At 71.1% G+C, this 57671-nt stretch carries 51 protein-coding genes and 1 pseudogene (1 of these 52 cut by a window edge); 31 read left to right on the top strand and 21 right to left on the bottom strand.

Annotation, left to right across the window (positions count from 1 at the left end):
• Nucleotides 1-1639, top strand: the 3' portion of a protein-coding gene (locus tag B4N89_RS41805; RefSeq protein WP_078981859.1) for an ABC transporter ATP-binding protein. It extends 95 nt beyond the left edge of the window; only the last 1639 of its 1734 coding nucleotides appear in the window; its start codon lies off the left edge, out of view; its stop codon occupies nucleotides 1637-1639.
• Complete coding sequence (locus tag B4N89_RS41800; RefSeq protein WP_078981858.1) at nucleotides 1636-3096, top strand: phytoene desaturase family protein; 1461 nt, start codon at nucleotides 1636-1638, stop codon at nucleotides 3094-3096. Before B4N89_RS41805 ends, B4N89_RS41800 begins: the two co-directional genes overlap by 4 nt.
• A gap of 79 nt (nucleotides 3097-3175) precedes the next feature.
• Here B4N89_RS41800 and B4N89_RS41795 read toward each other — a convergent pair whose 3' ends face one another.
• Nucleotides 3176-3604, bottom strand: a complete 429-nt coding sequence (locus B4N89_RS41795; RefSeq protein ID WP_078981857.1) for a hypothetical protein — start codon at nucleotides 3602-3604, stop codon at nucleotides 3176-3178.
• A 439-nt stretch (nucleotides 3605-4043) separates the two neighbouring features.
• Entirely contained in the window at nucleotides 4044-5030 is a 987-nt protein-coding gene (locus B4N89_RS41790; protein WP_078981856.1) for a helix-turn-helix domain-containing protein, read from the bottom strand.
• A gap of 242 nt (nucleotides 5031-5272) precedes the next feature.
• Between B4N89_RS41790 and B4N89_RS41785 the strand changes: the two genes are divergently transcribed.
• From B4N89_RS41785 to B4N89_RS41755, 7 genes are all read left to right on the top strand, one after another.
• A complete protein-coding gene (locus tag B4N89_RS41785) occupies nucleotides 5273-6511 on the top strand; it encodes a S8 family peptidase (protein ID WP_078981855.1) in 1239 nt (412 codons plus the stop codon).
• A gap of 166 nt (nucleotides 6512-6677) precedes the next feature.
• On the top strand, nucleotides 6678-8411 hold the full coding sequence (locus B4N89_RS41780; RefSeq protein WP_101897532.1) for an alkaline phosphatase family protein: 1734 nt from the start codon (nucleotides 6678-6680) through the stop codon (nucleotides 8409-8411).
• Between the two features lie 104 nt (nucleotides 8412-8515).
• Nucleotides 8516-9814 (top strand): MFS transporter, encoded by a 1299-nt coding sequence (locus tag B4N89_RS41775; RefSeq protein ID WP_078981853.1) that lies wholly within the window; start codon nucleotides 8516-8518, stop codon nucleotides 9812-9814.
• The gene (locus tag B4N89_RS41770; protein WP_078981852.1) at nucleotides 9811-10836 is read left to right on the top strand and encodes a PD40 domain-containing protein; all 1026 of its coding nucleotides are present in this window, start codon (nucleotides 9811-9813) and stop codon (nucleotides 10834-10836) included. Before B4N89_RS41775 ends, B4N89_RS41770 begins: the two co-directional genes overlap by 4 nt.
• Nucleotides 10837-11091: 255 nt before the next feature.
• Nucleotides 11092-11922, top strand: a complete 831-nt coding sequence (locus B4N89_RS41765; protein WP_078981851.1) for a hypothetical protein — start codon at nucleotides 11092-11094, stop codon at nucleotides 11920-11922.
• 183 nt (nucleotides 11923-12105) lie between these two features.
• The gene (locus B4N89_RS41760; RefSeq protein WP_078981850.1) at nucleotides 12106-12966 is read left to right on the top strand and encodes an alpha/beta fold hydrolase; all 861 of its coding nucleotides are present in this window, start codon (nucleotides 12106-12108) and stop codon (nucleotides 12964-12966) included.
• Nucleotides 12967-13049: 83 nt separating this feature from the next.
• Nucleotides 13050-13619 carry a phosphatase PAP2 family protein gene (locus B4N89_RS41755; RefSeq protein WP_078981849.1) on the top strand — a complete coding sequence of 190 codons (570 nt, stop codon included), beginning with the start codon at nucleotides 13050-13052 and terminating at the stop codon, nucleotides 13617-13619.
• Between the two features lie 299 nt (nucleotides 13620-13918).
• On the opposite strand, the gene B4N89_RS41750 is transcribed toward B4N89_RS41755, so the two are convergent.
• From B4N89_RS41750 to B4N89_RS41730, 6 genes are all read right to left on the bottom strand, one after another.
• Entirely contained in the window at nucleotides 13919-14185 is a 267-nt protein-coding gene (locus B4N89_RS41750) for a DUF4235 domain-containing protein (RefSeq protein WP_078981848.1), read from the bottom strand.
• Nucleotides 14182-14646 carry a DUF3618 domain-containing protein gene (locus tag B4N89_RS41745; protein ID WP_078981847.1) on the bottom strand — a complete coding sequence of 155 codons (465 nt, stop codon included), beginning with the start codon at nucleotides 14644-14646 and terminating at the stop codon, nucleotides 14182-14184. Before B4N89_RS41745 ends, B4N89_RS41750 begins: the two co-directional genes overlap by 4 nt.
• On the bottom strand, nucleotides 14643-15056 hold the full coding sequence (locus B4N89_RS41740) for a phage holin family protein (protein WP_078981846.1): 414 nt from the start codon (nucleotides 15054-15056) through the stop codon (nucleotides 14643-14645). The genes B4N89_RS41745 and B4N89_RS41740 overlap by 4 nt, the downstream gene beginning before the upstream one ends.
• A gap of 645 nt (nucleotides 15057-15701) precedes the next feature.
• Complete coding sequence (locus B4N89_RS41735; protein WP_078981845.1) at nucleotides 15702-16430, bottom strand: polysaccharide deacetylase family protein; 729 nt, start codon at nucleotides 16428-16430, stop codon at nucleotides 15702-15704.
• 145 nt (nucleotides 16431-16575) lie between these two features.
• Nucleotides 16576-16728 carry a peptidase gene (locus B4N89_RS48420; protein ID WP_143658278.1) on the bottom strand — a complete coding sequence of 51 codons (153 nt, stop codon included), beginning with the start codon at nucleotides 16726-16728 and terminating at the stop codon, nucleotides 16576-16578.
• 2 nt (nucleotides 16729-16730) lie between these two features.
• On the bottom strand, nucleotides 16731-18023 hold the full coding sequence (locus B4N89_RS41730; protein ID WP_078981844.1) for a glycosyltransferase family 2 protein: 1293 nt from the start codon (nucleotides 18021-18023) through the stop codon (nucleotides 16731-16733).
• An 839-nt stretch (nucleotides 18024-18862) separates the two neighbouring features.
• On the opposite strand from B4N89_RS41730, the gene B4N89_RS41725 reads away from it, so the two are divergent.
• A complete protein-coding gene (locus tag B4N89_RS41725) occupies nucleotides 18863-19786 on the top strand; it encodes an NAD-dependent epimerase/dehydratase family protein (protein WP_078981843.1) in 924 nt (307 codons plus the stop codon).
• Between the two features lie 85 nt (nucleotides 19787-19871).
• Here the strand turns inward: B4N89_RS41725 and B4N89_RS41720 are convergent, their stop codons facing one another.
• From B4N89_RS41720 to B4N89_RS41705, 4 genes are all read right to left on the bottom strand, one after another.
• Entirely contained in the window at nucleotides 19872-21863 is a 1992-nt protein-coding gene (locus B4N89_RS41720; RefSeq protein WP_235619294.1) for an alpha/beta hydrolase family protein, read from the bottom strand.
• Between the two features lie 646 nt (nucleotides 21864-22509).
• Nucleotides 22510-23109 (bottom strand): lytic polysaccharide monooxygenase auxiliary activity family 9 protein, encoded by a 600-nt coding sequence (locus B4N89_RS41715; protein WP_078981841.1) that lies wholly within the window; start codon nucleotides 23107-23109, stop codon nucleotides 22510-22512.
• Nucleotides 23110-23511: 402 nt separating this feature from the next.
• Nucleotides 23512-24438 carry a hypothetical protein gene (locus B4N89_RS41710; RefSeq protein WP_078981840.1) on the bottom strand — a complete coding sequence of 309 codons (927 nt, stop codon included), beginning with the start codon at nucleotides 24436-24438 and terminating at the stop codon, nucleotides 23512-23514.
• 23 nt (nucleotides 24439-24461) lie between these two features.
• Nucleotides 24462-24821, bottom strand: a complete 360-nt coding sequence (locus tag B4N89_RS41705) for a peptidase inhibitor family I36 protein (protein WP_078982365.1) — start codon at nucleotides 24819-24821, stop codon at nucleotides 24462-24464.
• A gap of 946 nt (nucleotides 24822-25767) precedes the next feature.
• Between B4N89_RS41705 and B4N89_RS41700 the strand changes: the two genes are divergently transcribed.
• A complete protein-coding gene (locus B4N89_RS41700) occupies nucleotides 25768-27039 on the top strand; it encodes a sensor histidine kinase (protein ID WP_235619293.1) in 1272 nt (423 codons plus the stop codon).
• A complete protein-coding gene (locus B4N89_RS41695) occupies nucleotides 27036-27710 on the top strand; it encodes a response regulator (protein ID WP_078981838.1) in 675 nt (224 codons plus the stop codon). Before B4N89_RS41700 ends, B4N89_RS41695 begins: the two co-directional genes overlap by 4 nt.
• A gap of 327 nt (nucleotides 27711-28037) precedes the next feature.
• Here B4N89_RS41695 and B4N89_RS41690 read toward each other — a convergent pair whose 3' ends face one another.
• Nucleotides 28038-28805, bottom strand: a complete 768-nt coding sequence (locus B4N89_RS41690) for a TetR/AcrR family transcriptional regulator (RefSeq protein ID WP_101897530.1) — start codon at nucleotides 28803-28805, stop codon at nucleotides 28038-28040.
• 104 nt (nucleotides 28806-28909) lie between these two features.
• On the opposite strand from B4N89_RS41690, the gene speB reads away from it, so the two are divergent.
• The 3 genes from speB (at nucleotide 28910) to B4N89_RS41675 (ending at nucleotide 32687) form a co-directional block, all read left to right on the top strand.
• A complete protein-coding gene (gene speB / locus B4N89_RS41685; protein WP_078981837.1) occupies nucleotides 28910-29926 on the top strand; it encodes an agmatinase in 1017 nt (338 codons plus the stop codon).
• 142 nt (nucleotides 29927-30068) lie between these two features.
• Nucleotides 30069-31592 carry a purine-cytosine permease family protein gene (locus B4N89_RS41680; protein WP_078981836.1) on the top strand — a complete coding sequence of 508 codons (1524 nt, stop codon included), beginning with the start codon at nucleotides 30069-30071 and terminating at the stop codon, nucleotides 31590-31592.
• Between the two features lie 189 nt (nucleotides 31593-31781).
• Complete coding sequence (locus tag B4N89_RS41675) at nucleotides 31782-32687, top strand: S41 family peptidase (protein ID WP_078981835.1); 906 nt, start codon at nucleotides 31782-31784, stop codon at nucleotides 32685-32687.
• A 256-nt stretch (nucleotides 32688-32943) separates the two neighbouring features.
• On the opposite strand, the gene B4N89_RS41670 is transcribed toward B4N89_RS41675, so the two are convergent.
• Entirely contained in the window at nucleotides 32944-33504 is a 561-nt protein-coding gene (locus B4N89_RS41670) for a TetR/AcrR family transcriptional regulator (protein ID WP_078981834.1), read from the bottom strand.
• A gap of 116 nt (nucleotides 33505-33620) precedes the next feature.
• Here B4N89_RS41670 and B4N89_RS41665 point away from each other — a divergent pair, with 116 nt between their 5' ends.
• On the top strand, nucleotides 33621-34160 hold the full coding sequence (locus tag B4N89_RS41665; RefSeq protein WP_078981833.1) for a cupin domain-containing protein: 540 nt from the start codon (nucleotides 33621-33623) through the stop codon (nucleotides 34158-34160).
• 1025 nt (nucleotides 34161-35185) lie between these two features.
• Nucleotides 35186-35992 carry a DUF6461 domain-containing protein gene (locus tag B4N89_RS41660; protein WP_321170756.1) on the top strand — a complete coding sequence of 269 codons (807 nt, stop codon included), beginning with the start codon at nucleotides 35186-35188 and terminating at the stop codon, nucleotides 35990-35992.
• Nucleotides 35993-36152: 160 nt separating this feature from the next.
• On the opposite strand, the gene B4N89_RS41655 is transcribed toward B4N89_RS41660, so the two are convergent.
• Both B4N89_RS41655 and B4N89_RS41650 read right to left on the bottom strand, forming a co-directional pair.
• A complete protein-coding gene (locus B4N89_RS41655; protein WP_078981831.1) occupies nucleotides 36153-36626 on the bottom strand; it encodes a Dps family protein in 474 nt (157 codons plus the stop codon).
• Nucleotides 36627-36923: 297 nt separating this feature from the next.
• Nucleotides 36924-37307 carry a winged helix-turn-helix transcriptional regulator gene (locus B4N89_RS41650; protein WP_078981830.1) on the bottom strand — a complete coding sequence of 128 codons (384 nt, stop codon included), beginning with the start codon at nucleotides 37305-37307 and terminating at the stop codon, nucleotides 36924-36926.
• 121 nt (nucleotides 37308-37428) lie between these two features.
• Between B4N89_RS41650 and B4N89_RS41645 the strand changes: the two genes are divergently transcribed.
• The gene (locus B4N89_RS41645) at nucleotides 37429-38262 is read left to right on the top strand and encodes an enoyl-CoA hydratase/isomerase family protein (protein ID WP_078981829.1); all 834 of its coding nucleotides are present in this window, start codon (nucleotides 37429-37431) and stop codon (nucleotides 38260-38262) included.
• Here B4N89_RS41645 and B4N89_RS41640 read toward each other — a convergent pair.
• A complete protein-coding gene (locus B4N89_RS41640) occupies nucleotides 38177-39091 on the bottom strand; it encodes a DUF2867 domain-containing protein (RefSeq protein ID WP_101897529.1) in 915 nt (304 codons plus the stop codon). The genes B4N89_RS41645 and B4N89_RS41640 overlap by 86 nt on opposite strands.
• 368 nt (nucleotides 39092-39459) lie before the next feature.
• On the opposite strand from B4N89_RS41640, the gene B4N89_RS41635 reads away from it, so the two are divergent.
• The 5 genes and pseudogenes from B4N89_RS41635 (at nucleotide 39460) to B4N89_RS53605 (ending at nucleotide 43996) form a co-directional block, all read left to right on the top strand.
• Nucleotides 39460-39756 (top strand): hypothetical protein, encoded by a 297-nt coding sequence (locus B4N89_RS41635; RefSeq protein WP_143658277.1) that lies wholly within the window; start codon nucleotides 39460-39462, stop codon nucleotides 39754-39756.
• 159 nt (nucleotides 39757-39915) lie between these two features.
• Nucleotides 39916-41076: a threonine synthase gene (locus B4N89_RS41630; RefSeq protein WP_078981827.1), complete on the top strand. Its 1161-nt coding sequence runs from the start codon at nucleotides 39916-39918 to the stop codon at nucleotides 41074-41076.
• A gap of 126 nt (nucleotides 41077-41202) precedes the next feature.
• Nucleotides 41203-41817 carry a helix-turn-helix transcriptional regulator gene (locus B4N89_RS41625; protein WP_235619349.1) on the top strand — a complete coding sequence of 205 codons (615 nt, stop codon included), beginning with the start codon at nucleotides 41203-41205 and terminating at the stop codon, nucleotides 41815-41817.
• A gap of 568 nt (nucleotides 41818-42385) precedes the next feature.
• Nucleotides 42386-42892 (top strand): annotated as a pseudogene (locus B4N89_RS53610) (ATP-binding cassette domain-containing protein); the annotation flags it as partial.
• A 102-nt stretch (nucleotides 42893-42994) separates the two neighbouring features.
• Nucleotides 42995-43996 (top strand): ATP-binding cassette domain-containing protein, encoded by a 1002-nt coding sequence (locus tag B4N89_RS53605; RefSeq protein ID WP_414646484.1) that lies wholly within the window; start codon nucleotides 42995-42997, stop codon nucleotides 43994-43996.
• A gap of 168 nt (nucleotides 43997-44164) precedes the next feature.
• Here B4N89_RS53605 and B4N89_RS41615 read toward each other — a convergent pair whose 3' ends face one another.
• A complete protein-coding gene (locus B4N89_RS41615) occupies nucleotides 44165-44791 on the bottom strand; it encodes a helix-turn-helix domain-containing protein (RefSeq protein ID WP_078981824.1) in 627 nt (208 codons plus the stop codon).
• A 38-nt stretch (nucleotides 44792-44829) separates the two neighbouring features.
• Here B4N89_RS41615 and B4N89_RS41610 point away from each other — a divergent pair, with 38 nt between their 5' ends.
• The 3 genes from B4N89_RS41610 (at nucleotide 44830) to B4N89_RS41600 (ending at nucleotide 49454) form a co-directional block, all read left to right on the top strand.
• Nucleotides 44830-46101: an MFS transporter gene (locus tag B4N89_RS41610; protein WP_078981823.1), complete on the top strand. Its 1272-nt coding sequence runs from the start codon at nucleotides 44830-44832 to the stop codon at nucleotides 46099-46101.
• Between the two features lie 1040 nt (nucleotides 46102-47141).
• On the top strand, nucleotides 47142-48488 hold the full coding sequence (locus B4N89_RS41605) for an erythromycin esterase family protein (protein WP_235619292.1): 1347 nt from the start codon (nucleotides 47142-47144) through the stop codon (nucleotides 48486-48488).
• 342 nt (nucleotides 48489-48830) lie between these two features.
• Nucleotides 48831-49454, top strand: a complete 624-nt coding sequence (locus B4N89_RS41600) for a hypothetical protein (protein WP_078981821.1) — start codon at nucleotides 48831-48833, stop codon at nucleotides 49452-49454.
• A gap of 115 nt (nucleotides 49455-49569) precedes the next feature.
• Here B4N89_RS41600 and B4N89_RS41595 read toward each other — a convergent pair whose 3' ends face one another.
• Nucleotides 49570-51429 carry an RICIN domain-containing protein gene (locus B4N89_RS41595; protein ID WP_078981820.1) on the bottom strand — a complete coding sequence of 620 codons (1860 nt, stop codon included), beginning with the start codon at nucleotides 51427-51429 and terminating at the stop codon, nucleotides 49570-49572.
• An 86-nt stretch (nucleotides 51430-51515) separates the two neighbouring features.
• On the opposite strand from B4N89_RS41595, the gene B4N89_RS50340 reads away from it, so the two are divergent.
• Nucleotides 51516-51659, top strand: coding sequence for a hypothetical protein (locus B4N89_RS50340; protein WP_161501001.1), 144 nt, complete (start codon nucleotides 51516-51518; stop codon nucleotides 51657-51659).
• 481 nt (nucleotides 51660-52140) lie between these two features.
• Here B4N89_RS50340 and B4N89_RS41585 read toward each other — a convergent pair whose 3' ends face one another.
• Nucleotides 52141-53169, bottom strand: a complete 1029-nt coding sequence (locus tag B4N89_RS41585; protein WP_078981818.1) for a helix-turn-helix transcriptional regulator — start codon at nucleotides 53167-53169, stop codon at nucleotides 52141-52143.
• A 128-nt stretch (nucleotides 53170-53297) separates the two neighbouring features.
• Here B4N89_RS41585 and B4N89_RS41580 point away from each other — a divergent pair, with 128 nt between their 5' ends.
• Nucleotides 53298-53798, top strand: a complete 501-nt coding sequence (locus B4N89_RS41580) for a VOC family protein (RefSeq protein ID WP_078981817.1) — start codon at nucleotides 53298-53300, stop codon at nucleotides 53796-53798.
• A gap of 493 nt (nucleotides 53799-54291) precedes the next feature.
• Nucleotides 54292-55173: a GNAT family N-acetyltransferase gene (locus B4N89_RS41575; protein WP_235619291.1), complete on the top strand. Its 882-nt coding sequence runs from the start codon at nucleotides 54292-54294 to the stop codon at nucleotides 55171-55173.
• Between the two features lie 184 nt (nucleotides 55174-55357).
• Here the strand turns inward: B4N89_RS41575 and B4N89_RS41570 are convergent, their stop codons facing one another.
• Nucleotides 55358-55816 (bottom strand): MarR family winged helix-turn-helix transcriptional regulator, encoded by a 459-nt coding sequence (locus B4N89_RS41570; protein ID WP_235619290.1) that lies wholly within the window; start codon nucleotides 55814-55816, stop codon nucleotides 55358-55360.
• Nucleotides 55817-55923: 107 nt separating this feature from the next.
• Here B4N89_RS41570 and B4N89_RS41565 point away from each other — a divergent pair, with 107 nt between their 5' ends.
• Complete coding sequence (locus B4N89_RS41565) at nucleotides 55924-56724, top strand: alpha/beta fold hydrolase (RefSeq protein ID WP_078981816.1); 801 nt, start codon at nucleotides 55924-55926, stop codon at nucleotides 56722-56724.
• A gap of 140 nt (nucleotides 56725-56864) precedes the next feature.
• Entirely contained in the window at nucleotides 56865-57599 is a 735-nt protein-coding gene (locus B4N89_RS41560; RefSeq protein ID WP_078981815.1) for a formylglycine-generating enzyme family protein, read from the top strand.
• Nucleotides 57600-57671 lie beyond the last annotated feature (72 nt).

Below are 57671 nucleotides of genomic sequence, written 5' to 3'. Positions count from 1 at the left end.
CTGGATGCTGGGTCGGCTGATCCGGGCCGTGTCTTTGGACGAGTCGATCGCGCGGCCCATCGCGTTCATCGCGCTGTTCTTCCTCGTGGACGCGGGGCTGAGCGCGGGACACGCCTATACGATCGGCCGGGCCGGCGAGAACATCGTCTTCGACGTCCGGCGCGTTCTCGGCGCCCGCCTGCTCCGCAGCCGGATCCCGCACTTCTCGCGCCTGGAGCACGGAGACGTCTTCGCGCGGACCGTGTCCGACACCTCCATCGCCTGCCTGACGATTGCTCAGGCGATGGCGCAGATGGTGACCTCCGTCTTCATGCTGGGCGGTGGGATCGTGCTGATGGCCAGGCTCGACTGGAGACTGCTGCTTGCCGCGGTCGGCTGCCTCGGCCTGGCCAGTGGCTGTGCGCTGCTGCTGGCCCGTCGGGTGCGCATCGCCGCCCTGCGGAACCGGGAGGACATCGGCGCGTTCGGTTCGGGTCTGCAACGGGTGCTCGGCGCGCTCACCACGGTCAAGGCGTCGCGCGCGGAGGAGCGCGAGACCGAGGAACTGACACTTTTGGCGGCGCGGGCGCGGCGCAGCGGAATCCGGGTCACCGGGTTCGGTTCGCTCCTGACTCCGGCGATCAACGTCGGTACCCAACTCTCGCTCGCCGTCGTCGTCTGCTGGGGCATGGCCCGCGTCGCCACGGGGTCGCTGTCGGCCGCCGAGCTCACGTCGTTCGTGATGTACCTGTTCTACCTGGTGACGCCGCTGGTGGTGCTGTTCATGTCGATCGGCCAGATCCAGCAGGGCCGTGCCGCGGTTCAGCGCGTGGCGGAGCTGGGAGCGATTCCGCAGGAGGAGGACGTGCACGCGGAACCCGGGAAGGGGCGGGAGTGCGAGCCCGTCGCGCAGTGGACGTCCGCGATCCGCTTCGAGAATGTCGGATTCGCGTATCGCGAGCACGCCCCGGTGTTGCGGGGCGTCTCCTTCACCCTGCCGTGTCGCGGCCTGACCGCGATCGTCGGTGCCTCCGGCGCCGGGAAGACGACGATGTTCCAGCTCATCGAGCGTTTCCACCGGCCGGATTCCGGCACGATCCGGGTCGCGGGCCGTGACGTCGCCGGCCTCGGGCTCGCCGAACTGCGGTCGTTGGTGGGCTACGTCGAGCAGGACACGCCATTGCTGCGCGGTACGATCCGGGAGAATCTGACCTATGCGAATCCCGAGGCCGACCCGGCCGAGATCGCCCGTGCGCTGCGGCTCGCCAGCCTGGCGGGCTTCGTCGCCGCCCTGCCCGACGGGCTCGACACCGAACTCGGGGAGCGCGGCGCAGGCTTGTCCGGCGGCCAGCGGCAGCGGCTCGCGATCGCCCGCACGTTGTTGCAGAGGCCGGCGGTGATTCTGTTGGACGAGGTCACCGCACACCTGGACAGCGAGACCGAGGCCGCGCTGCGCGACGCGATGGCGGAAGCCGCTCGCGAGTGCGCGGTGCTGGCCATCGCCCATCGACTGTCCACCATCGTGCAAGCCGACCGCATCATCGTCATGGAGGAGGGACGCGTGCGAGCGATCGGTACCCACCGGGAACTCGTGGAGTCGGACGAGGTGTATCGGCGGCTTGCCGGCCTGCAGTTCGCCACCGAGGAAGCGCCGGCATGACGCGCGTCGACGTCGCCGTCGTGGGCAGCGGCCCGAACGGCCTGGCCGCCGCGGTCACCATGGCGCGCGCCGGGCTGACCGTGCACGTCCACGAACAGGCCGCCACCATCGGCGGCGGCCTTCGCGCCCAGGCGCTCTTCGACGCCGAGGTCCGGCACGACGTCTGCGCGGCAGTGCACCCCATGGCCGCCGCGTCCGCGTTCTTCCGGGAGTTCGACCTCGCGGCGCGCGGCGTGACGCTGCTGCGGGCGCCGATCGCCTACGCGCATCCCCTGGACGGCGGCGCCGCCGCGTTGGCCCACCACGACCTCACCGAGACCTGCGAGGGTCTCGGCCCGGACGGCCGCCGCTGGCGACGGCTGATGGCGCCGCTGATGCGGCACAGTACGGGCGTGACCGACTTCCTGTTGTCCAGCCAGCGGTCCCTGCCGCCCGACTTCGCCGCCCCGCTGCTGCTGGGCCCGCGCGTGCTCGGACACCTCCTGCGGACCAACGGGTTGCGTACCGAGGCCGGCCGGGCACTGCTCACCGGAGTCGCGGCGCACGCGATGGGCCGACTGCCCAGCGCGCCCGCAGGCGCCATCGCACTGCTGCTCGGGCACCTGGCCCACGCGACCGGCTGGCCGCTGCCGCAAGGCGGCAGCGTTCGCATCGCCGATGCCCTGGCCGACGACCTGCGAGCGCACGGCGGTACGGTGCACACCGACCGCCGGATCACCGACCTCGCGGAACTCGACGCCCGGGTGATCATGCTGGACACCACACCGCGCGGCCTGGCCGCGCTGGCCGGCGACCGGCTGCCGCCGCGCTACCGTCGCGCGTTGGACCGCTACCGCTACGGTCCCGGCGCGGCGAAGGCCGATTTCCTGGTCGGTGGGCCCATCCCGTGGGCCGCCCCGGAGGTGGGCCGGGCCGGGACCGTGCACCTGGGAGGTACCCGCCCGGCGACAATCGCGACGGAGAACGCGGCGGTCCGGGGCGAAGCCGGCGAAGAACCGTTCGTACTCCTGGTCGACCCCGCCGTGACCGACCCCGGCCGCGCCGTCGGCGGCCGCCGCCCGGTGTGGGCCTACGCCCATGTGCCCAACGGCGACACCCGGGATCCGGTGCCGCTGATCACCCGGCGCATCGAACGGTATGCCCCCGGCTTCACCGACACGGTGATCGCCTCGCGCGGTGTGTCGGCGGCCGCATACGAGACGTACAACCCGAACTATCCCGGCGGCGACATCGGCGCGGGAGCCGTCACGCTCACCCAGTCCGTCTTCCGGCCGGTGGCGGCCTGGAATCCGTACCGTACGCCCCTGCCCGGCGTGTACCTGTGCTCGGCGTCGACACCCCCGGGCCCCGGCGTGCACGGCATGTGCGGGTACTTCGCAGCCCGGGCCGCCCTGCACAGGGAGTTCGACGTGAGCACCGCCCCGCGCCTGGGGCCGTGTGACCGAGGGGCGCGGTGAGGTGTCCGGCCGACGGCTCGGGTATGGCACCTCCTCCACTTCTTCGGCGGATGATGGCCCGGGAAGACTCGGACTCGGGTCACTGCTGCGGTGGCGTGGCGGTGATTTGGGCCATGGTGTCCTGGAGGTGGCGGACGGCGTTCTCGGCTTGGGTGTACTGCCCGGGGTCGGGGACGACGGTGCCGAAGGATTCACGGCGCTCGGCGGGCAGGGCGCGCCAGCGCAGGACGGGTTCGAGGACGGTGAGGGCGCCGGAGAGGAACCACGCCAGGTGTCCGTGGGTGCGGGCGAGGGAGATCGCCAGGACGGCGAGGGTTTCCCGTAGCCGTTCGAGCCGGTTGATGGCCGGCAGGTCCTGATGGGTCTCCGGTGAGCCGACCGCCTCGCGCAGGCCGGCTTCCACCTGGAGGGCGAGGGCGTGGTCGTGGGAGGTCAGCACCCATACGCGGTCGCGCACCTGCTGTCGGGCCTCGTCGGTCAGGCCCGTCATGCTCGTCTGCAAGTCCATGTGGAGCACGGTAGTGGTCGCGCCCGTTGCCGTCGGGCGGTCGAGCGCCGAGCGCGCACCCCGCCCGGGAGGTGGCCCGACAACTTCGGGACACTCGATGCGGTACACGCTGCCCGGGGACGGGCTCGCAGGCCGGGACCCGGGCCGGGGCCACCTGATAGCGGCGGGCCGCGCGGGCGCTGTTGCGCAGAACGTTGACGGCGACCCCGAAGAGCCACGGGCGCAGGCTTTCGCCTTCGGGAGCGACCTTGGCGCGCAGCCGCCAGGCCTCCAGGCCCACCGGACGGAGTTGGACGCGTCGACACCGACACCGGAACGCCGTTCGGTGTGTGCCGCCCGCCCGGCGCGTTGCCAGGCGCTCACGGTCGGGGGAGGAGATCGAGCGTGGCCACCAGGCCCGGTACCCCGCCGTCGCGCCCGATGCGGTGGATGGCGGCTGTCAGATCCAGCCCTTTCGGGTTGCGTACAGGGCGAGTTGGAAGCGGGTGGTGGCGCCGGCGCCGGCGTTGAGTTGTTCGAGGTTGCGCGACAGGGTGCGGCGGCTGATGCCGAGCAGTTCGGCGATGTTCTCGTCGGTCAGGCCGCCGGCGAGCAGTTCCAGGATGCGGCGGTGTAGGGGGCGCAGCGTCGTCGGGACGCGGCCGCCCAGGTGTAGCGGGAACGCCGAGCGCCACGAGGATTCGAACAGGCCGATCAGGGCCGACAGCAGGCTCGACGGGCGAACGATGAGGATCGAGTCGTTGATGTCGGCCTCGACGAACGACATCGACACCAGGGCCTGGCGGCGGTCGAAGATGGTCAGTTTCACGGGGACGGTGGGCAGTACGCGGGCCTGTTCGCCGGCGGCGATGCACGGCTGGATGTTGCACGCGTAGTAACGATTGTTCTGCACGGCGGACTTCGAGTAGACGATGCGGTACTCGACGCCGTGGGCGAGGTTGTGCTCCTCCGTCTCGTTGGGGACCCCTCCCGTGTGGTACGGCGGCGAGTCGAAGCGCAGCACCTCGGATCTCGCGGCGCCCTCGGCCTGGTGGATGCGCTCTTCGACCCGCGATCCGGTGAGTACTTCGACCAGTTCGTCCATGGCGGCGTGGGGGTGGACGGAGCGACGATATCGCCGGTAGGCGTCGATCGCCGCCAGTTGGGCTTCGCGCAGTTCCGCGGAGCGCGTGTGCGCGAGGCGTTCGATGCCGATGCTCGGCTCGATCGGGGTGACGGCCGCCGGGTCGGGTCCGCCGGCGGAGACCAGGCCCAGGTCCACGAGGTGGTTCACGCACTCGTCCGCTTCGTCGAGATCGAGGCCCAGGCGTGCGGCCGCCTCCGCCGGCGCGAGGGGTCCGGTGCGCAGCAGGCCCAGGTACAGCAGGGTCTCCCGATCCCCCAAACCGAGGCGGGCCAGGTGTGTGGGGAGTTCCTCGTCGCGCATGGCCGTCCCCTTCGCCTTCCGGTCGGGCGTCGTGTCCCGTGGAGCGGACAGGCTGCCCGATCCGGGAAAAGAATGACAGGACGGCGAACCGGTTGGCGTGGTGCGCCCATTCGTGTCATTGGCGAACGTGTGCCGCCGCCGACTCGGATCGGGAGTAGACCTGCGAACCCCGTATCCCGGATCCCGCATCCGGCATGGCGTCGGGGCGTCAAGGCGTCGAAGCCCTCCCGTCTGGAGCAGATGTGCGCACACGAGTCCGAAAGTCGATCGCGGTCGTCGTCTCGGCGGTCCTCCTTCCATTCCTCGCCGTTCAGCAGTCCCACGCCGGCAACGCCCCCGCGAATCCGAGCGACTTCGCCGCCCGGCCACCGACGGGTCGCCACATCGTGGTGTTCAAGGACACGACCCTGCCACCCGACACGATCCGAGCGCGGTCCACCCGCCTCGTCGAGGCGTACGGCGGCACGATCGTGCGTACCTACGCCTCGGCCCTCGCCGGGTTCACCGCCGACCTCGACGCCGGGCAGGTGCGCCGGATCGCCGCGGACGCACAGGTGGCCTACGTGGAGCCGGACACCGAGGCACACACCGCCGCGTCCACCCAGTTCGATCCCCCTTCCTGGGGGTTGGACCGGGTGGACCAGCGCGGCCTGCCCCTGGATCACGCGTACACCTACCCGAACACCGCGAGCGCGGTGACCGTGTACGTCGTGGACAGCGGCATCCGCACCTCGCACGGCCAGTTCGAGCGACGCGCGAGCGTCGGTGTCGACGAGGTGGGGGACGGCCGGGCCGGTCAGGACTGTTTCGGGCACGGCACCCACGTGGCCGGCACCATCGGCGGCCGGGACTACGGAGTGGCCAAGGGCGTGCACCTGGTCTCCGTACGGGTGCTCGACTGCAAGGACAGCGCGAGCACTTCGAACATCATCGCCGCCGCCGACTGGATCACCGCGCACGCCGTGAAGCCGGCCGTGGTCAACATGAGCATCAACGGTTCGCGCAGCCGCAGCGAGGAGACCGCGATCCGCAACTCGATAGCCTCGGGCGTCACCTGGGTCGTCTCCTCCGGTAACGACGGCGCGGACGCGTGCCGCAACACGCCGGGCGCGATCACACAGGCCATCGTGGTGAACAACGCCGACTCCCGCGATCGACGACGTGGTGATTCCGACTACGGCTCCTGCACGGACCTGTTCGCCCCCGGAACGGACATCAAGTCGGCCTGGTACACCGGTGACACGGCCACGAACACCAGGACCGGTACCTCGCAGGCCGCGCCGCACGTGACCGGTGCCGCCGCCCTGTGGCTGTCCGAACACCCCACGGCGACCCCCGCCGAGGTGGAACGCGCGCTGATCGCCGACGCCACCGTCGGCAAGATCGCCGACGTTCGCGCCGGAACGCCCAATCGCCTACTGCACGTCGGCCCCTCGGCCGCTTCGACGCCTCCCGCCGCCTCGACCGCGCCGACGAGCTGAGCCGGTGCGCCGGCCCGTGCCCCCGGCGGGCACCTCCCTCGCCGCGCGCCCCGCCGCCCGCGGCCCCCCGGCCGAGCGCGGGCCGACCCGTCCGCCCCTTGCGCCCGTATCCGTCCACGGCGGCTCACCTCGCCGTCACCACTCACCGTCCTTCGAGGAAGTCCCCATGAGGAGGTCCCCGATGCGGATCAAACGCGTCCCGGCCACGCTCGGTTTCCCCGCGCTGGCCCTACTGGTCGCGGCAACCGCCTCGCTCTCGCCCGCCGCGAACGCCACCGAACGGCACGCGGCCACGCCCGCCGCCGCCATGTCGTCGTCGGCCGTACCCGAGTTCGACCACGTGGTGGTCGTGCTGTTCGAGAACACCAACTACGAGACGATCAAAGGCAGTTCCAAGGCCCCCTACTTCAACTCCCTGGCCGCGCAGGGCACCCTGTTCACCAACTCGTTCGGCATCACCCACCCCAGCCAGCCGAACTACATCGGACTGTTCTCCGGCTCGCAGCACGGCGTGACCGGCGACGACTGCACCGACCTGAGCGGCGACAACCTCGGGCAACAACTCGCCGCGGTGGGCAAGACGTTCAAGGCGTACTCGGAGGGTCTGCCCAGTGCCGGTTCCAGGACCTGCAAGAGCGGCAAGTACCGCCGAAAGCACGCTCCCTGGGCCAGTTTCGCCGGCACCGCGGGGTCGAGCACCCACGTCCCGTTCTCGTCCTTCCCGTCGGACTACGCCAAACTCCCGGACGTGTCGTTCGTGGTACCGGACATGTGCAACGACATGCACGACTGTTCGACCGGCACGGGTGACACCTGGCTCAAACGCAACCTCGACGGCTACGTGCAGTGGGCCAAGACGCACAACAGCCTGCTGATCACCACCTTCGACGAGGACGACTTCCGCTCGGTCAATCAGATCCACACCGTCTTCGTCGGCCAAAACGTCAAGGCCGGCTACCAGTCACCGACCCAGATCAACCACTACAGCGTCCTGCGCACCCTGGAGGACATGCACGGCCTGCCGCCACTGGGCGAGGCGACCCGCAAGACCGCCGTGACCGACGCCTGGAGCGCCACGGCCGGACCGGTGATCACCGCCCCCGGCAACCAGGGCGCCACCGCGGGCACCGCGACCACCCTGCAACTGTCCGCCTCTGGCGGCACCGCGCCCTACACCTGGGCCGCCACCGGGCTGCCCGCCGGGCTGTCGCTCGACCCGACCCTGGGCCGGGTGTCCGGCACCCCGACCACGCCCGGCACCGCGTCGGTCACCGTGACCGCCAAGGACGCCGCAGGCGCCGTCGCGACCACGTCGTTCACCTGGACGGTGCGCCCCGCCGGCAGCGGATCCGTGCTGTTCGACGACGACTTCGAAGCGGACCGGGGCTGGACGGTGAACGCCTCCGGAACCGATACGGCGACCTCCGGAGCTTGGGAGCGTGGCGATCCCGACGAGACGCGCTCCACCTACGGCCCCAAACAGGTCAAGCAACTGGGGACGACCGTCTCCGGTACCAACGCGCTGTCCACCGGCGCCCGCGCCGGTGCCGAATACGGTGCCAACGACCTGGACGGCGGCGCGAGTTCGGTGCGCTCTCCCGCGATCACGTTGCCCGCCGGCGCGACGGCGCCGAATCTGCGGTTCTCGTACAACCTGGCCACCGGCGACAACTCCGGGGCGGACGACCACTTCCGCGTCCGGGTGCTCGACGGAACACAGGCGACGACCGTGTTCGAACGCAACGGTACGGCGACCGAGGTAGCCGGTACGTGGCAGGTCGCCAACGTGGATCTGTCGGCCTTCGCGGGCCGAACCGTCCGGGTGGAGATCGAAGCCGCCGACGCCGGTACCGCCAGTCTCATCGAGGCACAGGTCGACGACGTCACGATCACCGGCTGACCCGCGCCCACCCTCGCGAACGGTGCGGTGACCGCAGTCTTCCCCCTCGGTCACCGCACCCGTGGTCCCCGCTTCCGCTCGTCCACCGAGAAGGGCAACGCACCGTGTACCTCTCGACCATCGACCGACCGGCCCGGGACACCCCACGCCCCCGCCGCCGCGCCCGGCCGCGCCGCGGGCGGGTCGCCATCGGCCCCAACGTGCTCGCGCTCGGCGCCGTGAGCCTGTTGACCGACGTCTCCTCGGAAATGGTCACCGCCGTCCTGCCGCTGTACTTCGTCCTCGCACTGAACCTCAGCCCCGCCGCATACGGCGTCATGGACGGCCTCTACACCGGGGCAACCGCACTGCTGCGCCTGGTCGGCGGCTACATCGCCGACCGCACCCGGCGCCGCAAGCGGATCGCCGGCGTCGGCTACACGATCTCCGCGGTGGCCAAGCTGGGCCTCCTCGGCGCGGGCGCCTCCGCGCCGGCACTCGGCGCGGTGATCGTCGCGGACCGCGCCGGCAAGGGCCTGCGCTCGGCGCCGCGGGACGCGCTCATCACCCTGTCCACCCCCGAGCCCCTGCTCGGCCGGGCCTTCGGCGTCCACCGCGCCATGGACAGCGCGGGCGCCTTCCTCGGGCCACTGGTCGCGCTGGGTCTGCTGTCGATCGTGGGCGCCACGACACCGACCGCGTTCGACGCCCTGTTCGTGACCAGCTTCTGCATCGCGTGCGCCGGCGTCCTGACCCTGGCGCTGTTCACCCGCGACCACCGCGACGAACACCCGCGCGCGAAGCCCGTCACCGTGCGCGCCGCCGTCGCGCTGCTCGCCTCGCCACGCGTGCGCGGGCCGGTGTACGCGGCCGGGGTACTCGGACTGGCCACCATCGGCGACGGCTTCGTCTACCTCGTCCTGATGGACCGTCAGGGATTTCCGGCCGGCTGGTTCCCCCTCTACGCGGTGGGCACCAACCTCGTCTACCTGACCCTTGCCGCACCGTTGGGCGCACTCGCCGACCGCTGGGGGCGCAAGCGGATGCTGCTGTGCGGCTACCTGTGCCTGGGCATCGGATACCTCCTGCTGTTCGGCCCGCTCCCCGGCACCTGGACCACCGCCCTCGTGCTCCTGTGCCTGGGGACGTTCTACGCGGCCGGCGACGGCGTGCTGATGGCCCTTGCCGCACCGGTGCTGCCGGCCGCGCTGCGCACGACCGGACTGGCGCTCGTACAGACCGCCCAGGCACTCGCCTACCTCGCCTCGTCGGTCGCCTTCGGCTTCGCATGGGTGACCTGGGGGCCCGCGACCGCGACCCGGGTCGCCGCCGCGGCCGTGCTCGCCGCGATCGCCGTCACGGCGGTCGTACTCACGGGGCCCACCCGCACCCCTGCTCCCACGCCCGAGGAGGCCGCGGAATGAAACCGCGCCCGCGCATCCTGATCGCCGTCGCCGGCTTCGTCGCGCTCCTGGCGGTCGCGATCGTCGCGATCGGCACCGCCGCCGGGCCCGCCCGGCGGATCGCCGACGCCGGCACCCCGGGCGCGGTATCCCTCGCTCCGGGACCGCGCCTGCTCGCGCGCAGCCTCGCAGCCGACAGCCGCGACCACCTGATCTCGGTCGCCACGCCCGACACCGGTGGCGGCCGCACCGTGTCCACGACCTCGTGTGTGCGGCTGTACGCCGCCGCGGGCACCGGGATCTGCCTGCGATTGGACGGCGGTCTGAGGACCTTCGAGGCGGTCGTACTGGGCCCGGACCTGGACCCGCGGCGAACGCTCCCACTCGTCGGAGTGCCCAACCGGGCCCAGGTCTCGCCCAGCGGACGCATGGTCACCTGGACGGTCTTCGTCACCGGAGACTCCTACAACGGCGGCCACTTCTCCACGCGCGTCGGCATCCTCGACACCCGCACCGGGGAACTCGTCTCGACCCTGGAGGACTGGTCGGTGCTGGTGGACGACAAGCCCTACGAAGCCGCGGACCTCAACTTCTGGGGCGTCACGTTCACCCGCGACGACGGGCACTTTTACGCGACCATGTCCACCGCCGGACGGCGCCGGCTCGTCCACGGCGACCTGGCCACACGCACGCTGCGCACCGTGCGGGAGAACGTCGAGTGCCCCTCCCTGTCCCCGGACGGGACCAGGCTGGCCTTCAAATCCGCCGTCGACGGCGACCCGCGACACGGCTGGCGCCTGTCGGTCTTGGACCTGGCCGGCGGCACGGTGACCCCACTCGCCGAAACCCGCTCCGTCGACGACCAGGCCACCTGGGTCGACGCGCGCACGGTGGCGTACGCACTGCCACGCGGGCGCGGGCACGCCGACGTCTGGCACGTTCCCGCGGACGGGTCCGGAGTTCCCAGGCTCGTGATCCCCGACGCCGATTCCCCCGTCGCACTCGCCCCGCCCGAGGCCCCGGAGGAACGGGCCGCGACGTGACCGCGCGTGCGGTGTCCGACCTCGCCGCCGGGCACGCCCCCCGACCGGCCCGGCCCGCGCTGCCGTCCATCGCGCGGGCCGGGCCGCACTGCGGTCCACCGCGAGGTGAGGGCCACGTTCCACCCGTACGGCGCGGGCATACCGCGTCCCGCGCCCGTCCCCGCTTCTCCGGCGGACCACGGGACCGACCGGCCGCCTCCACCGCGCCGTCCCCGCCCACCGCGACACCCACACCGTGATACCTCGGGAGAGACCGTGACCCGCCACCCCGCTTCTCCCTCCGGCCGGCCCGCCGCTCCGGTACCGGTCGCCGCTCCGGTATCGGTCGACACCGCGACTTCGGATTCGGCGCTCGTCGCCGAGGCCTACCACGACCTGCTCGACGCCCTGATCACCGCGAGGCGGGTGACCCCGCGCGGGCGCGCGGACCTCCACGAGAGCGTGACCCGACTCGGTCTCGCCGACGCGCGCATCCACCGGGTGTTCGGCGCGCACGCCGCCCCCGCCGCCGGACTCGCGATCCCGGCCGGCCGCCGACACCGGTGGGACATACCCGAGTTCGGGTACGCCGCCCGCCGGAACGCCGTACGCGCCACGCTCGACGCCGAGCCCCTGCTGTGTGGCCGGGTCGCCCGGAACCGGACCGCCGAAGACCTCGAGCGCGCCCTGCTCGACGACCGGGGGCCGGCCACCATCGCCGTCGACCCGCGTCCCGGACGACTCGGCGGCACACCGACCCTCGCGCCGCTGGGATACGCCCTGGCCGACCTCCTGGTCCGCGCCTGGGAGGCCTCCGACCAGCCGTCGACGCGGCTCACGGAGTCCGACATCCTGCGCCTGGTCGGCCGGTACAACCACAGCGTCGCCGCCGCGATCCGTTCGAGCGGACGCCGCTGCCCGTGCCGCCGGCCGCCCGACGAACACTGGGTGACCGCGCCCCGACTCGCCCTGCTCATGGCCTGCGCCGCCGCGTGCGCGCACGGCGACGGGCAACGGCGCGCCCGCTGGTGGGTCGAGACCCGACCACCCGGCACCGACGCGCACTTGGCCCGCGCGTTGAGCGAACGGGTACCCACGGTGCGGTGAGACACGCCAGGGGCCGACGGCAGGCAACGCGACGCCGGCGCCGACCACAACGGGTCGCCGCCGACGCGCCGTCGAGCGGAACGCCGTCTCCTCGACGTCCAGGTGACGTGCCGGGGCCCATTCCGGGCAGACGGAACGGCGGGGCGTCGCAGACCGGGGCCCCGCAGCCGAAGGGAGCACTGCGTGTTCGAGGAGTTCGATACCAGGACGGTGCGCACCGGCGAGGCATCCGTCTTCGTTCGGTACGGAGGCGAGGGCCCGCCTCTCCTGTTGCTGCACGGCCACCCGCGCACGTCGGCGACCTGGCACCGGGTCGCGCCCCTCCTGGTACGGCGTGGCTTCAGCGTCGTCTGCCCCGACCTGCGCGGTTACGGGCGCTCTCGCGGCCCGGAGCCCACTCCCGATCACGTCCCGCACTCCAAGCGCGCCGTCGCCGAGGACATGATCGAAGTCATGCGGGCGCTCGGGCACCGACGCTTCGGGCTCGTCGGCCACGACCGTGGGGTTGCCGTGGCGCTCCGCCTGGTGCTGGACCACCCCTCGATGGTGACCCGGGTAGCGTTCGTGGACGGCCTGCCGCTGAGCGAGCACCTGGTCCGCGCCGACGCCCGGTTCGCCACCGCGTGGTGGCACTGGTTCTTCTTCGCCCAGCCGGAGATTCCCGAACGCGTCATCAACGCCGATCCCGACGCCTGGTACCGCGGCACCCCCGAGGCCATGGGGCAGGAGAATCACGACGAATGGCGGGCCGCCACCAGAAATCCGGACGTGGTCCGCGCCATGCTGGAGGACTACCGTGCCGGGCTCACCGTGGACCGCCGACACGAGGAAGCGGACCGAGCCCGAGGCGCACGCATCGACTGCCCCGTCCTGGTCCTGTGGTCGCTACGGGACGATCTGGAGGACCTGTACGGCGACCCGCGCGCCATCTGGCGCGACTGGGCCGATGACGTGCGGGGCCACGGCATCGACGCCGGCCACCATGTGGCCGAGGAAGCCCCCGGCCCGCTATCCGCCGCCTTGGGCGCCTTCTTCACCTGCTGAGGTCCGCGAGTCCGCGACAGGTGGACGTGGGTCGTGGCCGTGGTGAGGAATAGGGCGACGGGTGAGGGGACATTCGCACTGTCATGAGGATGCCGTGGGGGACGGGCGATGTCGACCGCGCCTGGACGCGGGCGGCGGCGTCGCGCGTGCCGGCCGGGGTGGGCCGGGTTCTGTCCGAGGTGGAAGAGGCGGCGGAGAGTTCCAAGTTGTGGTGTGCCGCCGCCGCGGTGATGGCCGCCACCGGCGGCCGGCGCGGGTGTGTCGCCGCGGCGGCCGGGTTGTCCGCGCTGGTGCTCGCGCAGGTGGCGTCGAATGGCCTGTGCAAGCGTGTGGTCGACCGTCCGCGGCCGCCGAAGGAGTGGATTCCCCACGACGAGGTCGAGGACCGCCCCGATTCCTCGTCGTTCCCTTCGGGGCACACCGCCGCCGCCGTCGCGTTCACCACCGCTGTCGCGCCGTCCTGGCCCGGCGCGGCCGCCGTTTGCGCGCTGCCGGCCGCCATGGTCGCCCTCGAACGTGTGCAATCCGGCGCCCACTATCCCACCGACGTCGCCGCGGGCGCCGCCGTCGGCCTCGCCGCCGCCTGGCTCGTGCGTCGCGCCCCACGCATACTGCCGCGCCGGTGGATCCCGGGTGTGGCGTGGTACGGGTAAGCGGAGGGCGCCCGCAGTGACGCGACCACTGGGCGGTGGTCCACCGACGCTCGGCCATGGATTGCACCTGTCGGCGTTCGGACGCCCGTGGCCGAAGCCGTCGCCCATACCCAACTCGCCCACGGTCGCCCGGAGTCGGACTCTCACGCGCGGTCCCGGCACCCTGCGCCGGCTCCGCACCGCGGTCCGTGACGCCGTCAGCGCCCGGGGTCGGCTCGGAGACGGCGCGGGCGACCTCACGAGACCGTGCCGGCGGGGGCGCCGGCCTTCGCGCGGCGCCCCCACCGGTCTCGGCTGGATCAGCCCGGCCAGGTGCCCGTCAGCCGCTTGGTGGCGGTGGCGCCCGCCCGGTCGACGGCGGCCTTGACGACGGCGAAGATCGCGCCTTGGAGAGCCGCGGCGAAGAGGATCTCACGCCACGTACGATCCTCGTCGGTGGCGTCGGGCGCGTCCTCCTCGTGCCCGATCGTCTTCCACGCCTGCTTGAAGGCCACACCGGCGAGCATTCCGCTGACCGCGCCGATGGCCAGACCGACCGGCTTGTAGGCGACCTCGGACGCCTTCATCGCCGCCTCCGGCTGCGCCGTACGAGCAGGAACACGACCAGGACGCCGCCCGCGGCGAGCAGCGGGGTGCGCTTCGTCCGCGCCGTGGCCGCCGCCCGGCCGGTCTTCTCCCGTACGGGGTCCGGGGTCTTGTCCGCGGCGAGTTGTCCGGCACGGGACGCGGTCTCGCGGACCTGTGCCGCGGCGTGGGCGGCCTTGTCGAGGACCGGGTCCGGGGTCTTGTCCTTCAACGTCTGCTTGGTTTGCTCCGCCTTGTCGCGGATCCGGGCGGTGACCTGTGCGGTCTTCTCCGCCGCTTGTTCCTTGACGTCGGCGGCCTGTTTCTGCGCCCGGGCCTTCACGTCGGCCTTGCCGGCCAGCGCCTCGACGGTCCGGCCGAGTTGGTCGCGGGTCTGCTCGACTTTCTCGCGCAGTTCCTCGGGTGTGGGCGCGGTCTCGTCGTCGGGGGTCTGCTTGGTCATCGGTGTGTGTGCTCCTTGATCTCGGTCACGTCGGCCTTGACGCTGTCGATGGTCTGCTCCGGCACGGGCGGGCCGGCCTTCGCGAACTGCTTCTTCCCGGCCGTCGCCATGAGGGCGGTGACCGCTGCCAACACGGCGGCGACGATCAGGGCCGCGGCCCATACGGGAAGCAGCAGCGCCACGGCGGCGATCACCGCCACGGTCAGGGCCTGCGCGGCCAGGAAACCGATCAGGCCGGCCCCGCCGAACAGACCCCCGCCGGCCCCGAACCGCTTGCCCTTCTCGGCCATCTCCGACCGGGCCAGCTGCATCTCCTCGCGCACCAGCTCCGACAGCTGCCGGGAGGCACGGGCCACCAGCGCGCCCACCGAGTCATCGGAGTCGTGCGCGTGCCGATCAGCGCTGCTCACGAGTCTTCACCTTGCCTTTCTCCCGCTGCCACCGGATGGCCGCACGCCGGCGCCCGTAAGCAGTGCGGGCCCGGCGCGGCGCCGTCCGGCTACGGGTTCGGTCCCGCTGCCGGTGGCGCGCCTACCCGGTAACCGGCCGAGCACCCGCACCGGCGACCGGGTTTCACTCGAGGCGGCGCAGCGGCAGGCGCGGTACGGCCGGAATCACAGGGGCCGCCGCCCCGCTCGGCAGGACGACGGACCCGCACGCGGTTCCCGGGCCGGCGTGGTCGGGGAGTCGCGGAACGGGCGGGTACTCCTCGGAAGAGCGCGGCATCGAGGATGATCCCGGCGGCCGGGCCTGCGGGACGACTCCCATCAACCGCCGGATCCCGCAGCGGGATTCACGGCTGCGAGCCCATCCACGGGTCCGCACTTTCCGGGGACCGAGCGTGGTGACGTCGACATCGCGGGGGAGCAGGATGCAGCCCGAGCCCGGCCGCATCGAACCGGGCGGTGAAGGGGTGCGTCGGTTCGGTGGCGCACGGTCGGCACCGGCAAGGCCGCCGGTGCCACCGCGGCGGGGCGATTCGCAAGAGGGGGATGTCTCCCCCCGGTTGGCGTCGAACCGGTGTCAGCGCCCGAGGGCGCCGTCCGGCGGTTTCGTCACCAGTGCGCGGCGGTCGCGTAGTAGGTGGCGCCCGGCCACGCCTGTACCGGGGTCGTCGAGGGGACGATCTTGCCCGCGCACATTCCGCGCGCGGCCAATCCGTCCACGATGCGCGGGATCGCGGCAAGGGTGGTCTGGTAGCCCTCGTGCAGCAGGATGATGCCGCCCGGCTGGACCTGGAGCGCGTTGGCGACGATGTCGTCGGTGGAGATGCCGTTGTAGTCGAAGGAGTCGGTGGTCCACAGCACTTCGGTCATCCCGAGCGTGGTCGCGTCCTGTCGGATTCCCGAATTGGTCCGTCCGTACGGCGGGCGGAACAGCGTCGGCGCGTGGCCGGTGCGGGCCTGGAGGATCTGGTTGGTGCCCAGCAGTTCGTTGAACGCGTCCGGCTCGCCCGCCTCGTCCAGGAAGGGGTGGGAGAACGAGTGGTTGCCGATCCAGTGGCCACCGGCGGCGATCCGGTCCACGTACTGCGGATAGTCCAGCGCGTGCGCTCCGGTCAGGAAGAACGTCGCCTTCACCCACCCGGCGTCGTTCAGCGCCTGGACATAGGCGGGGGTCAGCGTCGAGGGCCCGTCGTCGAACGAGATCGCCGCGTAACCGGCGGCGCAGGGGGCCGGCGGCGCGGGATCCGCGTGTGCGGCCGTCGTCGGCCCCAGGACCAGGCCCGCAAGCGCGGCCACCGCCCCGACCGTCCAGGCGCGGAATCGAACGCTCGACTTCATCTCGGTCAACCTTTCGAAGAGGTGGCACCACCACGAATGCGGCCACCATCGAAGGATGGTGGCCGCACAACCGCCCGCTCCGAGAGCATTCGGGAACGGCTTACCGATTGCTCCCGGGGCGAGGCGGGACCTGCGGGGTCGAACGTCAGCGGGTGCGCGCGGGCAGGATCCGCTTGAGCGCGAGGCCGGCACTGAACAGCGTGAACGCGGCCACGACCGCCCACATGACGTTCGCGCCGGTCGCCGCCAGGGCGCCTCCGGCACCGGCTGCGGCCGCTCCCGTACTTGCGTGATACATGGTCACCATTTCCTTTCTTTTCTTCGGATCGCGTCCCAGAACGCTTGAGCCTGGGCCGCTTGCAGGTAGAGGTCGAAGGCCATCTCGACCACGATGAGTCCGCCGAGTACCACCTGGAGCGGACCGCGTTTGCGGACACTCACGGCGCGTTCGACGGAGAAGATCAACGTCACCACCATCCACACCGGCTGGATGCGCACGTGGCCGGTGAAGACGAGGGACAGCAGCAGGGATCCCAGGTAGATCGTGATGACCAGCAGGCCGATCAACGAGAGTGCCTGTCGTCCCCAGTAGGTGCGGGTGATGTGGGTCCAGCCGTAGTCGGTCAGGTTCTCCAGGGCGCCGCGCTTCCAGCGCAGCCGCTGTTGGAACAGGTCCGACCAGGTGCCCATGACCTCGGTCATCAGCGTGCACTTGGGCGGGCAGACGATGCGCAGGCCCAAGTGGAGGATGCCCAGGGTGAGTTCGTTGTCCTCGGTGAGTACGCGCGTGTCGTAGACGTGGGCTGCGCCGGGCAGTTCGCCGCTCGCCCGTGCGGCGACCACCTCTTGCAGGGTGAGTGCGCGAAAGAGGGTGGCGGTGCCGGTCAGTACGAGGGCCTTGCCCTGGAGCCGTTCGACGTCGCGGACGTAGCGGGCGTATTCGTTGCGCTGCAGCATGCCGACGAAGCCGCCGCCCGGTTTGCCGGTGAACGTCCCGCCGACGGCCCCGAACTCGCCGGTGGCCAGGCGCTCCAGGCCGTGACTGAGGAATTCGGGCCCGAGGGTGGAGTCGGCGTCCATCACCAGGATCGCGTCGGCCGGCCCGAGGTTCGGCAGGATGTGGTCGATGACCTGATTGAGACCGCCGGCCTTCTTGTGCTTGTTGTCGACGGTCTCGTAGACCTGCACACCCATGCCGCGGGCGATCTCGACGGTGCGGTCGGTGCAGTTGTCCGCGATGACGATGATCGTCTCCGGCGGTCGGCGCTGACCGTGCAGCGACTCGATGGTTTCGCCGATCTGTGCTTCCTCGTTGTGCGCGGGCACCAGCGCGGTGATCCGCATCGTGTGCACGTCCACGGCCGGCAGCGAGCGCCGCCGCCGGCGCTTGGTCCTGAGCCGGAACGGCTCCGCCTTGCGCGCCCGGTGCTTCCGGGGCCGGGTGGCGCCGGTCGGCTCCGGTCGCGGGGCGGGGCGCGGCTCATCGCGAACCGGCGCCATGGTCTCGGTCGGCGCGTCCGCCGCAACCGTGTGCTCGGCACGTCCCCGGTGCCGCCCGCCGGGCACGCCGCTCACGTACCCCGTGTCCTTCATCTCGCCATCGCATTCCGGATCGAGCCATGGCGAACGGACGAGTTCGCATCGCAGGCCCGAGTGGATGCCGTGGACGTGACCGGCATTCGGGCAGCACGAAGCCACGAGACTTCGGCCGGCGCGGGACGCGAATCATCCCTTCCCCCCCGGGTCCCCACCCAGGAGGACCAAGAATGCGGGATCCCGACGATCTTGTACATCGCAAAGCCCGAGATGTGAGCACAAGCACATGCATAGCCGGCGAGGCCGTACAACCGGATGTATGGCCGGCGATACAAGTACAACCGGGGGAATTGCCGGGCATAAGGCAGCAAAAGCCGGTATGGCCGGCAGTGGAGCGGCCTCGCCGAGCAGGCGTCCTGCCCGAGCAAGGCGAAATGGCACACGAGCCGCCTTCCGGCAGCCGACCTTCCTCCCGTGTGTACGGATCGCCGCACGGACCGACGAGCAGAACGACAGGCCCGCGCCGCAGGGGAGTCGGTTCAACCGAGGCGTCGTCGAAGTGGAAGAGCGCCGAGCCCAAGCGCGAACGATTTCGCCGGCGCGGCGCCGGATCGGTCGCCGATCCGTCCGGCGGTGGGGGCGTGTCGAGCGCACCGCGTGGCGGCCTCGACCCGCCGGCCGCTCGGGCGCCTCGCCGCCTCGAAGGTGTCGGAGATCGCGTCGGCTCGGGAAAGCGCGCCCGGCGCCGAGCGCCCACGGGCCCCGGATCACCCATGTGCTTCGCTCAAGTCCCCATATCGTGCAAACTGCTCAATTCGTTATTAATGTGATGTTTTGTGCTTGATACCTATGACACGGTCCTCGTCTCCGGTGGTCTCGGTTTCATCGGAACGCACATGACCCGCGCCCTCCTCGCCCTCGGAAAGCGGGTGAGGATCATCGACACCGGCCGCACCTCGCTCTCGGAGAACCCCCCGCCGGGGGTCACGCTGTTCCCGGTGGACATTCGCGAGACGGACAAGGTTGCCGAACTGGCAGCCGGGGCGGACCTCGCCTTCCACATCGCCGCCAACGCCAACGGAACCTTGTCGGTCACCGAGCCGCGCCTGGACTTCGAGATCAACGCGCTCGGCACGTTCTCGTTCGCCGAGGCGATGCTTGCCGCCGGGGTGCGGCGGGTCGTGTACGTGTCGTCCGCGTCCACGTACGGCACACCGCGCAGATTCCCCATGGACGAGGAGCATCCGAACCGGCCCTTCGTCCCCTACGGCGCGTCCAAACTCGGCGGGGAGGTCTCCTGCCTGGCCCTGCATCACGCGCGGGGGCTGCCGGTGGTCGTGGGTCGGCCGTTCTGCGTCTACGGCCCCGGCGAAAACCCGCGCGAGGCAATGGTCGAGGTCGGGCGGTTCCTGCGCTGGCACCTCAATGGCGCGCCGATCCAGATCGTCGGCGACATCGACCGCAAGACCCGCGATTTCGTATACGTCACCGACCTGGTCGCCGGACTGCTGACGCTCGCCGACCGGGGTCGACTGGGAGAGGTGTACAACATCGGCTCGGGCACCGAGACCTCGATGCGCCGACTCGTCGACGTGATCGGCGCGGCCACCGGGCGCGAACCCGCCGTCGAGGTGATTCCGGAGATCGAGGACGACACCTACCGTCTCGTCGCGGACATCACGAAGATCAGGACGCTCGGATACCGCCCCGAAGTGTCCCTGCACGACGGCGTACAGGCCGTGGCGCAGGCGCTCGGACCCGCCCCCGAACCGCCCGGCGCCCCCACCATCTTCGCCCTGGGCCAACACGCCGAACGCTGACCGCGACGCCGGCCTCGCCCGCTACCGCAGTCACCCTTCCTCGTTCCCGTAGGCGGTTGGGCGGGCACGGGGCGCGGGGTGGGGCTCAGACCGTGGGCTCGGGGGCCATGTAGGCGTCGAACCAGGCCAGGACGCGGGCGCAGTGGTCGATCACGGCGGGGAAGCCGCTTACTCCGTGGCCCTCTTGGGGGTAGACGACGAGTGTCGATTCCACGTCCGACTCCACCAGCGCGCGGTGGAACTCCCGGGCTTGTCCGGGCGGGGTGCACCGGTCGAGGGCGCCCCCCGTCAGGAGGGTGGGCGTGCGCACGTTCGACGCGTGGCGCAGGGGGCTGCGCTCGACGTAGTGGCCGGTGAATGAGCGTGGCTCGTCGGCCAGGAAGGTCCGGTCGAAGTGCGGCATGTTGGTGGTGTGGTGGAGTGAGATCCAGTCGGTGACCGGCGCGGTGGGCGCCGCCGCCGCGAACCGCTCGTCCTGGGTGATCAGCCACGCGGACAGGAATCCGCCGTACGAGCCGCCCATCACGCCGAGCCGCTCCGGATCGGCGATGCCCCGGGCGACCATCGCGTCGATCCCCGACAGTACGTCCTGCGCGCCGGCACCGCCCATGTCGCCGAACACCCCCTCGGCGAACCGCTGTCCGCGGCCGGCGCTGCCACGCGGGTTCGGGTTGAGGACCGCGTACCCGCGACTCACCAGCAGGGGTGTGCCCTGGAAGGCCAGTGACCAACTGTTGCGGAAGCTCCAGACCGGACCGCCGTGCAGGTGGGTGATCAGCGGAAACGGCCCGGGGCCGGCCGGTCGGCACAGGATCCCCTGAATCGCCGTGCCGTCGGGGGCAGTCCAGGTCACCTCCTCGGCGACACCCGCCTTCGCACTCACGTAGTCCGCGCCCGGGTGGGTCAGCGACGCGACCGTACGGACCGACCGGCCCGCCACGATCGCCAGTTCCGGAAAGCGGTCCCAGCCGTGCCGGACGCCGGCGTGCCCGTGCGGAGAGAAGGACAGTTCGGGGTATCGGCCGCCGAACGTCTCGGTGCCTCGCCAGACCTCGGTGACCTTGCCGGAGGCCCGATCGACCTCCCCGACCACCGTGTCCAGCCCGCCTATTCCGGCCCACCCGAGCCGATCCTCGGCCGGCCAGCCGGTCGAGGTCACGTCGACGCCGTTCGTGTCGATCCGTACCGAATCCGCGGCGCCCCCGGCCGAATCCACCGCGATCAGCACCAGGTCCCCGGCGACCACCCCGCGATCGGAGCACAGCGCCTCCACCACGGCCACCGCGCGGCCCGACGGTGACGCGGACGGCACACCGAACTGCCGCCCGCCGGTGCGCAGTACGGTCTCCGACCCGTCGGCCACGGCGATCCGACGAAGGTCGGCGGTGTACCAGGACTCCTCACCGGCGCCCGAGCCGGCCACGCACACCAGTGCGTCGGGGCCCGCCCAACACGCCTCCCACACATTCGTCCCGGCCCGGCTGACCTGCCGCACGGTCCCGTTCCCCGGCTCTGTGCCCAGCTCCGCGATCCACACCGAACGTGCCCCGTCCTCGGACGAGTTCGAGTCGACCTCGGGCGCCCAGTCGGGCATCTCCCCGGGCCCGTCCGCGATCGTCCCGGAGCCCTGACCGCCGGCGAGGTCGGCGCCGTACGCGGCCACTCCGAGCAGCAGCGCCGAACCGTCCGGCGACCAACTCAGGTATTCCACCGCGCCGCCGGGCACCCGGGGCCGCCACACGCTCGTCCCGGTGGCCACGTCGAGTACGTCGAGCTGGAAGTCGCCCGGGCTCTCGGCGTCGGTGAGGTGGGCGAGCAGCCTCCCGTCCGGTGAGAACCGGGGCATGCGTTGGCTGCCCGCGCCCTCGGTCAGGATCCGGACGCGGGTCGCCTCTGCCACACACACGCGGGTGCGCGGACGGCCGACGAGCTCGGTGAACACCGAACCGGTAAAGGCGATCGCCGCGCCGTCGGGCCGGATGCTCGGATCGGCCGCCGCGTGCGGCGCGCCGAACGCCGGCTCGTGCAGTCGCCGGAAGTGCCGTTCGACGGTGTCGAAGTAATCGGGAGTCAACACAAACTCCATTCGATGTGTCGGTCGGGCGCCCCGCATCCGGCGCCACGTCGACATCCCGGGGCACGGGCCGCGGGGGCGGGGCCGCGTGGAGGCCGGTCGGTGGGGGTCTCCGGGGGTGGGCGGCCGGCCGGTCGTTGTCCTGGCCGGCGAGGGTCGGTTCCGTGATCCGTCGGAGCAACAATCGTTTCACGCCGCCGAGTTGCACCGCCGCGGCCCGGGCTGGGACTGACGGCGATCATGCGGGTGAACCGTTCTCCGGCGAATCCGATCACGGGGTCCTGTCGTTCGATCCCGCCAACTTTACGGCCATGGTGATTTTCGAGAGGAAAGGCTATCCCGGCCGGGCGGGACTGTCCGACCCGGCGACCCCGGACCCGCCCGCGTGGCACGGCACACCCGGGGCCGGCCCACAGGCAAGCCTTGCCCCAACGGGGGCCTCGGTGCCCGACTTTCTGCTCCCGAAGAGGCCGACCGCCCTGGTCGTTCAACCAATTTGGTTTTCCGTCGCGTCGACCTGGTGAAGGCGACGACGGTGCCGGCCGGGCCGGCGGCGGACACCTCCGCGTCGTAGAGCGGGCGGATCGGACCGCACGGGTCCGGCGGCGTGCCCCTGGGCCGCGCCGCCGGACCCGTGCTCACACCGACGTCAGAACGTGACGTCCGAGCACGAGTAGAACGCGTTGTTGGTGTCCGCCACGTCCCAGACGGCGAAGACCACCGCGCGGCCGGTGCGCCCGGCCGGCAGCGTGCCGGTGTGGGAGGTGAGCGCGGCCGGCTTCGCACCCTGGTAGGGCACGGTCAGGAACGGCGTGCTCTCCAATTGGGCGCGGGTGATCGGCGTGGTGGGATCCCAACTCGGCTTGGTGACGTAGTACCGGAACGTGCTGGTCGAGTGGCGTGCGGTGATCTTCCAGGTGAAGGTCGTGGAAGCGCCCGAAGTCACGGCCGTGGCGGGCCAGTTGCCCCCGCGCGGGTCGTCGAGCGGAGACCAGCGACCGTCGGCGCCGGCGCACAGCCTGCCGTCGGCCGGGCCACCGGACGGGTAGCCCTTGGGGCCCTCGACGCTCATGGGCTCCCACTGGATCTGGCCGCAGTTCCTGACGGTGCCGTTTCCGCACAGCGCGGAACGGCTGGCCGGTCCGGTGACGAACCCATGGGACGCGGCGGGGCTCGCCAGCATCAGCGGGGCGGCGACAGCGGACGCCGCCAGCGCCGACACGGTCGACACGATGGTCCTTTTGCGCATGGAACTCTCCTCGTGGACGAAGACATGCGGAGACAAGGACCGCTCGGCCACCGAAAGCAGTGGTGATGGGGACGCCGTACGGTGTCCGAGCGTGCCTTGCCGGGGACGTGCGCCCTCAAGGTAGAAGGACCGGGACCCCCCGGGCAATGGTCTGGACCATTCTCGTTCGGGAGAGCCGCTGCGATCCGGCGCACGTGATGCCCGAAAAACGATGTCTGCGGGACTGCCGGAGCCCGACTCGAGACGTCTTGGCCACCGCGGGCGGCACCATGTGGTGCGGTGCGGGCGGAACTTCCCGTGCCGGGCGGGCCGGCCGCGGGCACGAGGCGCCTCATGGCCCCAGGTTCGGTCGTCCGGGCCGCGGGCCCTGGGGCGGAATGTTCGAGCGTCGCCGGACCGCCGTCAGCGACCGCCGCGCGGCATCGTCGCGGGCCGTTTCGGCGCGCTTGGCTCGCGCCGGTGGCCGGTCGGGTCGGGACCGAGTGCCCGCTTGCGCAAGTCGGCCAATTCGGCCGCCTGTCGGCGGGACGAAGCGGGCAAGGCGGCCTCGACGCGTTTCTGGGCCGTGCGCACGGCTTCGGGGAGATCGCTCTGCCGCTGGCAGGCGGCGTCCCGCTCGGCCAGACGGAGTTCGCGGCGGCCGACGGCCTGAAGAGCCACACGGTCGCCGCCGGCGTCGTGCGCGGCATTCTGGATGGCGCCGCGCGCATCCTGCAGGGTCGCGAACTGCTCGCCGTTGGCGCGCATGCAGTCGGCCCACCTCCGCTGCGCGCTGCGGAACCCCGGGTCGGCGAGGACTTGGTCGATCACCCGTGTAGTCAGCCCCGCGACGGTGAGTGCGGCCTGCTCCCACTCGCTGCCGTACAGCGCCATCCGTCCGAGGTAGACGCAGCCGTCCGTGTTGATTCGCAGGTCCGGACTGTCCGGCGCGCTGAGCGTGCGCTCGTCCTTGCCCGTTCCCGTCAGCGCGGCACGCCAGGCGGCGCGGCCCTCGGGGTCCAAGCGGGCGAGGAGTTCCGCGTTGGGATCGTCGGGTGGCCCGGCGAGGAGGTCGGCGGTGAGGCCGTACCCGTTCCGCGCGGCCTGCGTCTCGGTCAGCAATCCGTACGGGTTCTCCGCCACCGCGCGACCGGCGGGAACCTCACGGTACGAGAGGCCCCGCTGCCGCATGCAGGCGGCGACGGCCCGCTCCTCGGACTCGTGGAGGAACCTCTCCTGTTCCGGGGAGGCCACGGCTGCCCCGTCGAAGGGGGCGGGCAGCGGGTCGTCGCCCCGGTGGGCGGGTCCTCGGGAGCACCCGCCCACCACCAGCAGGCACAGAGCGATCACGACCGCTGGTCGGGAACGTGTCCTCAACACCATTTATTGGAGGCGATGTTCTTGTAGTACGGGGTGCCGGAGAGGTTGCCGATGCCGTAGCCGCGGGGGATGGCCTGGTGGCTGCCGGTCTTGTTGAGGCCGCTGTAGATGGTCACGGTGCACTGGGTTCCGCTGTTGGACACCGACACCGCGTTGTTGAACTTGTTGTACTGGAGCAGGTTGTTGTTGTCGCCGTATACCGTGCCCGGGTCGCCCGCATAGTTCGCGGACAGGTACGCGCAGAGTGCACCCGAGGGGCACGGGTCGGCGACGGCCGGCGTGGCCGATCCCACGGCCAGGCCCATGGCGGCTGCCGCGATCGCGGCACCGCTCGCCGTCAACTTCCTGAGCATGATCATCCCTTTCGTTGTCCACCGGAACTTCGGCCCGGGTCGGCGGCCGGGACAGGGCGATCGCGCGAACCGATCGCCCTGCAACAGCCGATGAGCGGTTGTTTCACCGAATACCGCGGGGCGGCGACCACGTCCGTTCCGAGCCGAGAGGGAGAGCACGACGCCGGCACGGGGATCGTGCGTCCGAGGCCGCCGCCGAAGACCTCGTCGAACAGTGTCGCGTCGGGACCGGCGTCGCGTCGGCGCCGGCCGATACAGGGCGAACAAGCACCGAACCGACTCCGGTTCAGGGGAGTCCGGGCGACGGTCCCCTTGTCCATGTCCGTTCCTCTGCCTCGTGCGACGTCCGCCGGTCGGACGACCGCGGTTCGCATCCGACGTTAGGAGAACGAGCAAGGTGCAAACCAGATGGTTTTGAGACTTTGTAGCTTTATGCCTCTATCCGGAGGGATCACCGGTTATGTGTCGCCCGACGCTGGTGACGGTTCCGCAACTCGGACGCCACGATCGGCGACGGTTTTCGCGACACCGTCCCCGGGCGTCGACCGCCGGCCGAAACCGCCCGTGTGTCGCGGTCGAACACGAACGGATCCGCGACTCGGGCGGGAAGCCCATCGAATCGCCGCGATCGCAACGGCGAACCGGCCCGCCGCATCGGCGCCGCCGCGGCCGACAAGCTCACCCCGGTCGCCTTGAACTCGGGGGCATATCAACGTTGTTGGCTCTTGCCGACGCCGACCTGGCCGTGGAGCCGGCCTTCGAGCTGTACGACAATGCCGGCGCGGTCTGCCCGGCGGCCACCCGGTTGCTCGTCGACGCCGCCGTTGCCGGCCCTGGCCTGCGGGGCCGGCGTCATACTCGCGGTAGCCGTTCGGGCCGGGTAGCCGCCCGGGTGTACGCCCGGCGGTGGACGCTCGGTGGGGAGGGCGCCGGCTACGATCGGCCCGTGCCCGCAGACAGTTCGTCTCCGCCGATCTCGACCCCGGTGCCCACGAAGCCGCGCTCGCCGCTTCGTCGACCCCGTCCGACCCTGTCCGCCGTTGTCCGTGCCGTGCGCGCCGCGCTGGTCGGCCTGATCGTGGTTGGCCTGTGGTTCGCGCTGCATCCGTGGTTGTATGCGGCGGAGCAGTCCTACACGATGGTGACGACGACGGCTGCGGCGATCGCGGCTGTGCTGCTCGCCTTGCCGCTGGGGCCGTTGCGCAAGCGGCCGTTGCCGGTGCTCGCGATCATGACGGCCGAGGCGATCGCGGCACTGCTCCTGCGCGACCGGGTCTGGCCGCTGATCCCGGCACTTGCCATTCTGGTCGGCCGGTACGCCGCCGATGCGTCGCGCCGTAACGGCACGGTGGCTGCCGGGCTGGTATGGGCCGCCTGGGGCGCCGCGTTCGTCGGCCGCTGGGCGGTCGACACCGACAGCGACGCCTTGGGCGACGTGCTCATCCAACTCGCGGCCGGTTTCGTCGTGTTGCTGATCGGCTGGATGATGGGCACCTCGGCCCGCCAACGCCACGACCACCTCCAGGCGCTGCACGCCGAGGCGGCGGCCCGCGCGGTATTGGCCGAACGGCTGCGGATCGCCCGGGAGTTGCACGACATGGTGGCGCACAGCATCGGCGTGATCGCGATCCAGGCGGGCGCGGCGAGCCTGGTCCTGGACTCGCAGCCGGCCGGCGCGCGCACCGCGCTCGACGCGATCGAGAGCACCAGTCGGCAGACCCTGGCGGAGCTGCGCCGGATGCTGGTCTCGCTGCGCCGGGTCGACGGGGACACCGGGCCCGGCGGCGCCCGGCTCGCGCCGGCGGTGGGCCTGGAGGGGGTCGAGCGGTTGGTCGCGACCGCGGCGGAGGCGGGTGTACGGGTGGACGTGACCTGGCACGGCCAACGGCGCCCGCTGCCACCCGAGATCGATCTGACCGCGTTCCGGATCATCCAGGAGTCGGTCACCAACACGGTGCGCCACTCCGGCACCCGGCGGTGTCGGGTCTGCGTGGAGTACTTGGCCGAGGAACTGGCGATCGAGGTGGTCGACGACGGCGGGGGCGGCGAGACCGGCACCACTTCGGCAGGTACCGGCTCGACCGGCACCGGTTCGGCCGGTGATGGCGGCCTCGGCATCGCCGGGATGCGCGAGCGGGTGGCCCTGGTCGGCGGGCGGTTCGGCGCCGGGGCGCGGCCCGAGGGCGGCTTCCGGGTCGCGGCCAGGTTGCCCGCGTGAGCACCCGCGTCGTCCTGGTCGACGACCAGGAACTGATCCGCGCCGGCCTGGGCATGGTCATCGCCGGCCTGCCCGACCTGGAGGTGGTCGGCGAGGCCGGCACCGGAACGCGCGCCGTCGAACTGGCCGCCCGACTGCGCCCGGACGTGGTGGTGATGGACATCCGGATGCCCGACATGGACGGCATCGAGGCCACCCGGATCATCACCGCCGAGTGCCCGGCCACCCGGGTCCTGGTGCTGACCACGTTCGACGACGACGAGAACGTGTACGGCGCGCTGCGCGCGGGCGCCGCCGGGTTCCTGGTCAAGGACATGGCCCTGGTGGACATCCTCGCGGCCGTCCGGGTGGTCGCCGACGGCGACGGCCTGATCGCACCGAGCGTCACCCGGCGCCTGATCGCCGAATTCGCCGGCCGCCCCGACCCCGCCGGCGTCCCGGGACGAGTGGCCCGCCCGGGCCCGGCGCTGTCCATCACCACCCGCGAACGCGAAGTACTCACCCTGGTCGGACGCGGCCTGACGAACACCGAGATCGCCGCCGAGCTGCACATCGGCCCCGCCACCGCCAAGACCCACGTCGGCCGCCTGCTGACCAAACTGGGCGCCCGCGACCGGGTGCAACTGGTCATCGCCGCCTACGAGGCGGGCCTGGTGGCCCCACCGAGCTGAGCCCGCGCCGTCGCGGCTCCGGTCCGGCCGAGGTCCACAGCCGCCGCACGCGCGTACGATCACAACCCCCGGCCCAGCGGCACCGAGCAGGCGGCGACCCGTACCCGGCACGATCAACGCGCGCCTGAGACCGGGTAGTTCGCGGATTCGCGCCCGCGCCTACCCTTCGCCCGTCGCCCCCCGCGCCTGGGCTTCGGGGCACCGCCGGCCGGGAGTCCCTGCCGGCGTTCGTCGCCCTTGGCCACCAACCGGGCCACTATATGGTGCAGTTCGTGCGTTGCCGGCCGCTTCGAACGACTTCGACGTACGGCCGGTGCGCCATCGTGGTCAGGTGGCGGCGGGGTGGGAGGGGGCGCGAGGGGCTCGGCGCCGGCCGGTCCGGGTGGGCGGGGGTTGGGGCGGGGGCGGTCCCGGGTCGGGGAGGGGCTGGAACGGGAGTTCGCCGCTGTAGCCGATCGCGAGGGCGAGCTGGCGGCCGGCCATGCGGCGTGCGTCGTCGAGGGACGGGGCGGCCGGGTCGGTGATCAGCCGGTTGGTCAGCCCGTCCAGGAGGGCCATGGCGACGGTGGCCGTCTCGTGCGGGTCGCAGTCGCGGAAGTCGCCGCGGTCGAGGCCGTCGACGACGACGGCGGCGAGCCGGTTCAGGATGCCGCGGCGCAGTTCGGCCAGGGCGTCGGCGAGTGGCGCGGATCGGGTGGAGCGGATCTCCAGTTCGCTCCACAGCCGGCATTCCAGGACGTCGTCGCGGGTCAGCGGGAGGCCGAAGTCGACCAGGTCGGCCAGGCGTTCGGCCGGCGTGTCCCGGTCGGCGTCGTCGGCGCGGGCTTCCAGGCGTGCTTCGGCGCGGGCCAGGGAGTAGGCGAGCGCGTCGGTCAGCAGGCGGTCGCGGCCGGTGAAGTGGTAGTGCACCAGGGCGGTGGAGACCCCGGCGTGACCGGCGATCTCGGCGAGGCGGACGCCGTCGAAGCCGTCGCGGGCGATGAGTTCCACCGCCGCCCGCAGGATGGCCTCGCGAGCGCCCGTGGAGCCGCCGGGCGCGGTGCCGGGCGGGTCGGTGCGGGGTGTCGGCGCGGTGGTGTCGATGCGGTTGCTCACGGTCTCGATCGTGGCACACCCCTTGCCCCGTCCGACTGTCTGACTTTAAAGTCAGTCGACATCCGGTGCTGACTTAAAAATCAGCTTTTCTCTTCAGGAGCAGCATGAGCCGCTACGGCACGATGTTCGGCCCCGACATCACCTTCCACGGAGTCGAGCCCTGCACCCTCGACGAGCCCGACACGTACCGGGATGCCGACGTCGTGATCGTCGGTGCGCCCTTCGACGGCGGGGTCAGCCACCGCCCCGGCACCCGGTTCGGCCCCCAGGCGATCCGGTCGACCGACTACCTCGCGCCCGACGCCTCCCGCCCGTCGCTGCCGCTGCGCGTCGACGCCCTCGCCGACCTGCGCGTGGTGGACGCGGGCGACGTGGAGATGTTCGCCGGCGACATCGAGAACAGCATCACCGCCATCGAGAACGCCGTGTACACGATCGCCTCCTCCGGCGCGATCCCGCTCGTCCTCGGCGGCGACCACACCGTCGCCCTCCCGGACATCACCGGCGTGGCCCGCCACCACGGCTTCGGCCGGATCTCCGTCGTCCACTTCGACGCGCACGCCGACACCGCCCACATCGAGTTCGGACACCTGCACGGCCACGGCCAGCCGATGCGCCGCCTCTTGGAGTCCGGCGCGGTCCGCGGCGACCGGTTCCTCCAGATGGGCCTGCGCGGCTACTGGCCCGACGCGGAGACCCTGGACTGGATGGCCGACCGGGACATGCGCTCGTACGAGATGAGCGAGATCGTCGCCCGCGGCCTGGACACGTGCGTCGACGAGGCGATGGCCATCGCCCTCGACGACTGCGACGGCGTCTTCCTGTCCATCGACGTCGACGTCGTCGACCCGGGCATGGCCCCGGGCACCGGAACCCCCGAACCCGGCGGCCTCACCTCCCGGCAACTCCTGGACACCGTAAGGCGGTTGGCCTTCCAATTGCCCGTCGTCGGCGTGGACGTGGTCGAGGTGTCACCGCCCTACGACCACGCGGACATCACCGCCATGCTCGCCAACCGCATCGTCCTCGAATGCCTGTCCGGGATGGCTGCGCGTCGCCGCGGCGACACGTGGCGCCCCGACCGCCCGCTGCTCGAAGGACGCGGCCGCGCCGCACGGTGACCGACCACACCTCGCCGATCCACGCGGCGGCCGGGACCGCGCGCGACGTTCCGGCCGCCCGACACCCGGCACAGGCGCCACCGCCGGCCACCCGGAAGACGCCCCCGCTCCGCCCGTTCGCCCCCGAGCCCGGAAGGACGCCATGACCACGTCCGAAAGCGCCAGACACGCCGCGGCACCCGTCCACGAGCCCGCGCCCCACCAGGCCACCGACACCGTCCACGTCGAGACCCACGGCATCGAGCACATCCCCGAAACCGAGCGCTACGGCAAGCCCCGGGACATGTTCTTCGTCTGGGCCGGTGCCAACGTCAACTTCCTGTCGGTCATCCTCGGCGGCTCACTCGTCCTGCTCGGCCTCGACACCTGGCAGAGCATCGGCGTGATCGTGCTCGGCAACCTCTTCTGGGCCTTCAACGGCGTCCTCGCCATCACCGGCCCCGTCTCCGGAACCCCCTGCAGCGTCCTCACCCGCGCGACCTTCGGCATCCGCGGCAACCGCATCGGCACACTGGCCACCAACTGGTCCGTATGTGTGGCCTACGCCGCGGTCAACCTCGGCACGGGATCACTCGCCGGATACGCGCTCCTGGACCACCTCGGCGTCACCGTCACCACCACCGTCGAAGCCGCCGTGGTCACCGTCCTCGCCGGCGCCACCTCGCTCATCAGCGTGTACGGCCACCGCCTCATCCTGCGGCTCAGCCCGGTCTTCACCACGCTGCTCACACTCACCCTGGTCCTGCTCGCCTGCTTCGTCCTCGCGCACGCCGAACCCGGCCGCGCCCCCGACGGCGCCCCGCACGGCACCGACCTCGCCGCCGCCGCGCTCGTCGGCTTCACGATCATGGCGTCCGTCCCGCTCTCCTGGGGCAGCGGCGCCGACTACGCCCGCTACCTGCCCGCCGATGCCTCCCGGCGCGCCGTCGCATGGTGGACCATGCTCGGCGGTTACGTACCCACCGTCCTGCTCGGAATCGTGGGCGTCCTGGCCGGCACCGCCGTCGACATGACCGACCCGCAGACCTCCCTCGAAGCGATCGTGCCCGGCTGGTTCCACCCGCTGCTGCTGGCCGCCATCGTCACGGGCTCGGTCGCCAACAACATCCTCACCACCTACAGCTCCGGCCTCGCCCTGCAGGCCGTGGGCATCCGCATCGGACAGTGGGCGGCGGTCCTGCTGGACGGCGTCGCCGCTGCCGCCATCGCCGTGTACGCGCTGTTCGTCACCGACTTCCTCGACGCGCTGGGCGACGTGCTCGACCTCACCGTCGCCGTCCTGGGCCCCGCGCTCGCCGTCAGCGTCGCCGACGTACTCCTGCGCCGCAACCACTACCGCGGCCCCGAACTGCACAACGAGACCCCCACCAGCGCCTACTGGTACCACGGCGGTGTCAACCTCGCCGGGCTCGCCGCGCAACTCCTGGGCACCGGCGCCGCATTGTTGTGCCTCGACACGTGGTACAGCGGCCCCGTCGCGTCAGCGCTGAACGGAGCGGACATCTCCGCGCTGCTCGGCCCCCTCGTCGGCGGGGTGACGTACACAGTCCTCTTCCGCGCCCTTTACCGCCGACAGCTCCACCAGGTCCGCCAAGAGTCCGCCGCCCGATCCGCCCGGCCCGCCCCGACCGACGCCACCACCGCGACCACACCGACCACCGCCTGACCGCTTGCGGCACCGACCACTGCCACAACGGCGCTGCTCGGCAAACCACAACCGCCGCGGCGCGGCCCGCGCCCGGGTCGCCGCCCCCGTACCGCGATTCGACCCCGAACGAGCGGTGCTGCGCGCGCGCCACCGCACGCCGGCCACCCGTATGGACGCTTTCGCGAGCGCGGTGATCTACTTCGTGCCATGACGACCGTGACGAAGCTTCAGCCCGGCCCTGTGATCGACGAGACCGTCCGGCTCCTGGTCGAGCACTACGTCTTTCCCGAGACAGCCGGGCAACTCGCGGACCTGCTGCGCCGGCGCCATGCCGAAGGCGCCTACGCCGTCGACGACGCCGAGGAACTCGCCCGGCTGGTCACCGCGGACCTGCAGTCCGTCAACGGGGATCGGCATCTGAGCCTGCAGTACCACGCCGACCGGGTGCCCGAGAAGCAGGGGGCGGCGGTCCTGGAGTCCATCCGCGGGGACTTCGACACCTCGCTGGGGGGTGTACCCCGGGTCGCGTCGCTCGACGGAGGGATCGCGCTGCTGGAGCTGGCGCCGATGCTGTTTCCACTGGAGTGGGCCGCCGAACCGCTGAGCGCCGCGCTCGCCCTGACCTCCCGTGCCCAAGCGCTGATCGTCGACCTCCGGGCCAACCGGGGCGGCGACCCGGACACGGTCGCCTTCGTCTGCAGCCATCTGCTGGACAAGCGCACCCACCTCAACTCCATGTACTGGCGCGACGGCGAACGCACCGAGCAGTCCTGGAGCCAGCCGCACGTCCCCGGCGCCCGCTTCGGCGGCAGCAAGCCGGTGTACGTCCTGACCAGCAACCACACCTTCTCGGCCGCCGAGGAGCTGGCATACGACCTGCAGCAGCTCGGCCGCGCGGTGATCGTCGGCGAGCGCACCCGCGGCGGCGCACACCCTCGGGACGGCTGGACGGTGCACCCACACCTGGAAGCCTCGATCCCCATCGGGCGTGCCATCAATCCCGTCTCCGGCACGAACTGGGAAGGCACCGGCGTACAGCCGGACATCGCCTGCGCTCCCGCCGACGCGCTGGACCGCGCCCTCACCCTGGCCCGCGCCCGCTTGGCAGGCTGACCCCCGCCGGCACCGCGCGCAACGCCTCCCCATATGCCCCGTCGGCCCGCGTCTCGACGGCGTCCGGAAAGGCTCGCTCGGCGTGTCCCCGACGGGCGGCGACGCAGCGCCTCGACGTCGACGCCGGCGTGGCGAGTCTCGGGGGTGAGGCTCGTTTGGGCTTCGGTGGATTTCTCGTTGCGCTTTCAATACCGCCGGGGTCATCCGGCGGCGCGGTGTGTGGGCCTTGGCCTCGAGCCGTGGTGAGGGGCGGTCGTCACGGCGTCAGGAAGACGGCGGTGGCCTCGTCGGCGAGCGCGGCGGAGTGCGGGGCATCGGGATCGGTTTGCGCCAGGTGCAACAGCCCGAGGATGGCGGCGTAGGCGACCCGTGCGCGGGATGCGGCGCGGTCCGGGGGCAGGCCGAGTTCGCGGTAGGTGTGGGTCAGGAGTTCCAGTCGGGCCTGGTTCACCTTGCTGACCGCGTCCTTGACGCGGGGGTCGTTGCGGTCGCCGAGCAGGCTCAGGTGTACGGAGGGAGCCAGGGGTTGGACGGCCTGTACGACGACGGTGAGCAGGTCGCGCAACCGCGCCGCCGGGTCGGTGATCGCGGCGAATTCGGCGAGTGCTTCCGGGCCGTGGCTTCGCGTCCACTCCGCGAGTGCGGCCGTGATGAGCTCGTCGCGGTTGCGGTAGTGCGCGTAGAAGCTTCCCTTGGTCACGCCGAGGGTCCGCGCCAGGGGCTCGACCGCGACCGCCGCCAGCCCGCCGTCCGCCATTGCCCTCAGCGCGGCCTTCGCCCAGTCCTGGGCGGACAGGCGGAGCGAATCGTTCACCACGGGAGCATGATACGCCACCGTATTGACCCCGGACTCCCGGCGGGGATACGGTACCGTATCAATACGCCGCCGTATCAATACGCTGGGGTATCCGAGCGCGATGGGATGGAGAGCACATGGAGATTCGCCGAGTGGTCACCGGACACGACGCCGAAGGCAGGTCCCGCGTGGTCGACGACCGCGCTGTCGAGCCCATCACCTCCGAACTCATGCCCGGCTGCGCGGCCTACCGGCTGTGGGGGCGGGACGAGCGACCCACCTTCCCGGACGACGGCTCCCCGCGTCCTGCCCGGGCGTGGTATCCGCCGCAGGACGGATCGCGCTTCATGATCAACGTGATAGCGCCGGGCGAGCCGGCCCCGCCTTCGGATCTCGACACGCGGGCGGCTCTGGAGGAGTTGGACCGGACGATGCCGGGCGCGATGGCCGCGATGGAACCCGACGTCCCGGGGATGCACGTCACCGACAGCATGGACTACGTCCTGGTCGTCTCGGGCGAGGTCGCACTGGAACTCGACGACGGCGAGCAGACCCTGTTGCGGGCGGGCGACGTGGTTGTCCAGAACGGCACCCGACACGCCTGGCGCAATCAGGGCACCGAGCCCTGCACACTCGTCGGCGTCGCCATCGGCGCGGACCGCGCCCGCCCCACATAGGTCGGACCGCGCCACCGAGCGCCACGACGTCGGCTGCGTCGGTGTCGACCTGTGGTGCGACATGATTCCGTGCTGGAGACGACCCCCGACAAGAGCACGGTCGCGGACACCAAGAACGACAACACCCCCAAGCTCCACGAACAGGCCGCCGTCCTGCAGGCGCTCAAAGCCGAATCCCTCCCCGGGAGTGCGAAGGGCAGCGCGGCGTCCCACGAAGCCCTGGACACCTTTTCCTCCAGTGAAAACACCGGTTCGAGGGCGTGCGCAGCGGGATGGTGGAACGACGCGTCAAGGAGGGACGGCACCTGGCCCACCGGCGCAATCCCGCCGAGATCCGCCCGCGGACCGCGCCGCACGAGGCCCACAGCTCGGCTTTTGGCACCCACCCGGTGCCGTCTGCCTGCGGTCGTGTGAACGACCACACCGCTCGCGCTGCGACTCCTGGATCACCCGACCCGGCACGCGAGTTCGACCACGCCACCGCCAGGCCCGCGCCCGAACCGGTCGCCGCGGCCCGCTTCGTCGCGCGGCGCTCGGCCGGGAATCGCCCACGGCCGTGGCTCGACAGGCTCAGTCGCAGGTGTTCGGTCGGAGCTTCGGGCGGTGGTACGGATGCTCCGGCGCACGTCGTGCTCCAGCGTTTCGCGGACGGCTTGGAATCGGGTTGCCCACGACGCGCCCGGCGGGCAACCGAGCGTCGACGGCGGGGAGTTGGATGAACACGTGACCGTATACGACGTGGCCCGCCGGCTGCCCGCCGGCGCCGACCTACAGAACCTGCCCTCGGCGACGGCCAAAACCTCGGCGCCCGGACCCAGCCGTCGTGCGCGACGGATCGGTCGCGCACCCCTTCAAAGGCGGATTCGCCCCGATCGCGCATGACAACCCGCCGTCACCCGTCACAGCTCGTTCGGTGCGCGCTTTGAGCTGGGATGCCTCGACATCGCGCCTTGCGTTGCCTGGCCGGACGTGTCTGCCACAGGGCGGAGGTGGGCCGTTCTTCGGGAGCCGGCCCCTGGGCGTCGGTGGGTGCTGGGAAGGTGTGCGGCACGAGTTCAGCGACTGCGGCCGATTACGGCTGGATACCTTCCTCGTTCGTGTTTCCCCTGGGGCTGGAAGTCGGATACAGCTTGACGCTGGTGCGGGGTGTCCCGCCCGAGGAGGTGCTGCGGGTGATGGGGGCCGAGCCGGCCGGTGTGTGCCGGGGCGCCGATGAACTCTTCGAGCGGCAGGAGGAGCTTGTCGCCGAGGCCGACGAGTGGGACGAGTCCTTCATCGCCGGCGTATGCGCGGTGCCGGGCGAGGGCGGAGACTGGGCCCTCGTCCTGCACTTCGACGGAGGCATCGGCATGCGGCCGAGATTCCTGGAGACCCTGTCGGCAAGGTCGCGCGCCGTCACGCACTCCAGCAACGGGGGAAAACCCATCCACACGTTCGATTGGTACGAAGACGGGGAATTGCGGACCGGTTTCGAATGGCCCACGGTTCGCTACGGGAGCGCCCCCGACGACCTGCTCCCGATGATGCGCGAGTCCGGGTTCGACCTGCGCGAGGAGTCCGACGTCGACACCTACGACCGGAAAGCCGCAGTCCTCGCACTCGCCGAACGGCTGACCGGTGTGCGGCTGACGGAGGACCTGCTGGACAACTCCGCGTACCTGCTGGGGCATGTCCCGGAGGAACCCGCCCAGGAATGGACCAGCGTCGTGATCGACCTCACCGACGCGAACGGAGAGGGCTTCCACAGGGAAGTGACCCGCGAACAGGTCGAGCACGCGATGGAGCACCACCGGGCAGAGCGCGACCGGCCGCTCCGCCTGGACGAACCGTAGGAGGGACGTTCTCACGCGACCCGGTGCCCCGCACGCGCTGTGCTCCCCGATCGTCGTTGGACGAGCGTCCGTCCGGACGTGAGGTCGTGATGCGGCCCCGCTGCCTCATGGCGGAGGACGCCCGCTTGCCGAGCGGGCGTCCTCCGGCGGTGCTCGCGGCTCAGCCCTGGTTCTCGGCCTGGAACATCCAGCTCATCTTCTCCAGGTCTGCGGCGATGGTGATGAACAGGTCCTGGCTGACGGGGTCCGCCTCCTCGGTGGCCGCGATCCGCTCGCGCATGCGCTCGATCACCGCGCCGTAGACGCCGACGAAGTAACCGACCACGTCGGCGTCCTTGATCCAGCCGGAGTCCGGCTGGGGTACGCCGCTGCCCGCAGTGATGCTCGCGGCCCGGCCGTCGGGGTTGTACCCGATCGCCGAGGCCCGCTCGGCGACGGTGTCCGCGAACGTGCGTGCCGAGGCAACCACCTCGTCCAACTGGAGATGGATCGAGCGGAAGCGCGGGCCCACCACGTTCCAGTGCGTCTGCTTGGCGACGAGAGAGAGATCCAGCAGGTCGACGAGGGCGCCCTGGAGCGCCTCGCCGGTGATCTTGCGTGCATCGTCGGACAGGGGGCTCTTGACGACGGCCATGGTGCTACGACTCCTCGGGGTTGGTGTCGATTCGGTCACCGGGTCGGTGGACCCGGTGTACACGACATCGGATGCCCCGATTCCGTCGATCGATACTCCCGAGTGGGACAAACCACACTCGGTGGGGCGCGAAAACCCGGCGCCCCACGGCTTGGTGTTGCCGGCCAAGGTGCCTGATCCGGCCTCGCGGCAGGGCGGGGAACCCGCGTGGCGCTCGAACCCGCCGCGCGTGTCGATGCGATCGTCCGCCCCTGGGAGGTGGCTCAGGACCGGGCGATGGGGTTCGGGTACGCCTGCTCAGCCTTGAACGCGTTGGTCGTAGTCGGCTTGGTGCGCCCGAATCTCGTCCGTGTTGTCGACCGTCCAGGCGTACAACCGGCCGAACGGCTCCTGGAGGGATTCGCCGAGCGGGGTGAGGGAGTACTCGACCCCCACCGGCGAGGTGGGCAGCACGCGGCGCGTGATCATCCCGTTGCGCTCCAGGCGGCGCAGGGTCTGGGTCAAGACCCGCTGGGTCACGCCTTCGAGGCGGCGCTTGATCTCGTTGAACCGAGTGGGCTTGTCAAGGACTGCCATCACCATCATCGACCACTTGTCGGCGATCTGGTCGAGGATCGGGCGGCTGGGGCAGTCGGCCCGGTAGACGACGCCGGCGTCGGCGCCGGTTTCGGAAGTGGCCATGTCGGTATCCCTCGTGATCCTTGCGATGCCAAAAGTGCGTTATTGACGCCGGTCGCTCGCCATCGCACCGTAAGTATGCATCAGGAACCAGGTGCATATCAGGTACCGATCGGAGATCTCCATGGACCACGACGCCTACTCGACCCTGCGGGTGAGTCGCGAGGACGGCATCGCCCGCGTCACCCTCGACAACCCGCCCGTCAACGTGCTGAACGTCGCCCTGATGGCCGACCTCCGGCACCTGCTGACCGCGCTGAAAAGCGACGACTCGCTTCGGGTGATCGTGTTCGACAGCGCCGATCCGGACTTCTTCATAGCCCACGTCGACATGTCCCTCGTCGACACTCCGGACGCCTTCGACGAGCTCGCGGCCGACCTTCCGGACGGCGTCAACGTCTTCCAGGCTCTGGGGGAACTGCTTCGGCACCAGCCCCAGGTGACCATCGTCAAGCTTGCCGGGATGGCGCGCGGCGGAGGGGCGGAGTTCGTCACAGCCGCGGACATGACGTTCGCGGCGATCGGTCGCGCCGGCATCGGCCAGATCGAAGCCCTCATGGGCATCGTCCCCGGCGGAGGGGGCACGCAGTATCTCGCCGGCCGGGTCGGCCGCAATCGCGCCCTGGAGGCGGTGTTGGGTGCCGATCTGTACGACGCCGAAACCGCGGAGCGCTACGGCTGGGTCAACCGGGCCGTCCCCGCCGACGAACTCGACGACGTCGTCGACCGCCTCGCCCGCAACATCGCCGCCTTGCCCGAGGGTGTGATCGCGGCGGTCAAGCGCGCCATCGTCCCCGAGGACCTGGCCGAGGGTCTCCTGCGGGAGCACGACGCGTGGGCGGGCCGGTTTGCTCGCCCCGCGGCCGAGCGTCTCATCCGCGGCGGATTGGCCCACGGTGCCCAGACCCGCGACGGCGAGCGCGATCTGGAGGGCCTGCTCCGGGGACTGCCCGGATAGGACCCGGACGAGGACCCCGTGTACTCATCGGTGTCGTGCGAGTGGAACGGCGTGCGGATCCCCGTCTCAGCGGATGCCGGCGTTGTCGACCGTCACGTCGCCTCGACGTGGAGGCGAAGGCCTCGGCGAGGAGCGTGACGGCCCGGCCGCGGGCGTGGTCGACGGCTTTGGGCCGGCGGTGGGGGTCGTGCGCGTCGGGCGTGCGGGAGAACGGTCGAGAGGCGGCGCCGGGTCGGTGCACGGCGGTGGGGTTCGGGGGTACGGCCCAGTGTCTGTAGAGGCGTCCGAATGTTCCGTTGGGCTTGACGAGGGCGGCCATGCGCAGTTCGTGGTTGTCGTCGTCGGTTCGTACCCAGCCCATGTGCATGATGGTGTGCACCGTTCTGTTGGCCAGTTCTCGGGCGGCCTCGCGGTGCAGCTGGTACACCTCGGTGAACGGGTCGGAGCAAGGGGTGGCGTCGGCCCCGGTCCGGGCGGGCTCGGGAGGGAGACGGTCGCCGGCCTGCCGGCGGACATCCACGCCGACCCCGCACTGCAGGACCGTTTCGACACCAAGTACCTCGGCGCCCAGCGTCGGTCCCTCACCGTGATCTTCCTGCTGTCCGAATCCCCGGGCCGGCTGCCCGCGCTCAATCCCCGCGCCTGGGCCCGTGCCCGCCGGGGAACGCGGGGCGCGGGGGTGTGGCGCTGCTTCGGTGGGCGATAGGCGGTCCCTTGGGGGCACGTTTCGGTCAGGGCCGGGTAGGCGCCGCTCAGGGCGATGGGGCCGGCCGGCGGGCGTTCGAGTGCCGGTTCGGCGGGAGGCTTCGGGAAGGAGACGGTTGATCATGGGTTTGGGTGGAACGGTATTTGCCGCTCAGGGTGGCTTGTTGGCGAGTGGCCGTCCGGACGGGCCGAGTTGGTTCCCGTACGCGTTCGTGGCGGTGTGGGTGCTTATCGCGCTCTTTCTGATCCCGCACTATCTCAAGAAGCGCAAGCGCTGATCCGAGGAGGCAGGGCGAGCGGTCGCCGATCGGGCACGTGGGGCGTGGTGTTCGGGATCGCAGTGGTGAAGTGGCCGCGCTCTGGCGTCCTTTGGGGGCGCGGAGTGCCGGGTCGCCGAGTCGGCCGGCGGATGGAGTGAGCGCGCGGCGTCGGTACACGAAGGACTCCGCGTCAGCGCCCGATGCGGCTCGAAGTCGCCCCCCGCCGCAGGTGTTGCCGAACACGTTGATGGCCATCGCCTGCCGCCTGCGCCGACGACTGCGCTTCGACCACGCCGGGCCGCGCGGCGGCTCGCTCCGCAGCACGGAACCGCACAGCGCCGTCCACTTCGGCAGGTACTGGTACCTGGGCCGGCCCGGTATGGGTGTCGTCGAACCGCTCGACGAAGGCAACTGCCTCCGCGCCTGGGCGCCGCCCCCCCGGGACCCGGCCTGGATGATCACTTCGGTGGACGCCGACTTCATCCTCGACGAGGTGTCGGCCGAGGTTAGACGAGTATTGCAAATCTAGAATAACTGTCTATATGTTGGTGGAGGTCGGACGGACCTGCTGCTCGCACCAGCGTGGACGCGGGCGCTTCGTCTTGGGAGTCGACTCCATGGAGAACAAGATGGGTCTGTTCATCGTTGCCGCCTTGGTGCTCGGGGTCGGCACCCGGAAGGCAAGCGCATGACCACGGGTGACAAGTCCCCTACGACCGTCCCGTTTCTCTACGACCGTTCAGGCAACCGCTACGACGTCACCGACCCACGCTGGCGCGGCGACGACGGCACCCCGCTGGCGCTCAGCCCCCTCCGTGGCATCACTCCCGACCGGATCGTCACCTCGGAGCGGTCGCTGTGGCGCTACCAGGCGGCGATCCCCGTGGATCCGAAGCACCGGGTCAGCCTCGGCGAAGGTTGCACCCCGATGGTGCCGTTGACCTGGGACGGCCGGCGGGTGCACTTCAAGCTTGAGTGGTTCAACCCGACGATGAGCTTCAAGGACCGCGGGGTGTCGGTGATGATTTCGCACCTCGCCGGCCAGGGCACGCGCCGCGTGCTCGAGGACAGCTCCGGAAACGGCGGCGCCTCCGTCGCGGCCTACAGCGCGGCCGCCGGGATCCAGGCCAGGATCATCGTGCCCGAATCGACCTCGGCCGCGAAGATCGTGCAGTCTCGTGCCCACGGAGCGCAGATCGAACTCGTCGGGGGCACTCGCGAACAGGTGTCGAGCGAGGCGATCCGCCAGTCCGAGTGGATCACCTACGCGAGCCACAACTGGCATCCGTTCTTTCTGCAGGGCATCAAGACCGTCGCCTACGAGATCTGGGAGGACCTCGGGTTCGCCGCTCCCGACAACGTCGTCCTCGTCGCCGGCGCCGGAAGCAACATCCTCGGCTGCGACATCGCGTTCGGCGAACTGCTCGACGCCGGACGGATCGAGCACCGGCCGCGGCTGCTCGTCGGGCAGCCCGAGCACTGGGCCACCATCGCGGACGCGGTCAACGACCTGGCCCCGACCACCCGCCGCGAGCGAGTGCCCACCATCGCGGAGGGTGCCTCGATCGCCGACCCGCCCCGCGCACCCGAGGCCGTTCAGGCGATCCGCCGGTCCGGCGGCGCGGCCGTCGCGGTCTCCGAGGAAGCGATCCGAGCAGCGGTGCGCAGACTCGCATCCCGCGGCTTGTACGCCGAGCCCACCAGTTGCGTCGCCATCGCGGCGCTGGACCACTTCATCGCCGACGGCACCATCGGCGCCGACGAGACCACCGTGGTCGTTCTCACCGGCGCCGGTGCCAAATCGTCCGAGAAGATGGCCTCCGTCTTCGACCAGGACACGCACCGATAGCGACGACAGCTGTCAAGCAGGAGGAAAGAGGGGAGTGCCCTGGTGGGTACCACCGACGGCGATCGGGACGCAGACGACAACCACGGCAGGACCGGCGGTGGGGCCACCGCCGCGGACGACGAACGCCTGCTCGCCGAGGCGGAGAAGATCGCGGTCGCGGTCGGACGGATGTTCCCCGGATTGTGCGAGGTGGTGCTCCACGACCTGCGCAATCCGCGGCATGCCATCCGGGTCATCGAGAACAACCTGTCCGGTCGGAAGGTGGGCGACTCGGCCACCGAACTCGGCCTGCGCCGGATCGCCGACCCGAACTACCCGAGCGTGATCCAGAACTACCCCAATCGGTTCCCCGACGGACGGCCGGTCAAGAGCACCTCCATCGGCATCAAGAACAGCGAAGGCGTCTACGTCGCGGCGCTGTGCCTCAACCTCGACGTCTCGACGTTGTCACCGCTGACTCTCACCCTCGCCAACCTCGTCGCGACCGAGGTCGAACACCGCGGCGAGGCCTTGGAGACCCTGCGCGACCGCGCCGCCCGCGAGCTTCGCGAGGTCGTCGAAACGTTCGCCGCGGACCGGTCCACCACCCCGCGGAGCCTGTCCCGAGAGGCGAAACGCGCACTCGTCAAGCAGTTGCACAAGGACGGCTTCTTCGACGTCGTCGGATCGACACAGGCCATCGCCGATCTCCTCGGCGTCTCCCGCGCCACCGTCTACAACTACGCGAAGCAACCACCGTGAGGGCCCACGACCGTGCGGACCGGGCGGTGCGCGCCGGGCGAACTCGGGGTGCGGTGTCGGGCCTTGCGGCCACGAACCGCACTACGGCTCGGCTCTCGAAATCCGGGCCGTCGCCAACCCTCCGACGCAGTCCATCCAAGGCGTTTCGGTGGGATCGCGTTCACCCGTTCGTGGTGGTCGCGCGGCGAATCACGGACCCGGTGATGTGCGCGGGTACACGGTTGTGGCCCGCGACTTCGGAGGTTCGAGGCGTGTGTTCGGAAAATGCGTTGCCCGGCACCTGATGCTCGCCTAGATTCGCACCGGCCCGAGTCGCTCGGGCCGCACATGATCCGGCGGGACCCGAAGGAGAAGGCCGTTGCTCGTCTGAGGCAGGAGACCCGCGCCGCACCCGGGCAACCGTGTTGCGGGGGCACGCGATCTCGACCTCGGCACGGAGCCGCCTTCCCGGTCCCCGGGACCGCCTGATCCCAGGCGTTGCCGTCCTCCCCCTCCTCCGGTCGATGCACCGCGCGCCCGCGGGTCTCCAGACGCCGCCCTTTCCGCGAGCGCCCTGGAGGCATCCATCATGTCAACCTTCACCGTGTCCATCGTCTGCACCGACCTCGGTTTCGCGTGGCCGGACGGCGGCACCCTCTTCGACGACTTCCAGATGGCCGTGGGCCCGGGCCGTACCGGCCTCGTGGGCTTGAACGGCGCCGGGAAGTCCACGCTGCTGCGCCTGATGGCGGGCGACCTCGCGCCCACCCGCGGCTCGGTGCGGGTCACCGGTGAACTCGGTTACCTGCCACAGGACCTCACGCTCGACACGACCGCCCGGGTGGACTCGGTGCTCGGCATCGCGGCGCAACGGGCGGCCCTGCACGCGGTCGAGGCGGGCTCGGTCGACGAGGCGCACTTCGCGGCGATCGGCGACGACTGGGACGTCGAAGAGCGCGCGATGGCGACGCTTGACGGCCTCGGCCTCGCGCACCTCGACCTGGACCGCACCACGGGCGAGCTCTCCGGCGGGGAGACCGTCATGCTGGCTCTCGCGGGCCAGTTGCTGCGCCGCCCGGACGTGCTTCTGCTCGACGAGCCGACCAACAACCTCGACCTCGTGGCGCGCGAACGCCTGTACGAAGCGGTCGAGGCGTGGCCCGGTGTCCTGGTCGTGGCCGGCCACGACCGCGGGCTGATGGAGCTGGTGGACCGGGTGGCCGATCTCCGGGACGGTGAAGTGCACTGGTACGGCGGCACGTTCAGTGCGTACCAGAATTCACTGGAGGTGGAGCAGGAGGCTGCCGAGCGCATGGTGCGGGCGGCGGAGTCCGACGTACGCCGCCAGAAGCGAGAGCTGATCGAGGCACACGGCAAGCTGGCCCGCCGCAAGCGCTACGGCCAGAAGATGTGGGACAACAAGCGCGAGCCGAAGGTCGTCATGGCCCAGCGCAAGCGTTCGGCCCAGGTCGCGGCGGGCAAGCACCGCACGATGCACGGCGAGCGCCTGGCCGACGCGCGCGAGCGTCTGACCGAGGCGGAGCGGGCGGTACGCGACGACGACGTGATCCGCGTCGACCTGCCGCTGACCGAGGTGCCGGAGGGCCGCCGGGTCGTGGCGCTGCCGGGCGTCGGGCTTCGGTTCGGGCCGCGCGTAAAGCTCGACGTTTGCGGGCCCGAGCGCATCGCGCTGCTCGGGCGCAATGGTTCGGGCAAGACGACGCTGCTGCGGACCATCGCGGGGCTGACCGAGCCGCGCTTCGGCGAGGTGCGGCGGGAGGTGCCGATGCGCTGCCTGCCGCAGCGCCTGGACCTGTTGTTCGACGATTTGACCGTGGTGGAGAACGTCGGCCGGTTCGCGCCGGGCGCGAGCGACAACGAGATCCGCGCGCGGCTGGCCCGGTTCCTCTTTCGGGGGCGTCGGGCCGACCAGCGGGCGGGCTCGCTGTCGGGCGGCGAGCGGTTCCGCGCCACGCTGGCGGCGCTGCTGCTCGCCGAGCCCGCGCCGCAGTTGCTGATGCTCGACGAGCCGACGAACAACCTCGACATGGCGAGTGTGCGGCAGTTGACAACCGCGCTGGAGTCCTACCGGGGTGCGTTGATCGTGGCGAGCCACGACGTGCCGTTTCTACGCGGGCTCTGCATCACGCGGTGGCTGAACCTCGACGAGCGGGGGCTTACGGCGGTGGATCCGCGGTAGTGCGGGCGTGCCGCCCGCCGTCATGTGACGCGGCGCCCCGTCGTCCCGGCCGGGACGACGGGGCGCCGCGTCGGCGCGTCCGCGGGAGCAGCCGCCCGGGGCCGGCAGGACCGGGGCGCAGGTGCGCCGTGCGTTCGCCGCGTCGAGCGGCGCGACGTTGTTCGCGGGTTACCAGGCTGCGGTGCTGTCCCGGGACGCGGCGGCGCCGATCTCCCGGTAACGGGGGTCGGGCACACCTGCGTAGACGACGGTCATGGTCAGCCGGGCGGGCTCGGCGCGGGTGTTGCGGTACACGTGCGGCCGATCGCCGCGCATCCGCAGCGCGTCGCCGGGGCCGACGGCGAACGTCGCGCCGCCCACCTCGACGGTGACCATGCCCTCGTGCACGTGCAGAAGTTCGCGAGTGCCGGTCGGGTGCGCGCCGGCGGACACCTCGTCGTGGGCCGCGAGGCGCAGCTCCCACAGTTCGGTGAACGGCGCGGTGGTGTCGTTGATCAGCAGGCGGAACACGCTCTCCCGGCCGCCGGGCCGGGTCGGCGCCTCGTCGTGGCGGGCCACGTGGCCCAGTTCCTCGGGCGGCTCGACCAGCCGACCGATCGGGATGCCGAGAGTGGCCGAGATCCGGGCCAGGGTGGCGATGCTCGGGTTGGTCCGGCAGGTCTCGATCTGCTGGAGCATGTTGCGGCTCACCCCGGAGCGCCCGGCGAGTTCGTCCAGCCGCCAGCCTCGGGCCTGCCGGGCGGCTCGCAGATTGGCGGCGAGGGTGTAGCCGACGGCTTCGGCGGGATCGGTCATGGCGCTATCGTGTCCTCCGGGTCCAAAATACTGTATCCATGACACAGAATAGTGGGCACGAGCGGGGAACCGGGCAGGACACGACCGAAGTCGAGATCGGCGGAGGCCGCGCCGGCGTCCGGGGGCGGCGTCGGGTGCGGCGGTTGCTCGGGGTGGGGCTGGTCGACTACCTGGGCGTCGGGTTGTTCGTCGCGTTCTCCGCCGTCTACTTCACCCGGATCGTCGGCCTGTCCACCGGCGGCGTGGGCCTGGGTCTCGGGCTGGCCGGACTGATCGCCCTCGGTACGGCGGTGCCGATCGGCCGGCTTGCCGACCTCGTGGGGGTACGCAACACCCTGATCGCCCTGCACCTGGCCCGCGCGGCCGGCACCGCCGGCTACGCGGCCGTCGGCGAGTGGTGGGGCTTCCTCGTCGCAGTCGCCGTGGTCACCACGGCCGACCAGAGTGTGTCCGCGCTCACCCAGGCATTCGTGGCCGAACTCGCCGAGGGCGCCGACCGGGTGCGCACCCTGGCCGCCTACCGCACGGTGGCCAACCTCGGGATCAGCCTCGGCGCCCCGCTGGGTGGCCTGGCCGTCGGCCTGGACGACGCGGCCGCGTTCCGCGCGGTCGTGCTCGTCAACGCCGCCGCGTTCGTGCTGGTGGCCGGGCTGCTCGCGACGATCCCGGCGCCGCCGGCCCGGGGCGCGGCGACGCGAGTGTCCGGGTGGGGCGCGCTGCGCGATCGGCGGGTGTGGGGGTTGGCCTCGATCGACACGCTGCTCCAACTCTGGCTGCCGGTGCTCAATCTGGGCATTCCGCTGTGGCTGACCATGCGCGGCGGGTTGTCCGCGGCGTGGCTCGGCGCGCTGTACGCGGTCAACACCGTGTTCGGCGTGGTGTGCCAGATGCCGGCCGCGCGGCTCGCGGTGTCGGTGCGGGCCGCGCGGCGCTGCCAGGTGGCGGCCGGCGCGCTGCTCGCGGCGGCGTGCGTGCTGCTGTGGTCGGCCGAACGGGCGCCCGCCGCGGTGGTCTTCCCGCTCGGCGTGGTGCTGCTGTCCTGCGGCGAGGTGATCGCGGTGTCGGCGGCCTGGACGTTGTCCTACGCCGTCGCGCCGGACGACCGCCGGGCCGAATACCTGGCCGCCTTCGGGATGGGTCGCTCGGTCGGACGCCACGTACTCGGCCCGGTCCTGATCACCGCACTGCTCCAGGCGGTGGGGGGCGTCGCATGGGGCATATTGGCCGCCCTGTTCGCGAGCGCGGGCATCGGCACGCTGTTCGTCCGCCTGCCGCCGGACCACCCGGCCGCCGACGCGCGCGAAGTCTGAGCGGCACATCGTGCGCACGGCCGTGCTGCGGCCGCCCTGATCGACCACCACGACCGTCTCGGGAGTACGCGCCATGGATCGACGTGCGGTCGGCCGAGGTGACCGCCTCGGACGGCTTCACCCCGCTCACCGTGGCGGACCGCACAAGGCCGCCTGGCCGGCGGCGTCGGCACGAGGCTCGTGTGGTGGATCACCCACCGCTGACCCCGACATGGGCTCGGTCGCCCGCCGGTCGCGGGCGGCGCCCGGTGTCGTGCCGACCGGCGCCCGCCCGCAACCGCGAACCCGGCCGGCCTCGGGGGATGGGCCGAGACTTGTCGTGGTCCGGCCCTACTGCTCCCGTTGCCGATCGGCCAGGGCCAAGAGGTGACTTACGTACAACGCGTCCAACAGCGCGGCCGTTTCGGCGTTCGGGTGTTGGGCGAGTATCGCGCGCGTGTTCCCACAGCAAGCGCCCAGACCGGCATCCATCCGCGCCGAGGACACCCTCCTCGCCGCCACCCTCGGACCCGATTACACCGGTCGCTCACACCCCACGTCTGATCCCCGGCACCTGGTGAGCCTCGACGCCGCCACCCGCGGACTTCGTGACCGATGACCAATCCCGCGTCGTCGATCCCGACCGGTTCGCGAACCTCCGGCTCCACGTCGGCCCACCTCGCCCCACGCGTCGGCCGGGGCGGGGCGGGCAGTGACCACCGCCTCACCGCGCGAACGTCCACACGATCGCACGGTGCGGCGCTGGCCGGCCGACGCAGGCCCCACCATCGGCCCGTCGGTGCCCGGTGGCCGTTCGTGCCGTTCCGACCTGCGTCCTTTGAACTTCGCCACCCGGTACGTGAGTTCGGCCGGATCGACCCGACACCGGACCCGAGTACCAACCGGCAGCGCCGTGTCGGGGACTCCGGTCCTCGGGCCTGCGGACGATGTGCGCCGAGGGGCCGGATTCCTAGCCTGGGCGCATGCGAAACGACAATCCGCGTGTATCGCGCACTAGCCTGAACCACTGGTCCAACCAAGGAAGTTGCCCGCAATCACGGGTGGCCCGGCAGGTGCTGCGCACCTTCGTGCCGCTCGCGCTGTGCCTGGGTGCGACCGCCGGCGGGATCGGTACCGCACACGCGGGATCGGCAACCCACACCAACCCCGTGCGCGCCCTGGCCGCGGCCGCGCACGATCTGGGCTCCACGGACCCCGCCGCCCCGGACGGCGACCTGCGCGCCTTCGACCGCATGGTCGGCGACGCGAAGATACTCGGGGTGGGCGAAGCCACTCACGGCTCCGCCGAGTTCCAGAACATCAAGCACCGACTGCTGCGCCACCTGGTGGAACGCCGCGGCTTCACCACCTTCGCGTTCGAGATGCACTGGAGCGCGGGCCTGCGCCTGGACGCCTGGGTCCGCGGCGGCGCCGGCAACCTGGACGCCATCATGTCCGACGAGCTCCAAAACGGCGGAGCGCTGTGGAACACCCACGAGATGGCCGCCCAGTTCCGCTGGATGCGCGAGTGGAACCAACGCCACCCCGACCGCCGCCCCCTGCGTGTGGTCGGCAACGACGTCAACTACGCCGGAACGGTGCAGTTCGACGCCGTCACCGACTACGTCGCCCGCCATTACCCCGCCTTGCTGCCCGAGTTCCGGCGCCTGTACCAGGAATCTCGCCCCACCGCCGGCGTCAGCGACACCATGATGCAACGCCGCACGCTGCCCCTCGATACCCGCCGGCGGATGCGCGACGACGTCCGCCGCGCCTACGACCTGCTGGAACGGCAGCGACCGGGGGGCAATGCCAAGGAGTACCAACTGGTGTTGCAACACGCGAGGTCCATCGCCCAGGTCGGCACGTCCCAGGGCTTCGACTTCATGGGATCCGAGGGCGCCAAGGCACAACTGCACCGGGACGAGAGCATGGCCGCCAACACCGTGTGGTGGCAGCGGCACACCGGGGAACGCGTCCTGTTGTCCGCCCACAACACCCACGTGGGCACCGAGCCCGACAACACCGACCTGTACCCCAAGGTCCAGGGCCAGTTCCTCCGCGACGCGTTGGGCTCGCGCTACGTCGCCGTCGGATTCACCTTCGGACAGGGCCGGTTCAACGCCGTCGACGCCGAGGACCCCACGTCGCCGTTCCGCCCCCGCGAGGTCGGGCCGACAGCGGCCGGCGGCAACGAGGAGACGCTGGAGAAGGTCTCGACGCGCGACTACTACCTGGACACGCGTACCGCTCCACGCACCGCCCGCGACTGGCTCGGCACGCGTCGTCCCACCCGCAGCATCGGTGCCTCCTGGCCCGATCCCCACATCATCAACAACATCCGTCTCGCGCAGACGTACGACGTCGTCGTCCACCTGCACCGCGTCACCGAGACCCACATGCGCTGACCGTCCGGTCACGGCGCGAGGTCCGGTATCGGATTCGCAGGACGTCGAACGAAGCCGGGCGGTCGGCTGCGCGGATCGGCTGATCGGTCGGTCGATTGCCACCACCCGGGCGCCGGTGTCGCGCGGCGCCCGGGTGGTGCCCCTGCGAGGACCTGCGCGTACTCCGGCCCCCCCGGCCCGGCCGGCCCGGCCGTGTTCGAAGCGGTTCCGCGCCGTTTCGACACCGATCCGAATCCGGAGGCCGAACTCGAAGAAGCGTGCCTCGAATGCGAGAAACTTCGTTCCGACGGCGGTCATGACGACCACCGTCACACCGACGCCGTTCCTCGAGGGAGTGTCCCCATGGACGAATTGCGCACCGACGTGCTGTTCGCCGCCGATCCCCAACGCGACGCCACCTACGACCCCGACGACCGGGACGCGCCCTCCGCCGGCGACCCGACGTATCCGGTGCGGATCATGGACCCCCGCCCATGGGTCATGACCAGGTACACGGCCGATGCCCAGCGTTTCACGTGGCGACCGGCCGAGCCCGGTGCGGGCGGCGAGGACCGCGAGGTGGTGGGCATCCCCTGCCTGTACTGGGGGAGTTACGCCATCGACAACCCGACCCCGGGCGCGGACACACTCCTGTTGGCCCAACCCTGGGAGCCGTTGCCCACCGACGAACAGGCCGCCGCCGAGGAATTCACCCGTCGCTACCGCGAGATCCAAGCCCTTCCCATAGGTACACCGCTCCCCAGGAACTACCTGTTGCTGATGCCGTTGGCGCGCGAGCTGATCCTGTGCCCCTGGCAGGACCTGGCCCGATACCGCGCCACCCACGACACCACCGCCGAAGCGCGCGCGCGTGCGCGCGACCGCCATTGGGACCGGATCCAGCGGCGGATCATCGCCTTGCGCCGATCCGGGGTCGAACCCGACGCGATCGACGCCCTGCTCGACCGCGCCCGGCCCGCCGGATGACGAGGAGGCCGCAGACTGTTGCGGCGCTTCGGGAAGAGGAGACCCACCGACCTCTCGCCGCGCGAGCGTCGTCGCCCCGCCCACGGTGGAATCGTGGGCGGGGCGACATCTGTGCCTACGCGGTGGGCGCGAGCCGCCACTTCTGGTTGGGGCCGCCGTTGGCGTACCACTCGATCACGTCGGCGCCGTCCGCCACGGAATCACCCCGAACATCGGCGACCAGGCCGGTCGAGACGTTGGCGAGCGTGATCGGGGCGTTGCCCGCACCGATCGTCCAGCGTTGGTTGAGCCCCTCGTTGGAGCCCCACTGGACCAACTGCTTGCCTGCGGCGCCGGGCTGCTCCGGGGCATCCAGGACGAATCCACTGCCCTTGTTCACGAACACGAATCCACTGCCCTGCGCGACCAACCGCCAGGTCTGGAAGGTGCTTTGGGATGCGGTCTGCTGGACCGCGGTGCCACCGCGCACCGTCGAGCCGCCGGCCACGGCCAAGACCTTGTCGCTGTGCACGTTGGTCAACGTGTACGTGATCGGCACCAGTTGCCACCGGGCAGGGGTCGCAGTGCCGCCCACGACCTGAACGACCTCGGCGTTCTCGACGGGCGAGGCGTCGCGCACGGCGACATCGAGTCCTGTCTCGATGTTCGTCACGGTCGCCTGGTCACCCGACGAGGTGATCTGCCATTTCTGGTTGGCTCCGCCGTTGGGCCCCCACTGCAATAGTTGCCGACCGGCGGCGTTCGGTTGCGGCGGCCCGTCGAGGAGCAGCCCGCTGCCCCGATTCGCGAGGAGGTATCCGTTCCCTGAAGGGCTGATCGTCCACTGCTGGTAGGCGCTCCCGGTCCACGTTCGTTGCGTCACACCGGCGCCCGCCGCATCGGCACCCTCGGGTATCGAGGCGACTTTGCCGGTGGCGCGATCGACCAAGCGATAGACGGACGAGGCGCACATCCCGCGCGGGTCCAGCGACACGCGCGGCGTGCAGTCTGCCCATCGGGCGGTGCCGCGATACACGTCGTGGTCCGAAACCATCTCGTCGTAGTGCAGCACGCTGCCACCGACGTCCTGGAAGTGGCGTTTGCTCAGGAAGATGTAGTCGAGCTTCTTCGGGTCCGGCTTCTTGGTGTCATACGTGAACTCATCGATCCCGCACGGCTGACGATACGGCTCACACGGGGTGTCGCCGGCCGGCCGGGTGGTCTGGTCGGCCTCGATGAACTGCCCGTTACCGCGCGGCTGAGCATAGAGCGTGGCCAGGGCCGGATCCCCCGGCAGGATGTTGACGTCACCGGAGACGATCACCGGCAGGTCTGCCGCGATCCAAGGATCCGTGAGTGATCGGATGACGTTCACCTGGGCCGGAGCGCCCCCATAGGCGCTCTGGTGCGTCGCGCACGCCTTGGTGAACCGGCCGCGCAGGTGCGTGTCCGCGCACAGGAGGATGAAACGCTCTACGACCGCGCCGTTCTTGATGTCGGGGGTGCCGAGATCGTGTCCGGCCTCGTTGGGGTTGAGCACCTCACCCTTGACGAAGACCGCGACGCCCTCGGTCGTGCCGTAGGTGGCGTCCGTCATGGCGCAGCCCGCCGAACTGGAGGTCGTGCGCTGATACTTGCCCTTGTAGCCAAGCGCTTCGAGGCGCGGGCGCAGGGCGTGGTACTGCACCTCGCAGACCTCGTTCAGGAACACCGCGTCCGCTGCCCACGTCCCTGTCTCGTCGGTGATCCTGTTTACGCGGTTGGCTACTTCACCGCGCCACTTGTTGGCCGGATTGCTGATGAAGTCGGTGCAGTTGCCCGCGCCTCCGCAGATGTTGTATTCCAGGAAACGCAAATCGTCGCCGGCCTGAGCGGCTGCCGAAGAGGTCTGTGCGGGCGCGGAGGTCGGGCGCCCGGGTGCCGCCGACGCGAGGGACGGTTGTAGTAACACGCTTGCCAGAACGGTCAGGGCGATGATCAGAGATTTGGGACGCATACTGCCTCCGGTGGGCGAATCCGTCCGTACGACCGGTTGGTCGAGCGGGCGTCGTCGAACCTAGCAAGTACTGTGTGGTGGCGGGCATGGTGTGGACGTCCGAACTCGTGGACTCCCCGCCCCCGGACCGGCTGACCGAGGTCTACGCCGACCGGCCCACGCCCTCGTCCTCGGCGCTGCCCTCAACCGCCCTGGACGCGCGGCCCGCCTCGCCGACCTCGTCTTCATGATCGGCACCGGATACGGCACCCTCGCCCGGTCGGACGGGGATCAGCCGGGCGATCGACATCCAGGAGACGGCCGAGCGTGCCGGCATCGTCATGGGGACCGTCGTCGCCCTCACCTACTTCAAGCTCGTCGCCGGAGGCGAGGCTCTTCGTCGCCGGTGGGACATCCCGCTCGACCCGGTCGGCACCGGCCGCTACGTCGCTGGGCACATGAGGTACACGGATTCGGCCGCCGGCGCACAAGTCGTCGACGACCTGAGCGCGTTCGTGAGCCCTGCGAGCCGATCCACCTGCGGGACGAGCGGCGGCGACGGAACTCCCCGACCCGTGAACGCCGTTCCGGGATGGGCCCGCAATTCCCCCGGTGCCGGCCACACCACCGGAGGGCCGGTCCGTCCGGAGAGGGCTCCGGAGCCGGTTGTGGGGGAGGAGAGTGGGCTTGTTGTGGGTACCCATGTCGATTGGGTTCGTCCGGCTTCCTTGTCTACCGGATGTGTTGCGCGGAGTGCTCGGCCACTGATCGGCTTCCCTCGGCGGTCGGGGCGCCCGCCGCGCGGGTGATTCGACCGCCGAGGGCACGCAGATGCTCCCGGAGTTCGGGCGGCTGGTGCACCTCGAACTCGCAGCCGAGCATGGACAGTCGGAACGCGAGCCATTCGAGCGTGTCGACGTAGCCGGTGAGTCGGCAGCTCTCGGCGTCGATCGCTTCCAGACGAGTGCCCGCTTCGAGGTCGAGTGCGTCGCCGAGCCTGGCGGCGATCTGCTCGGCCGGCGCGTACAGCGTGGCGTCGGCCCGGTGGGTCGGCGCGGCGGCGAGCCTGGTGCGCTCCACGTAGGCGGCGGCGTCTCGATCGGGCAACGTCCGGGCGGCCACGCGCGCACCGGTCGGGCGCAGGTCGCCCATCCGGTCGACCCGGAAGCTGCGCCAGTCGGCACGATCGTCGTCGTACGCGACGAAGTACCAGCGGCGCCCGGCGGATACCAGCCGGTTCGGCTCGACCAGGCGCGTGCTCTGCACACCGCCGGCGGTGCGGTAGACGAAGCGCAGCTTCTCGTGGTTGGCGATCACGCCGGCGAGCACGGCGAGTGTCTCGGGTTCCACGGTCGGACCGGACACCACCAACGGCACGGTAGCGCCGGTCAGCGCCCGCACCCGCCCGCGCAGCCGCGCCGGCAACACCTGCTCCAGCTTGGTCAGCGCCCGTACGGACGCCTCCTCGATCCCGGCGACGGCGTTCCCGGCAGCCGCGCGCAGCCCCACCGCGATCGCGACCGCCTCCTCATCGTCGAGCAGCAACGGCGGCATGGCCATCCCGGCGACCAACCGATAGCCGCCCTCGGCGCCGCGGGTGCCCTGGACCGGATAGCCGAGTTCGCGCAGCCGCTCGATGTCGCGGCGGATCGTGCGCGGGCTCACCGCCAAGCGGGCGGACAGTTCGCTGCCGGGCCACTCCCGAGGGGTTTGGAGGAGGGACAGCAGGCCGAGCAGGCGGGCGGGCGTCGCGACGGTCATGGTTTCGAGGATGCCACGCCATGCGGTCAGGATCCGACCTATATGGCGAATATCGTCGAAGACACCAAGGCGGCGGCGCCGAGTGCGCCGGATTTCCGCTTCACGAGCTTGTCACCGGAGGCAGCGACATGACCGTCAAGACCATCCCCGAGGGCTACACCACCGTGACGCCGTGGATCCTGGCGCACGACACGGCGGGTCTGATCGACTACCTGACCGAGGCGTTCGGCGCCGAGGAGCCGGCGGGCTCGCGCTTCGTCGGCGCGGACGGCCGCATCCAGCACGCCGAGGTTCGCATCGGCGACGCGATGGTGATGATGTTCGACATCGACCCGACGACCCCCCAACCGCCCGCGTTCATGCGGCTGTACGTCGAGGACGCGGACGAGGTGCACCGCCGCGCGGTGGCAGCCGGCGGCACCTCGGTCACCGAGGTGACCCACCTGTTCTTCGGTGACCGGGTGGGTCGGGTCCGCGACCCGTTCGGCAATCTGTGGTGGATCCAGTCGCGGATCGAGGACGTCGCCCCGGAAGAACTCGAACGGCGACTGAGCGACCCGGAGTTCGTGGCGGCGATGGCCTACGTCCAGGGCGCGGAGTTGTTCGAGAAGGGTGGCCGGCAGGCGTAGCCTCGTGGGCTGTCGGCCATGTCCCGGGGATCACAGGGGACTTGCGGTGCCGTGCAGCCATGAGGTCTGCCCACCGGGACTGTTCCGATAGCGGCGCCCCACCCGGTCGGTGGGCCCCGGACGGTGATCGCCCCCTTGGTCCGGGCCGTTGCCGCCATGACGACCGAGTGGTGGAAGCGGCGTCGATCGCGGGCGTGGTGGGTCGTCGGCGTCGATGCCCTCGGCGGTCGCCGACGTGCTCGTTGTCCGTGCCGGCTCTCGCGCCGCCCGGTGCGGTCGCGGATTCCGGGCGGTGCCGCCGGTCGTGGTAGCGGGATGTGCACACACCGAGCCGGTGGCACATGGATGCGACGGGATATACGTACTCCGCGGTATCGAGTCGCATCGTCTTGACGAACCCGTACTCGCCCGCGCGCTGTCGTCCCGCTCCCAGCCGATGGTGCGGCACCCAAATCCGTTTGCGCGCCGCGAGATCGTCCGTAGTCTGCGGCGCATGGACTCCGTACTGATCAGGCCGATGTCGGAGGAAGACCTTCACGCCACCGAACGCACCTCCGGGATCACGTTCCTGGAGGCTGATCGCGAGACCCGACGGGTGAACGAACCGGAGCCCACACCGCGCTCCGCCGCTGCTTCGCGGCTGTGGATCGATCGGATGCGTCACTTCCTGTCCGTCGATCCGGAAGGCTGTTGGGTCGCGCAGGACACACGGGACATCGTGGGTTTCGCGATCTCCCAGAACCGCGGGTCGCTCTGGTTCCTGGCAACCTACGGTGTCCTGCCCGATCGGCAGGGAGGAGGTATCGGGAAGCGCCTCATGGATGCCGTTCTCGCGCACGCCGCCGGCCGTCCGGGCCTGTTCTCCTCGACCGTCCATCCGGCGGCGACCCGCCGCTATCGGCTGGCCGGTTTTTCCCTGTATCCCCAGATGCGGATGGTCGGCTCCGTCGACCGATCCACGCTTCCGGCGGTCGACGGGCTCCGGGAGGGCGGGGTCGGCGACCTGGAATGGATGGACCGACTCGACCGCGACCTGCGCGGTGCCGGACATGGGCCGGACCACGACCACATGCTGAACACGCTGCGGCTCGTGGTGTCCCGCGCGAGCAACCGCCCCGGATACGTGTACGTGGACGAGGACCGGGGGCGGCCCGCGCTCCTGGCCGCCTCGGACCCGGAGACCGCTCGGCAACTGCTGTGGGAAGCACTCGCGTCGGCCCGCGGCGACACCCTCGTCAACTGCATCACCACCGCCAATCAATGGGCGGTGGACGTCGGCCTGGCAGCCGGTCTGGACATCGACCAGGAAGGCTACCTCGCGGTGCGCGGAATGACGGACCCGGCGCCCTATCTGCCGAGCGGCCACTTTCTGTGACAAGAGGGCCTTTGGTTTCCCGAGCCACGTGTGGTCGTGGGTCCCGGGGTCCCGGGGCCCGAGCATGTACAAACCCCGCAGGACGCTCTTCCCCTGCGCCCAGGCGGCCTCTCGGGGCGGCCGGGGCGCGTCCGGGTGCGTGCGCGCTAATCGGGGGTGTCGCCGTACGACTGTAGGAGTGTGGTCAGGGTTGTGGTGAGGTGTTCGAGGTCGTCGGGGTCGAGGGCGTCGAGTAGGCGGGCCTCGTTGGCGATGTGTGCGGGGAGTACGCGGTCGATGATCTCGAGGCCGCGGGGGTGAGGCGGATCCGTACGGAGCGGCGGTCGACGGTGCCCCGCACGCGCGTGACCAGGCCCTTGGTCTCCATGCGGTCCACGCGCAGGGTGATCGCGCCGGTGGTGACGAGCGAGGACTTGAGGAAGGCGCCCGCGGTCAGCTCGTAGGGCTCGCCCGAGCGTCGCAGCGTGGACAGGATGTCGAACTCGCCGGACTCCAGGTCGTGTCGGGCCAGGAAGTCCTTGATCTCCTTGTCCCACATCCGGGAGATGCGCATGAGGCGGGCGACCGCGCCGAGCGGCCGGAAGTCGATGTCGGGGCGTTCGCGTCGCCACTGCGCGAGAAGCGCGGCCACCGCGTCGGGCATGCGTGCTCCTTGCAATATCTGAGCGCTCATCTAGTTGACGCTTACCTGAATGGTGATTATCTTAGCGCTCAGCTTATCCGATTCGACTCAACGAGTGGGTGTCCATCATGCCTTTCGTCTCCCTGCGCGACACCGAGGTGCACTACGAAGTCGACGGCCGCGGGCCGGGCCTGGTGCTCGTCCACGGCACCGGCGGCGACGCGGAGAAGGTCTTCGGCAACGTCGTCGGGCACTTCGACGACACCCGAACCGTCGTGCGGCCCAACTTCGGCGGCAGCGGCGCCACCACCGACGACGGCGGCGAATTGTCCGTCGACCTGATCGCGGACCAGGTGGCCGCGGCCACCCGCGCGGTGGTCGACGGCCCGGTCGACATGCTCGGTTTCTCCCTCGGAGCGGTGGCCGCCGCCGCGGTCGCGGCCACTCGTCCCGAACTGGTCCGCCGCCTGATCCTGGTCGGCGGGTGGGCGCACTCGACCGGCCCGCGGGACCGGTTCTACTTCGAGACCTGGCGCAAACTGCTCGATACGGACCGCGAGTTGTTCAAGCGATTCTCCGCGCTCACCGGCTTCGGCGCGGACGCGCTGGACGCGTTCGGACACGAGGGCCTCGCGCAGTCTCTGGCCGACGCCTGGCCGCCGCCCGGCATCGGCCGCCAGATCGACCTCGGCGCGCGGGTCGACATCCGCGAACTGCTGCCCCGGATCACCGCCCCCACCCTGATCGTCGGGTTCGGCGGCGACGCGATGATCCCGATGGCCGGCTCCCGGCAACTGCACGAGGCGATTCCCGGCAGCCGCCTCCTGGAGGTCACCGGCCAAGGGCACATGGACTGGTTCGCCGACCCCTCCGGACTCGGCGGCATCACACGCGAATTCCTCGACGAAGCCCCGGCCGCCGCGGCCTGACCGATTCCGCCGGGACGTGCAGGCCGGGACCCGGGACGCGCCACGATCCCGAGGCGGGGACGAGACGGCCGGGACCGCTTGCTCGACAGGACGGCGAGACCGTTCGCGTCCGCCGAGGACGCCGACCTGATGGAGGATTCATGCGGTTGGAGCAGGTGGACTGGGTCGACATCCCGGCCGGGTTGCTGCGTCGGGGAACGCCGGTCGACGAAGTGGCGGCGGTGGCCCGCCGCTATGCGGACACCGGGGTGCCCGTGGAGTGGTACATGAAGGAAGCCCCGCGCACGGAGATCGACGTGCCGGCGTTTCGGATCGCCCGCACCCCGGTCACGGTCGGCCAGTGGACACGCTTCGCGGCGGCGACCGGCCGACCGGTTCCACAGACGCCGCGAGACCACCCGGTCATCGGGGTCGCCTGGGAGGCGGCGACGGCCTACTGCCGGTGGCTCGGGGAACGGCTGGGCCTCGATGTGCGGCTGCCCACGGAGGACGAGTGGGAGCGCGCCGCGCGGGGCGACGATGGTCGCGAGTTCCCCTGGGGCGACGAGTACCGAACCGGTCTGGCCAATCTGGTGGACCTCGGCATCGGCACCACCACGCCGGTCGGCTCGTTCCCCGATGGAGCCGGCCCGTTCGGTGTGCTGGACATGGCAGGCAACGCCGACGAGTGGACCTCCACCCTCTACGCTCCCTACCCCGGCGCGCCCGCCGAGGTGCCGGCCGCCGAGGACTGGGCCTTCGACCGGCACATCACCCGCGGCGGCGCGTTCCGCCACGACCGGGACCTGGCCCGATGCGCCCGCCGACACGGCGCCTACGAACCGGATCTGGAGGCGATCGGCGTCGGCTTCCGCCTCGCGGCACCGCCCGCTTAGGGCCGGACAACGTTCCGGCATCGCTCGGCAGGCGGAGATCATCCGGGTGCGACGGTGATCGAGGATGTCGGC

The organism is Embleya scabrispora, from assembly GCF_002024165.1.
GTDB lineage: Bacteria > Actinomycetota > Actinomycetes > Streptomycetales > Streptomycetaceae > Embleya > Embleya scabrispora_A.
The sequence above is the reverse complement of the archived record's forward strand: the minus strand, read 5'-3'. Positions and strand labels throughout refer to the sequence as shown.

Coding starts and splice junctions, on each gene's coding strand:
- B4N89_RS41800 (WP_078981858.1), top strand. CDS start 1,636: ATGACGCGCGTCGACGTCGCCGTCGTGGGCAGCGGCCCGAACGGCCTG.
- B4N89_RS41795 (WP_078981857.1), bottom strand. CDS start 3,604: ATGGACTTGCAGACGAGCATGACGGGCCTGACCGACGAGGCCCGACAG.
- B4N89_RS41790 (WP_078981856.1), bottom strand. CDS start 5,030: ATGCGCGACGAGGAACTCCCCACACACCTGGCCCGCCTCGGTTTGGGG.
- B4N89_RS41780 (WP_101897532.1), top strand. CDS start 6,678: ATGAGGAGGTCCCCGATGCGGATCAAACGCGTCCCGGCCACGCTCGGT.
- B4N89_RS41770 (WP_078981852.1), top strand. CDS start 9,811: ATGAAACCGCGCCCGCGCATCCTGATCGCCGTCGCCGGCTTCGTCGCG.
- B4N89_RS41755 (WP_078981849.1), top strand. CDS start 13,050: ATGAGGATGCCGTGGGGGACGGGCGATGTCGACCGCGCCTGGACGCGG.
- B4N89_RS41750 (WP_078981848.1), bottom strand. CDS start 14,185: ATGAAGGCGTCCGAGGTCGCCTACAAGCCGGTCGGTCTGGCCATCGGC.
- B4N89_RS41745 (WP_078981847.1), bottom strand. CDS start 14,646: ATGACCAAGCAGACCCCCGACGACGAGACCGCGCCCACACCCGAGGAA.
- B4N89_RS41735 (WP_078981845.1), bottom strand. CDS start 16,430: ATGAAGTCGAGCGTTCGATTCCGCGCCTGGACGGTCGGGGCGGTGGCC.
- B4N89_RS48420 (WP_143658278.1), bottom strand. CDS start 16,728: ATGTATCACGCAAGTACGGGAGCGGCCGCAGCCGGTGCCGGAGGCGCC.
- B4N89_RS41730 (WP_078981844.1), bottom strand. CDS start 18,023: ATGAAGGACACGGGGTACGTGAGCGGCGTGCCCGGCGGGCGGCACCGG.
- B4N89_RS41725 (WP_078981843.1), top strand. CDS start 18,863: ATGACCCGCGCCCTCCTCGCCCTCGGAAAGCGGGTGAGGATCATCGAC.
- B4N89_RS41715 (WP_078981841.1), bottom strand. CDS start 23,109: ATGCGCAAAAGGACCATCGTGTCGACCGTGTCGGCGCTGGCGGCGTCC.
- B4N89_RS41705 (WP_078982365.1), bottom strand. CDS start 24,821: ATGCTCAGGAAGTTGACGGCGAGCGGTGCCGCGATCGCGGCAGCCGCC.
- speB (WP_078981837.1), top strand. CDS start 28,910: ATGAGCCGCTACGGCACGATGTTCGGCCCCGACATCACCTTCCACGGA.
- B4N89_RS41680 (WP_078981836.1), top strand. CDS start 30,069: ATGACCACGTCCGAAAGCGCCAGACACGCCGCGGCACCCGTCCACGAG.
- B4N89_RS41675 (WP_078981835.1), top strand. CDS start 31,782: ATGACGACCGTGACGAAGCTTCAGCCCGGCCCTGTGATCGACGAGACC.
- B4N89_RS41665 (WP_078981833.1), top strand. CDS start 33,621: ATGGAGATTCGCCGAGTGGTCACCGGACACGACGCCGAAGGCAGGTCC.
- B4N89_RS41655 (WP_078981831.1), bottom strand. CDS start 36,626: ATGGCCGTCGTCAAGAGCCCCCTGTCCGACGATGCACGCAAGATCACC.
- B4N89_RS41650 (WP_078981830.1), bottom strand. CDS start 37,307: ATGGCCACTTCCGAAACCGGCGCCGACGCCGGCGTCGTCTACCGGGCC.
- B4N89_RS41645 (WP_078981829.1), top strand. CDS start 37,429: ATGGACCACGACGCCTACTCGACCCTGCGGGTGAGTCGCGAGGACGGC.
- B4N89_RS41640 (WP_101897529.1), bottom strand. CDS start 39,091: ATGATCAACCGTCTCCTTCCCGAAGCCTCCCGCCGAACCGGCACTCGA.
- B4N89_RS41630 (WP_078981827.1), top strand. CDS start 39,916: ATGACCACGGGTGACAAGTCCCCTACGACCGTCCCGTTTCTCTACGAC.
- B4N89_RS53605 (WP_414646484.1), top strand. CDS start 42,995: ATGGAGCTGGTGGACCGGGTGGCCGATCTCCGGGACGGTGAAGTGCAC.
- B4N89_RS41615 (WP_078981824.1), bottom strand. CDS start 44,791: ATGACCGATCCCGCCGAAGCCGTCGGCTACACCCTCGCCGCCAATCTG.
- B4N89_RS41610 (WP_078981823.1), top strand. CDS start 44,830: ATGACACAGAATAGTGGGCACGAGCGGGGAACCGGGCAGGACACGACC.
- B4N89_RS41600 (WP_078981821.1), top strand. CDS start 48,831: ATGGACGAATTGCGCACCGACGTGCTGTTCGCCGCCGATCCCCAACGC.
- B4N89_RS41595 (WP_078981820.1), bottom strand. CDS start 51,429: ATGCGTCCCAAATCTCTGATCATCGCCCTGACCGTTCTGGCAAGCGTG.
- B4N89_RS50340 (WP_161501001.1), top strand. CDS start 51,516: ATGGTGTGGACGTCCGAACTCGTGGACTCCCCGCCCCCGGACCGGCTG.
- B4N89_RS41585 (WP_078981818.1), bottom strand. CDS start 53,169: ATGACCGTCGCGACGCCCGCCCGCCTGCTCGGCCTGCTGTCCCTCCTC.
- B4N89_RS41580 (WP_078981817.1), top strand. CDS start 53,298: ATGACCGTCAAGACCATCCCCGAGGGCTACACCACCGTGACGCCGTGG.
- B4N89_RS41575 (WP_235619291.1), top strand. CDS start 54,292: ATGGACTCCGTACTGATCAGGCCGATGTCGGAGGAAGACCTTCACGCC.
- B4N89_RS41570 (WP_235619290.1), bottom strand. CDS start 55,816: ATGCCCGACGCGGTGGCCGCGCTTCTCGCGCAGTGGCGACGCGAACGC.
- B4N89_RS41565 (WP_078981816.1), top strand. CDS start 55,924: ATGCCTTTCGTCTCCCTGCGCGACACCGAGGTGCACTACGAAGTCGAC.
- B4N89_RS41560 (WP_078981815.1), top strand. CDS start 56,865: ATGCGGTTGGAGCAGGTGGACTGGGTCGACATCCCGGCCGGGTTGCTG.